Below are 55,863 nucleotides of genomic sequence, written 5' to 3' on the forward strand. Positions count from 1 at the left end.
TCACCGAACGTCAGCTGCATGGATGAATCCTCTACATGAGGCGGTAGTGTCGCGCATCTGTGGTGAGTTGATCAGACCTTTCCTAGTTCTCTCGCTGATGCGCGAATTGTTCAGAGGTATCTGCAAGCGAATATACGCAAAACATGCAACGTCGTGAAAACTCTTGACTAACTGCTATAGAGGCTACGGTTGCGTCCGATTGATCATGGTGCCGGTGCAGTCGCCGGAGCAAAGCGAGCACAGCATTTCCAGCAAAAGTTCCCGGGGATACGCCCTTGTTCTTGACACTCCGTGCGTTGCACCACCGTGCAAGAAAAACTTGAAAGAACGTCGCGTGCCCCGCAGACAAAACTGGTGTATCGCGGTATTGTCCAGTTTTGAGCAAGGGCTTTCACGCACCGGAAGCATATGGTACTTAAGAGTGAACTGCCAACTGAGCCGAGCGCTGTACAGAGGACGAGCGCCGCCTGACGGTCGCAGGTTTAGAAATTTAGCTGCGGAGCTGTAGATTTGAGGATTCGATGAGTGCTGATAATTATATCGTGGCATGAAATCCAGAAGTTGTAAGGCGGACAGGTATTATTGTAATTAATGATAAAAACTTCATTTATGAGAAAAATGAATGACTTCCGTAGCATAGGGATTTTGTGTTTGCGGACTTCAATGATTTCTACACGGAGAGAAGGATGCCATATCAGCCTCATCCACATCATCGATCAGTTGCTTATGCAAACCAAAAATCGCAATGGCTTATTTCTATATTAGATGAGAACAATTGTTACAATAAAGCCGTATATAGCGGTTGGCTTGCAAATCAGTCATATTGGGGGCTCCACATCCAAGGAATTACCCCTGCGATACTCGGGGCCTCACCCAGCAATGCCAAGCTGTTCATAGCGAAATTTGTAGGCACAGATGATAATTGGCACGGCTATCCAGTCGCCCATTGGTTGTCACCGTTCGATAAGCCTGCAATAACTGTGTTGCAAGCTTGGAATGATGATGGATATATCAATAGAGCCGCGAAAGCAAAAATCCATCGAGGTAAAAAATGGAATCCGTGAGAATAAAGATTAATGGCGCATTTTGGGATTCCCAAATCTACAGCGGAGAACTGATTCTCTTTGCAGAGGATGGTTCATTGCGCCGCTTGGATTGGCGTGCGTTCATTGATGGCCTAGCGGATGCTTATGGAAATATTAGAACTGCCTTGCGCGTATCCTTTATTGATGGTGAGCTTTTCTACAATGATAAGGTTCGTAAGATTCTTTTGGATCCTGAAATAGCAAAGCCTATACGTGACCAGTTGAAGAGATTAGCTTCAGAAGACCTGTGGGTAGACAACCACAGAGGGGAAAAAGTCTCTAGCCCATTTGACTTTGTTCCCACGGATACTGAAGTCTACTATAACAACATAATTGCTTCTGGCAACGAAGGTTTGTACAGCTGCTCAAGGACAAACATCGGTCGACGAGATTCTTATCTATTCGCAGAAAAGCATCATGACGCGAGATTTCTCCAAGTCAAAGCGTCTGACAGGCATACTGCAGTAGCAGCAGCGGCCGGGTCAGATGGGCTTATCGAATTCGGATTCGAAAAAGATGGAGGAGAGGCAAGGCTTGAAGGGGAAAAGCATCTCTCAACTCGTCCGTGTAGTGCGTGCGAGTGGGCATTTCAGAATGTCGTAGGCTGGACGGATGGATCAGCTTTTCTAGCTAACTTTAATGAAGAGAAGAAGCGGGGTAGTTTAGATAGTTACAGAATATTTGATCGCGTAATCGACTTTTCGGAAATATTTGGGGCCGAAAAGAATGCCAGTGGGCGTTCATTCTCTTGGGGCTCTAGAGAAAAGTTTTACAGAGTAGATGGTGACGAAATTATAGTGGTTGAGAGAAAGGGAAAGACCGGGAGCAAGAATAAGAAAGCTAGTGAATCATCTGGTGAGTTCGAGAAAATAGGATCTTTGCAGACAGGTTTCGATGGGGCAGAAATCCTTGCAACCGGTACCGCTCCCTTTGGTAGCGTTGTTGAGTTGAAGGATAGGCTGGTTGTAGTCAGGAGCGATGGAAAGGTAGAGGAATTCTTTGGCGAGCTGGTGCATTGGAGAATTTTCCCAAGGTCATCCCATTATAGTAATCAAATTCACTTAATATATGAAGACCATATGGAAGTGGTTTCCTTTGTGCACGATTATTTTGTGGGTCAACTAGATAAGAATTTCGGGTTCTCTAGAAATTCTGATTCTTTCTCGGAGGAAGTGCAATCCGCTTTTTTGTGAAATAAGTATAACTTCAGAAATAACGGGGTAAGGTTTACTTTGTAATCCGATAACCTTGCCATCCATTTGCAGCATCCAACACCTGCTCATACCCAATCGCTAGCAGTTGAAGGGCGTGGTGTCGCCTGCCATGGAGTTGTACGTCTGCCGCGCTCGCGGGATGTACTCGTTCGTTGCTTTGTCGATGGCTGACGCGTATGCCTTGTGCATGCGCCTGCTGTGATGTTGCTAGTACGATGCGGTGCGATGGTGGTGATTCGGTCCATGACGTTCCGCCTGTACGCACTAATCCTAGTCGGGTTTACGCGCACAGGTGGATCAGGTCGTTTGATGATCGCTGCACGCTTTGCGGCTTACATGGCGCTTTGCTTGCATAGAAGGAAGCGCACTACTCGGGATCACCTAAGTCATCCAGCACATCATCCACCTGCTCAGCCAAGTGCTGCAGGCAATGCGCCCATTGCTGCAGTGGAATCGTCGGCGCCCCTAACGTACTTTCGTCGCGCGAACGCGGTGTGGCCAGGGTAGCGAGCAGGCGCAATTGGTCGCGTACGCGTAGCAGGTGGTATTGCGTGCCTTCGGACATCCAGTAGCCGGGTTCGTCGTGCATGCCGCTCTCCTTGCCGTGAGGCAGCTCCCGCTGCACAACGCAGCGGGATGCCGGGAGGCTAGAAACCGCACAGAGACGGCAGGCTTATTCCCCTTGCGGGTGTTGTATTCGCCGCCCTCCCGGCGCACGAGCGCCGAGCAATGCCCAACCTTTCGATCGGACATAAAAAACCCACCAAGGTGTCGGAGGTGGGTACCGCTCTGTAAGGAGTTTCTAGGCTCCGAGCGGGAGTGTGCGGCGACCTGTTAGCCAGGTCAAGCAGCTTGTCGAAAGCGCGATGAGCACTTGCTGTTGTACTGGTAACGGATGGCTGCAAACACGCTATCAAGATTCGGCGTGGGCAGACCCTGCCGCTGTCCTACGTGGTTACGGACGCGCTAACGGAAGGGCACGCCTTGGCTCGGTTCGCTCACTCCGCGCGCGAGTTCTTGCTGCTGCACAAGCTCTCTTTCCTGCGCGATAGCCTGATTAGCTGCTAATAATTTCTGGTCAGACTGCTCGACAGGCGTACGAATCGCCTCATCAATATGCACATGCACCCGCTGATGTGCAGGGTCGTCCAGCCGGCCTTCGACCGCGAAGACATTGCCAGTCTTGCCCATCACAACGTGGTCCACACGGCTGAGCGCGCTCCCTGACAGCGACCAGTCATTGGAATCCGGATACGCATCGCGGTTGTCCTTGCACGCAGCCAGCAGGCAGCGGCTAACGCGTTCGCTCATGTCGTCATAGGGCTTGCCCACACTCTCGTCGATCTTGCGCACACCGCTACGGATCTGCTCAAGCATGGCGTGGTCTGGGTGCGCAGGGTCGTCGGGGCCGCGCAAGCCAGCCGCAGGCGCATCAGGAACAACCGGAACATAGCGATGGTCATATGCCGGGTTCACGCTGCCGTCCTGGGTATGGTCAAAATGGTGGAGCGTGGGCGGGGCAGTACTCCTGTCGTGGTAAGGAAACGGCGCCTTGTTCGGCCCGCGGTCCAGGCCTTCATTCTCGATCAGGTGTTCCTTTAGTCCCAGCCCTGCCATATCGATGGTGACGCGTGGCCGGACGCCCTGGTGCACTACGTTTGCACGGTCTTCTGCCTGCAGAATCTGCTCGATTGCCCAGGTGCCGTAGTAATTGGCGTAGTCCGCAGTGGGCTGAAGCTGACCTGCTTGATTGCGGTGCTCGCCAAGATTAACCGGGCGCTGGCCGGGTTGGGCGTAGAGCTGTGAGGGACGATCGAAGTAGTGGTGGCCCATTGCTGCGATGTTGCCGGGCGATTGGGATAGTGTCCCATCCTGATTGAAGGAAAGGCCAGCTTTGGGCAGCGCCTTAAGCGAGCTTGAAGTCTTGTCCTGTTCAATGAAATCAAGATTTCTATCCAGTTTGGTCGCGAGCATCACATCGAGACTATTTGCAATGGGGTTGATCTGCTTCTCACGACTGAGTAAAGCGTTCCAGCCTGAAATTTCAGCCTTTGCTTCATCTTCTCTTCCCGCTTGTATGTAGGACCTCAGTTCATCCGTGTAGTCGTGAACAGGCCCTCTTGCCTTCGATTGCTTCTCAACCTGACTCAAGAAAACGGCAGTGGCCTGCTGCTTCGAAGAATGATTGAAACCGTGCTGTATCTCATGGCCCAATACAAACGTCATGTCCTGTGGGTTGTACCTTCCGGACGGACTCGCGGGTGAAAAGGACTGCAGTCCAAGCGGCGGTAAGTTCATCAGCTTTCGGTTGCCGTCGTATGTCCCACCCGCAGCCACGCCTGGCCCGACAAATCCGAAACCTTCAAGATTTGCCCTCTTTGGCTTGTGCGTGTCCGTTAAATCAATCGTCGTAGCGGCTCTCTTGATCTCACCTGCTAAAACAGGAGAACCATTGATCGTCGCTTGTAGATTGCTGACCATGTCTTGCGTGACAGGATGCTTGTTTCCGGCTGCGTCTTGATAAGTGCTGTGAGCAAACTCGACGGACATCTGCTGAACCTGAAGCGTCTCTCTCAAGTCTTTGCTCGCTACCACACCTGATGATTGGAGGCTCGTTGCGGGAAGCGTGATGACACCGCTGTGGATATCGTAAGTTCCAGCCAGATTTTGCGGAACACTACCTGCGGCCTGTACCGCAAAACCACGTAGTTGACCAGATTGAGCTTGGCTGTCCAGCTGGTTCAACAACTTGGCATCGGCCTTGAGCGCATCACGTAGCTGTGCTACTTGATCAGAACTAACGCCTGGCTGTGCCGAAAATCGGGAAAGCGCGGCTTCAAGTTGAGAGCTGTGATTGGCCATGAAAAGCTTCTCCGTAGCGTCTTACCGACCATTCAATGTAGTGATGGATTTAACGCAGACTTGGCCTGAAGAACCGGCAGCAGCACTCTGCGGAATTAGAGACAAGACGATGCTTCCGCGCTCCGCAAACTTTGCATAGCGCCAGTTCTCAAGCTGACCAATTGGTCCGTATGTGGGAGAAGCAACAAATCCGGCACTCTTCAACGCGCTGTCGTAGCGCTGAAAATCCAGGCTGCAAATTGCTTTCATGTCAGAGAAGCGGCCAGCAGTGTTCTCGAATGAAAGACCCACCCCTGGCAATAGCGATGGAGATGCAGGAACGTAGTCGAATGCATACCGCCAACCGTCGCCCAAGTCCTCACTCCAGATTACCGCGCCAAGCGCACCGGGAGCAACGGAAATCCGGAAGCCCATGACATCTTGAATGCGCCCTGGAGTTATATCTTCGCGCGAATCTAGGCTAGTAATAAGCTTCAAGAAACGGAGGCCCATCTCCTCCGCGCTAAGCGCAATTTTCTCAGCCATGACGGCCTCCGGCAAAGTCATCTCGGCGTGCTCCTTCAATAGCGGCTTCGTGGATTGGGCTGGCGCGTGAGCACAAGCGCTCAGGACAGGCCCGCAGAGTGTGGTCATAACGAGAAGGGCGACTCGGGCGGAACGCATCAGCAGATCCTGAAAGGCTGGCAAAGAAGCATACGCCGCATCTGTGCATCTTATGGGCCGCGGACATCGATCGCAGCGACTTGGTCTGTCACGTGACGTAAAAAGCTGGCACCCCGTGGTGAGACCGCTCTTTGCAGAACGACGGGGTCGCCATCTGAGATGGTTGGACCAGAAGAATTCTGGAAGTTGCCTTGATCCCTTATTTCTTTGGGGCGTCGCCAGGCGCATCGCATGTGCGATGTAGGTTGTTAAAAATTTGCTAGATGCATTGGCGGAATTGATAGCATACCGAACGCTTGATTGCACGCATCGCGTGGTCCAGCTACGCCGCCAAGAAAGCAAGATCACAGTAAGTGCGGTGATTGCCGGTCAGCTAGCGTGCCTCGCTCACGGCTAAGGGCATGAGGCTAGTTGTGCTAACGCAGGCTGTCAACGGCTGGAACGGATCGAGGACACCTGGATCGGCTGATAGTCGATGATGATCAGCGCCGAGTTTTCAGGCGATAGAAGCTGGTCGGTGTGGGGGTTGCGCAGTGTCTCGCTGGTCATTGATAGGCTCTACTTGATGGCGACAAAGTGGCGCACGTCCATCGGACGTGCGCCAGGCAGCGTGGAGCGAGCACGCTCCGCTCAGCCGGCAGGCACGGGCGTGTGCAATAGTTGCTGCTCCCACAGAAACGCGATACCGCTGCCTGCAGCGTGGTACTTCATCACCTCGGTCATCGGGCCGGCCGTCGCCAGTCGCGCCCAGTCGCGTTGCCATTCCGCCGCGAGCGCCAGCCAGGTCATGACGTTCGCGCCCGCGGCGATCATGCGTTGGATGGCCACCTGGTGCGCCTCGACCGAGGTGCCACCGGATGCATCGGTGATGACCGTGACATCCCATCCTTCGCCCAGCGCCTGGATCGCCGGCATGGCGACGCAGACCTCGGTCCACAGGCCCGCAATCACCAGCTGCTTGCGCCCGGTGGCCTTGACCGCATCGACCACCTTCGAATCTTCCCAGGTGTTGATGAGCGTCCGGTCGATCACCTCCTGGTCGGGAAAGACGTCGGTGATCTGCGGAAAGATGAAACCGCCGCGTTCGGCAAGCACGCTGGTCAGGATCGTAGGCACGCCGAACGCCTTGGCGGCCTTCGCCAGGCCAACGGCATTGTTGACGGCCAACTGTGGATCGTGGCTGTTGAGGTTGGTGAGTTGATAGGGCTGATGATCGATCAGGACGAGGACCGAGTCCTCCGGACGAAGCAATGATGCAAGGCCGTTGCGCAGGGGCATGGCTATCCTTTCGGAAGTGGAAGAGATGTCCGACGGTGGCGCCCGCCTGCAGGGGCGAGTGCCGAACCGAGGTTGCCAGTGCGTTACCTGCTACGGTAGCGAGTCAATCGGCCACACTGTGTCGCGCTTTGGGGAACGCTGGATGGATATCGAGGATTTGCGGACCTTCGTCGAGGTTGCCGATGCCGGTGGCATCACCGCTGCAGCGCAACGGCTCGGTATCGCCAAGTCGATCGTCAGCCGGCAGCTGGCGCGGCTGGAGGCAGAGCTGGGCACACAGTTGCTGGCCCGCACGACACGTGGCGCATCACTGACCGACGCGGGCTCCACATTCCGGGACTATGCGGCCAGGGCCACTGCGGAGATCGATGCCGCAAGGGAAGCCATCTCGCCAGCAGGCGACCTGCGCGGCCGCTTGCGGATCGCCGCACCGTTGTCCTTCGGGCCGACGCATCTGGCCCCGATCTTTGCCAAGCTGGCGCAACTGCATCCCGCCCTGCATGTGCACGCGTGCTATAGCGACCGGCATGTGGACCTGGTGGGCGAAGGCTACGATTGCGCGATACGGCTCGGCCATCTTCCCGATTCGAACCTGATCGCCCGGCGTGTTGGCCCGATCGTGGGCAAGCTGGTGGCTGCACCGTCCTACGTCGCCGTGCATGGCGCGCCAGAGCATCCGGATGCGCTGCTTTCCCACGAATGTCTGATGCAAGGCACCGAAAGCTGGCAATTCATGCATGGCACAAAGGTGCTCGTGGTCAGGCCGCGCGGCCGCTTCAAGGGCGACAACGGCACAGCGCTGGTATCGGCTGCACTGGCGGGGCTGGGCATCGCCATGCTTCCCGAAGGCCTTGTCGGCGAACACCTTCGCTCCGGCGCGCTGCTGTCGCTGATGCAGGCGCATCCCGTGCGCCCAGCCGGCATGTTCGTGGTCACGCCGCCAAGCCCGCATCCGGCGCGTAAGGTCAGGGTACTGACCGAGCTGCTGATCGCCTGCTTCGCGGACGCCGCGGAGATTGGCACGTCTGCGTAATCGCTGTCGGTGCGCTGGTGCAGCAAAGGGGTGACTCGATTGTGGAGCTTGCGTGCCATCCCGTGCAAAAGCGGCGAAATTCGGTGCGCCGATTGATCGGCAAATCGCAGGGGGATGAGTGTGCCCAGCGCCAGTCCACGAGATCGCCGACTCAAAGGTCCGATGAGCAGGTCACGACGCTAGTCCGCGATTCCTCCCTCAGAATGTAGCCATTGAGGTATCACTGAACGTTCGTGGATATGGATGTCCGGCAGTGATCTACCAAGCCAGTGCTGCGCCTCACCCGATCTATTTCTGGAATCCGCCGCCATGTCCGATATGCTGGTCAACATCGACGTCGACGATATCGAAGCCGCCGAGCGCTTCTACTGCGCTGCGTTTGCTCTCCAGCCCGCGCGCCGCTTCGGCAAGGATGCGGTTGAGCTGATTGGCACCTCCTCCAAGCTGTACCTTCTGGCGAAGGCCCCAGACACGCAGGCGGCTCCAGGTGTGAATCAGCCGCGCTCCTACGCCCGACATTGGACACCCGTACATCTGGACTTCGTTGTCGGCGACCTTGAGCAGGCTCTCGCGCAATCAATCGCCGCCGGAGCAACGCAAGAGCAGGCGATCCGTGACACTGCATGGGGCCGCATCGCGGTGATGGCCGATCCGTTTGGGCATGGCTATTGCCTGATCGAGTTCACCGCTGCCGGTTACGACGCTGTTGCGACATAAGCGCTAACGGCGTCGGCATTGCCTGTCGTGGGTTAGAGTTGGCGCCCTGCGATCGCATCGCTGCCGCGCGGCTGCGAGTGAGCTACCTCGGCTTGGATGTCAGTACGAGAACATTTGCCTACCCACCCCGGCACCGCTGCCACCCACCCGCAGCAGCCGACACCTGCTCCCATCCATTGCGCAGCCGCTTCATCGCCTGCCCGCCCACGCACGCGTAGCCCAGTTGCTTGGCCTCTGCCGTGCCCAGGCCCGGCAGCGCGATGATGGAATCCGATGGAGCGGGACGCCCCTGGCTGCGTGCCTCGTTGCGCAGCATCATGTTCTCGATGCCCTGGCAATAGCGCACCATGCCCGGATGCGGGTGCGCGCGGTATTGCTCGCAATTGAACGGCGTGGTGTCGCGCGCCATGGAGTTATGGGGCTGGCGTGTCGGTGGAATGTACGTGCGGGTGGTCTTGCCGGTGGCCGAGCGCATGCTCTGAGCGACGGCGGCCTGCATGCAGACAAGCATGCCCAGTGCTGCCAATCCCAGCGCGAGGCGACGCGCGATGCTGATCCTGTCCATGGTGGTTCCCCCTGATGCCTGCGCATCCTAGCCCAGCTGACAGCGGTATGGGCGCTCGCGCCCGCCTGGCCGCTGCAAGGTTGGACTGGGTGGTACCCAACGCGATGCGTCAACCCAGGGCGTCAGGCAGGCGGGGATGATTGCGCCATGCTGGGATACCGCCGGTGGCGGCGAGTGAGCGACACTGCCAGCCGCCATCCAATGTCGGGAGACCGCAATGCGTGAGCTGAAGCTGGTGATGTCGGTGTCGGTGTCGCTGGATGGCTTTGTCAGCGGCGCGGCAGGCGAGGTCGACTGGATGTTCACTGGCGACCAGGCCGCCATCGCCTGGAAGGTTGAAAACGCCTGGAATGCCAGCCTGCACCTGATGGGCAGCCGAACCTTTCAGGGCATGGCCAGCTTCTGGCCGAAGGCAACCTCGCCGTTTGCAGCGCCGATGAATCGGATTCCCAAGGCGGTGTGCTCGGCAAAAGGGCCGGCGCTACTGGAGGCGGCCACCGCATCGCTTGCCGTCGCGCGTGCGCAGCTCGGCACTACCCCGGGTGCACAGCTGCAGGCCGGTGCCGACAGCTGGGCCAATGCCACGGTCGTCGCTGGTCCGTTGGGCGATGCGATTGCCAGACTCAAGGCGCACGACGGCAAGCCGATCATCGCGCATGGTGGCGCGACGTTCGCACGCAGCCTCATCGCTCATGATCTTGTCGACGAGTACGTGCTGGGCGTCTATCCGATTGTGCTCGGCAAGGGCGTGCCGATCTTCGACGGCGTGGGTGCGCCAATGCCGCTTCTGCCGGTCGGCAGCCGGACGTTTCCGAGCGGCTTCATGGCGCAGACGTATAGACGGGCGTGATGCAGTAGCGCCGCCGCGATGGGCCCGGGCCATTGCCGCGCGCTGGCGTGCAGTCATCGTGCAGCATCTGCGAAGGCGCGTACGCTCCCTTGTCGTGGAGCTTCGTTGAAAGATGGACAGATGCGCTTGTCGAAGCGATCGTGTGGGTCTTCATAGGTGCCGTGCTGTCGACGCGGGTTCAGGTCAGCGGGCGCTGTCGATGATGGTGCCGCCGTCAGGCGTGAGGCTCGATCCGGTAATGAACTGACCGTCCTTGCTGGCGAGAAACAGGACAACCGGGGCAATGTCGTGCTCCGGCGAGCCGTAACGGCCCAACGGATTGGTGGGCGCCGGGACGTTGGCCTCTGGTCCCCATGTTTCAGCGACCGGCAGGATGTTATTCACCGTGATCCTGTCGGCACCCCATTCGCGGGCGGCAGTGCGGGTGAGGGCGCGGATGGCTTCTTTCGCCATGTTGTATGGGCCATAGCCCACCATTCCGACTACGCCAGCCATCGAGCCGAAATTAATGATGCGGCCCTCACCGCTTGCCTTGAGGTAGGGGTAGGCCGCCTGCATCGCGCGCAGGTACGCGACGGGGCCAAGATCGAAGTTTCGCTGCAACTGTTCCACCGACAGGTCGAGGATCGACGAGAACGGTATGTTCGGATCGAAGGCATTGTTCACCAGGATGTCGATGCCACCGTAGGTGGCGGCCACCGTGTCGATGGCTGCCGTGAGCTGATCGCCCGCGCCGATGTCGCAGACGATGCCGATTGCCGTTCCGCCAGCGGCACTGATGTCGGCAACCACTGCATCCACATTTGCGCGGGTGCGCGAGAGAACGGCGACCTTCGCGCCCTCCGCGGCGAACAGTTTGGCGATCGCCCGGCCAATGCCGCGTCCGCCACCGGTGACGATGGCAACTTTACCGTTGAGTCTGGACATGAAGTTCTCCTTCGAGACGTTAAGGGGTGCTCAGGTGCGGCGCGACGATTGCGTCGTAGGGCGATGCGGGCTGGCGTGCGGCGTTTTGGGTGGTGAACGAGGCCGCCAGCAACACCAGCCCCAGCGCTGCCGGAATCGCGCCCTTGGGCTTGCGCACGCCCAGGTGGGCCATGCCGGACAGCAGCAGGTGATACAACACGCCTGCATACGCCAGATCGCTCAATGCCACGTTGAAACGCGACAGGATCATCAGCGGCGCCAGCAGCTTGATTGCGATCAGGAAGGGCAGCCGCAAGGGCGAGCAATAGCCCAGGTCGGCCAACGTCTTGCGCACCAAGTCGCGCTTGGCCAGATACAAGGCGGCAGAGCTCAGATACAGCAGACAGAGCAGTGCAGTGCTGATCCAGTAGACGTAGGTGGCCATGTGTCGCGCGGGACGCCGTTGCAAGAGGCACGCAGAATGTCGACTAAGATGACCTTTGAAAAGTAGGATGAATATCTGGTGCTTAGTATGAAAAAGCAGACCCTTGAGGCAGGCGTCGTCAACATGCACGAGGAAATGCGCCGTGCCTTCGCGCTACTGTCGGGCAAATGGAAACTGGAAATCATGTGGCTGCTCAATCAGCGGATGTACCGCTTTGGCGAGCTGCGCAAGGCGATCCCCGGCATCACCCAGCACATGTTGACCGCGCAATTGCGCGAGCTGGAAGCGGATGGTCTGGTCACCCGCACGGTCTTTGCAGAAGTACCGCCACGCGTTGAATACGAGATCACGGACAAAGCACGCGGACTAGGGCCGACGATGGAAGCGCTGACTGCCTGGTGGCAACAGCATGGCAGCAGCATTGCGCAACGGCCGGTATCGCGTGGACGCAAGCCGAACGCCTGATCGGGCGCGGCAGGGCAGGACAGTGAGATGCCTCTTGGGCGTACATGCCGCTTCGGCACGCATGCCAGCCCGGCAACATATGCAGGCCCTACTGCAGACCCATCTCACACAAAAGCCAACGCCCCGAACGGGCCGGGGCGTTGGCGATCCGCTACTTGCACTACATCAACCCGTGCGATGTACGCGACACGTTGATGGGGTAGCGTTTTACAACGCGGCAGGTATCCGCCCACCGGTCATGCAGCTGAGTTACTTGGTCGACTTGACAGCGTCGCGCACGTCGTCCGCCACTTCGCCCGCCTTGCGCTGCACCTTGCCCACGTTCTTTTCGGCGGCGCCTTCGAGCTCGGTGCTCTTGTCGCCGGTGACGCGGCCGATGGCTTCCTTGACCGAACCCTTGACCTGCTTGGCGGCACCTTCGATACGATTCTTATCCATGGGGTGTCTCTTGTCGTTTGGGGAACCCGGCCAGTCTGTGCGTGCCGGTGTGAGCATGATGTGCGCTCTCGCCGGCATGGCCCAGTTGCCGATGCACCACCACCGCTAGTGCATTTGCGTCATCCCTTTGCTCACTTCTTGCGTGCGGCCGGCTTGCCGCTGCGCCCGGCCACACCACGTTCGCGTGCCCACACAATGGCTTCGCCACGGCTATGCACATCGATCTTGGAATACAGCGCGGCGACGTGGTTGCGCACCGTGTTGGGCGAAACGCCCAGCGCCTGTGCAATCTGCTTGTCGGCCAGGCCTTCGGCGATGTGGCCGAGCACGTCGCGTTCGCGGTCGGTGAGCTCGCCGATGCCGCAACCGCTGGCTTGGCTGGGGCGATTGGCGCGGCGGACGTTGGCGAGTTTTTCCAGCAGGCTCTGGCTGAACCAGGAAGCATCCTGCATCACCGCTTCGATGGCGGTGACCAGTTCCATCTCGGTGCGTTTGCGGTCGGTGATGTCCATCAGCGACAACAGGTAGCACTGCACGCCATGGATGCTCACCGTTTCGGCCGAGACCAGGCAGTCCAGCTGCTCGCCGTCCTTGCGCGCGATGGCGTATTCCACGTTGAGCATGCTGCCGGTTTCCTGCAGCGCGCGGCAGAATTGCTGGTAGGCCTGGCGAGTAGTGAACAGGCCAATTTCGTCGATCGGCCTGCCGACGATGTCTTCAGTGGCGTACTGGGTGATCTGCGCCACTGCGTCGTTGATCTCCACGACCTGCAAGGTTTCTGCATTGCACATCAAGGTGGGCACCGGGGTGATGCGAAACGCCTTGGCGAAGCGTTCCTCGCTCTGACGCAGGGCTACCTCGGCGCGACGGCGCGGCTCTAAGTCCATGAAGGTGAACAGCATGCAGGCCTCTTCGCCGATCTCGATCGGCTGGCCGGCCACCACTACCATCTTGGTGCTGCCATCGGGCAGGCTGAGTTCGGCCTGCATCTGCGGGATGGTGGCGCCATCGTTGAGCCGTTCCAGCGCCAGTTCGCGGCGGTCGGCCATCTCCATCACGTCCACTTCGAACACGCTCTTGCCCACCACCGCTTCGCGCGTGTAGCCGGTCATTTCCAGAAAGCCCTGGTTGGCCTTGATGTAGCGCTTGTCTTCCAGCCGGCAGATGCATGCCGGTGCGGGGTTGGCATTGAAGGTGCGCTCGAAGCGTTGTTCGGCACTGGCCCAGTCGCTGGCGTCGGCCACGATCAGCACCAGACAATCGGGTTGGCCCTGTGCGTCGGTGAGCACCAGGCTGCGCACGCGGTGCACCCACTGCGCATCGCTGCCGTCGCGGAACACTTCCACCACCACGTCGTTGAACACCTCGCCGGCAATCACGCGGTCGATGGGGTAATTGCCGGCACTGAGGCGATGGTTGTTGCGATAGCGCAGCTGGTAGCGCGCGCGGTAGTCGCTCACCGTTGCGCCCAGTTCGGCCAGTTCGCTGGCGCCATGCATGGCCAGCGCGGCGTCGTTGGCCCAGGTGATGGTCTGGTCCGGCTCGATCAGGATCACGCCCTCGCTCAAGCCGGTGATGATCTGCTGCAACTGGCGGCGGTTGGTGGAACTGGGTGGGCTGACCGGTGATGCGGCTTCACTGCCTGACGACATGGATGTACCTCGGGAAAACCAGGGCGGTGGTGACACACAGTGGCGGCCAACGGTAGCCGCTGCCTGACGCGAATGCACTAGCTGACCTGGTGCATTCGGCTCAGGCGTGCCGGGCAGGCCGCTTCCAGACTGGCCGCACTTTCCACTGTAACGAGGCCACCCATGGCACAGCGTGTCCGCCATTCCTACGCTCCCACGATGTCGTGGGGCGCCGTCCTCGCCGGCTGCACCGTCGCGCTGGTGAGCTACCTGACCCTGAGCGTGCTGGGTACCGCGATTGGTGCGTCCACCATCGACCCGCTGCGCGAGGCCAACCCGGTCAGCGGGCTGGGCACCGGCGCCGGTATCTGGCTGGCGCTCAGCACGTTGGTGTCGGTGGCGCTGGGCGCGTTCGTCGCCGGCCGCCTGGCCACCGCGCGTGGCGGCACCCACGGCTTGCTGAGCTGGGCGGTCACCTCGCTGATCACCACCTGGCTGGTCGCCGGGCTGGCCGGCAGCGCGGTCGGCACCGTGTCGGGCGTGGTCGGCAAGGGCGTGTCGCTGACCGGCCAGGGCATTGCTGCAGCTGCGCCAAGCCTGGGTAACGGCGTGCAGGATGCGCTCAAGCAGCAAGGCATCGAACTGGATTGGGGCGACCTGCGCGGCCAGCTGGACACGCTGCTGCGCCAGACCGGCAAGGCCGAACTCGACCCCGAGCGCCTGAAGGCCCAGGCCGAGGACGTGCGCGATGACGGCAAGGCGACCGCCGGCGATGCGGCGCAGACCCCGCAGCAGGCCTCCGATGCCTTTGCTGCCTGGTTCGACCGCGTGCGTGCCCAGGCCAAGCCGGCCATCGATGCGGCCGACCGCGATGCGCTGGTCAACCTGATCATGGCCCGCAGCGGCAAGCCGCGCGCGCAGGCCGAGCAGATCGCCGACAACTACGCGCAGACCTACCAGCAGGCGATGGCGCAGTACGCCGCGCTCAAGCGCACCGCCGAGCAGAAGGCGCGCCAGGCCGGTGACGTGGCCGCACGCGGCATCTCCCGCGCGGCCTGGACCACGCTGGTGCTGCTGATCCTGGGCGCGGGCCTGGCGTTTGGCGCCGGCCGCGTGGGCCGCCGTACCGACCCGATCGTGCTGGTGTAGGCCGTGCAGGCTCCGGGCATGCGCTGCCATGCCGCTGCCCGCAGCAAGGCGCCGCGGCGGGAGACGGCGCCACGTTCCAGGGAGTGGACCTGAGCAAGGCACCGGGGTAACCCTTCGCGGCGACGGATGCCGCGGCTCGCTCGACACCGGGCCATCTAGGGGTGGCCCGGTGTTTTTTCATCACGGCGCGGCCGCCACACCTGTGCGCCGTCGACAGCACGGCGCAGGCACCATGCAGTGCACCACGCCAGCGGCCGGCTGCGGCGCGCCTAAACACGTTGGCCGCAGCGCGTGTCGCTCGCCGCTGCGGCCCGCGTCTTGCCCGGCCTGCGTGCCACAATGCCGCCACTTCCTACCAGGCACGGCCGCCACGTGAGTACAGCCCACCCCGTCGTTGCGCCGAGCGGTCTGGAGTTTCTGTCTGGCGGCGGGGTCATGGGCGCGACCATCCGCGCACACGACTGGGCCGCCACGCCGCTGGGCGACCCGCACACCTGGCCGCAGTCGCTGCGCTCGGCAGTGTCGATCATGCTCAATGCGCGTTTGCTGGGCGCAGTGCTGTGGGGACCACAGCTGCGCATGCTCTACAACGACGTCTACCTGCAGTCGGTGGGCGACCGCCACCCGCATGCGCTGGGCCAGCCGGTGGCCGAGGTGTGGGGCGAAACCTATGCACCGATCGCCGAAGATTTCGCACGGGTGATGCGCACCGGCGAGGGTTACGGCCAGGGCGTGGTCGCCCTGCCAATGCTGCGCAATGGCGTGCACGAAACCACCTACTGGAATGCGACCGCGTCCCCCATCCGCGGCGAGGACGGCAGCATCGTGGGGCTGCTCAACATCGCCATCGAAACCACCGCACAAGTCGCGGCCGAGCGGCATCGCGACATCCAGAACGCGATGCTGAGCAACGAGAACACGCATCTGGTACACGAGGTGGTCAACCGCACCACCGAACGCGATCGGGCGCTGGAAGCGGAAACCGCCGCGCGCCGCAATGCCGAGCGCGTGCAGCTGGCGCTGGCGGCCGGGGCCATCATCGGCACCTGGATCTGGGACCTGCCCAACGATGCGTTTTCGGTGGACGAGGCGTTTGCCGAGAACTTCGGCTTCGACCCATCCAGCAGCCGTACCGGCTTGCCGCTGGAACAGGTCATCGCCAACGTGCATCCGGACGATCGCGACGGCCTGCGCGCAGCGATCAACGAAGCACTGGCGCGCGGTGGTGCGTATGCGCACCAGTACCGGGTCAGGCGCCGCGACGGCAAGTACTACTGGCTGGAAGCCAACGGCCGGGTGGAACATGCGCCGGACGGTACGCCGCTGCGGTTTCCCGGCGTGTTGCTGGATATCGACGCGCGCCACGCCTTGTCCGAAGAACGCGACCGCGCCCTGGCCGCGTTGCGCGAACTGAGCGAGACGCTGGAACAGCGTGTCACCGCACGGACCAGCGAGCTGATGGTGGTGGAAGAGGCGCTGCGACAATCGCAGAAGATGGAAGCGGTAGGCCAGCTCACCGGCGGTCTGGCGCACGACTTCAACAACCTGTTGGCCGGCATCTCCGGCGCGTTGGAGTTGATGTCCCTGCGCGTGGAGCAGCAGCGCTTTGCCGAACTGCCGCGCTACCTCGGCATCGCGCAAAGCGCCGCCACGCGCGCAGCGGCGCTCACCCACCGGTTGCTGGCGTTCGCGCGGCGGCAGACGTTGCTGCCCACGCCGACCGATGTCAGCCAGTTGATCGTCGATATCCTGGAACTGGTGCAGCGCACCGTGGGGCCGGGCATCCGGGTGGAGAACGTCCCCAATCCGCTGCTCTGGCCGGCGCTGGTGGATGCCTCGCAACTGGAGAATGCGCTACTCAACCTGTGCATCAACGCGCGCGATGCCATGCCCGATGGCGGCCAGCTGCGCATCGACACCAGCAACCACTGGATCGACCACGACCTGGCGCGGCAACTGGGCATGCGCCAGGGCCCGTATCTGTCGCTGTGCGTCAGCGACACCGGCACCGGCATGCCGCCGGAGGTGGTGGCGCGCGCGTTCGATCCGTTCTTCACCACCAAGCCGCTGGGCGAAGGCACGGGACTGGGCTTGTCGATGATCTATGGGTTCGCCAAGCAGTCCGGCGGGCAGGTGCGCATCCAGTCGGAAGTCGGCAAGGGCTCGCGGGTGTGCATCTATCTGCCGCGCCATCTGGGCGAGGTGACCCAGTCCGATGCACACGGGCAGCCGCTGCAACTCACCCCCACCGATGCCGGCGAGACGGTGCTGATCGTCGACGACGAACCGTCCATCCGGTCGCTGCTGGGCGAAGTGCTGCAGGAGCTGGGCTATACCGTGATCGAAGCCGGCGACAGCGTGGCCGGCCTGGGCATCCTGCAATCGGACGTGCGCATCGACCTGCTGATCAGCGACGTGGGCTTGCCCGGCGGCATGAACGGCCGCCAGATGGCCGACGCCAGCCGTGCGCATCGCCCGCATCTCAAGGTGCTGTTCATCACCGGCTTCGCCGAGAACGCGCTACTGGACGACCACCACCTGGAACCGCGCATGGCGGTGCTGACCAAGCCCTTCAGCGTGAGCGTGCTGACTGCGCGGGTGAAGGAGTTGATTGCGACAGAGGGCTGAGTGCAGGTGACGACGCTACGTGCAGCGGAATGCACAGCTGTCGTTGCTGTTGCCGCCAAGCTCCAGGGCGCGGCCTTGCAGGCAAGATGTGCGCTGCAAGCCGGGTAACTGCAGTGCACCCGGCGGTTCGAGATCGGCAGACGGTGGCATTGGCGGCTGCAACGTTGCAGACGGGCCGTGTCCGTGTCTGGCAACTGCAGAGAGTCCCTATCCGGGATTTCAGCAGGCATGCATCCCTGCAGTGCGGCGCCGACGCGGGTGGCGACAGATGCGACGACCGCAGGCGATTACGCTGTGGTCGCGTTGCATGCTCGAAGGCATCGGCGGGCCCGTGCATGACCGGCGCAGCCGCGGATTGGCGGTTGCAGACCACTTGCGGGCAAGGTGACGGCATCGGTGCGCCATGAGGTGGCAACGGCGTCCCACTTGCCGCATCACGCGGTCATCGTCAGCTGCAGGCTTACTCCACGCTTGCGGCCACCAGCCGCTGCCACAGCGCGGTATTGGCGGCGTCGTCCGGTTCCAGCGTGGCGAGCACGGTCAAGGCATGGGCTTGCTGCTCGGCGCCATGGCGGGCGAGCATTGCCAGGGCGGCGGCGAGGCGGCCGTAGCGCAACGCGCGGCCCAGCGCGCTGGCCAGCAGGGTGGTGTCGTGCTCGGGACGCTGTTCGTCCAGCGCGGTGCCCAGCACGGGCGGCAGGTCCCAGGTAGTGGCGATCGTCTTGGCCACCGCGGCGGTATGGCCTTCCACCAGCGCCGCGGCCACCTCCAGGCTGTAGGGCAGGCCGGGGCGTTCGGCATAGGCATCGCGCAGCACCCGCAGGATCACCACCGCACCCAGTCCCTGCAGCAGGCCGGCCAGCTGCGCCGACAAGCTGTCGCCGCCGCGTTCGCGCATGTAGGCAGCCGCCGCCGTGGCGGTGCGCAGGGCGTAGTCCCACACCGCGGCCGGCAGGCGCGAGTGCAGGCCGCCGTCCAGGCTGAGCACCGGCTGCATGACTGCTGCGGCGACGATCTGGCGCACTCCCTCGGTGCCGATATGCACCACCGCCCGTTCCAGGCTTTCCAGCGGGGCGCCTTGCGGGCGGTACAGCGCGCTGTTGGCGATGCGCAGCAGGTTGGCGGCCAGCGCCGGGTCCTGCGCAATGATCGCGGCAATGCCGCGCCCGGAGGCGTCCGGATCGTTGACCGCACGCATCAGTTGCGGCAACAGGTGCGGGCGGCGCGGCAGCAACTGCGGGCGCAGGTCGACATGGGCCAGTGCATTGGCGACGGCATCCAGCACCGCCAGCTGTGCCGGGTCGGTGGGCAGGCTGGCCTCGGCCAGCGAGGGGGTGTCCATCACCACGGCATACATGCGCCGCAGCAACGGGCGCATCGGGGGTGGCGCGTCCTGCAATGGCGCGGCCGCTGCCTGCGGCGACGGTGGCTGCGATTGGACCCGTGCCGGGACGGCGAGAGGCTCCGCCGCGGGCGCCGGCGCGATAGAGGCCGCGCCAGCGGTTGCCGCCGGCACCGCAGCTTCGGGCGCGCGCTGGCGCCTGCGCATCCAGACGATGGCGCCGACGATCGTCGCGACAGCGAGAAGGCCGGCAGCAAGCAGCAACACAGTGGCGAGGATCATGGGCAGTTGTCTGAATCAGTGCCGCGACTATCGGCGATGGCGGGCGCGGCGGCAACGTGGAGTGCGCGCAGGCGCGCTTCGCAAGGCCGCGAGCGCTTGGCCATTGGCGAGCTTGCGCAGGCCCGGCGCGCCGGCATGTGCAGTCCACGCGACCAGGCGCAAGCGACGGCTCTCGCGTCCGCTTGCCTGCTGGCCAGGCAACACTGCACATGCGCGCGGCCGCCATTGACCGGTAGCATCGCCACCTCCACTGCCAGCCGAGCGAGTGCCGATGTCCACCGTTACGCTACACCGTGTGTTACGCGCCAGCCCCGAGCTGGTCTACCGCGCCTTCCTGGATGCCGATGCGATGGTGAAGTGGCTGCCGCCGGCCGGCTTCACCGGCAGCATCGAGCACGTGCACGCGCAGGTGGGCGGCACCTTCCGCATGGCCTTCACCCATTTCGCCAGCGGGCAGCGGCATGCCTTCGGTGGCACCTACCTGGAGCTGCAGCCCGGTGCCCTGCTGCGCTACAACGATGAGTTCGACGACCCGTCACTGCCGGGGACCATGTTGACCACCGTGCGCCTGCAGGCGCTGCCATGCGGCACCGATCTGCACGTGGTGCAGGAAGGCATTCCCGAACAGATCCCGCTGCATGCCTGTTATCTCGGTTGGCAGGATTCGCTGGGCTTGCTGGCGCATCTGCTGGAAGCGCAGCCGCAGGGTTGATCGGGGCCTGTGCGGTGGTGCGTGTATCGCGCCGCTTGTTGCTGTGTCGATGCCAGTGCGCGCGCCGCCGCCGTGCGATCGGCGGTGGTGCGCCTGGACCGGCGACTGCCGTGCATTGCCGCGTCGTTTGGATGTGCGGTGTTCGCGGCGGCCCACCCGCGTGCTGCTGGGGAGGAGGCCGATAGCAATCCCGCACCCGCGGCAAGCTGCAACGCAGCAATGAGCGGAGTGTCTTCAAGCTGACCGCTGCGCTGCACGTCACGCTAACGCGCCTGCCATCACCATGGGTCACCAGCTGTGCAGTTCTAGAGCATCTAGGCAGCTTAAAGGGTGCAGGCATCCGCAGTTGGACCACCTTCCACGGACATCACCTCAGGCGTGATGTCCGTTTTGCTATCTGCGCCGCGAGAGGTTGCACAGCAGGCAGGCAGCTTGTGCGGAACGGGCCGGACGAGGGCAAGGCCTGCGCAGGCCACGCGCAGGCATCTGCCGCTACAGCGTGCCCTGCTTCCACAGCCGCACGATCGCGGCCGGCGCGTGTTCTTCGGGGATGCGCAGCGGTTCGCTGGCGCCCTCCCAGGCGATGCTGAAATAGCGGCGGTCGCCGCCCCCGGCCTGCGGTGTCGGCAAGGCATGCGCCAGGCACTGGTCCAGCAGGCCGCGCAGTTGCAGGCGCTGCGCTTCGTCCAGGTCATCCATCACCAGCTGGCGTTCGCGGCGCATGGCCGGGAATGCGGCCACGCCTCCCTCGCGGGCCAGGCGCAGGGTGACGCCTGCTTCCACCGGCGGCCGTTGCACGCTCATACGCGCACGCCCACCTCGCGCCATGCCTGATGGACGGCGCGTGCTTCGGCGCTGTCGGCACCGTAATCGGCGCCGGCCACGCTGACGGTGAGCGCGGCAAAGGTGGCGAAGTCTGCCTTGGCGGTCAGCTCGCCGCCGGTGAGGGTGCGATACCAGATCCGGCCAGTCGTCTCCCAGGCCGCGCCACCGATCGCCACCGCCGCGCGATAGAACGCGTGGTTGGGAATGCCGGAGTTGTAGTGCACGCCGCCATCGTCTTCCTGCGTGTCGACATAGCCGGCCATGGTGGCCGGTTGCGGGTCCTTGCCCAAGGCAGGATCGTCGTAGGCAGTGCCGGGGGCGCGCATCGAGCGCAGGCCCACGCCCTGGATGCCCGGCATCAACAACCCCGCGCCGATGATCCAGTCGGCGTCCTGCGCGCTCTGGCGCAAGCTGTATTGCTTGATCAGGATGCCGAACACGTCCGACACCGACTCGTTCAACGCGCCGGACTGGCCCTGGTAGATCAGGTTGGCGGTGCGTTCGGTAACGCCATGGGTGAGTTCGTGGCCGATCACATCCAACGCGATGGTGAAGCGGTTGAAGACCTCGCCATCGCCATCGCCGAACACCATCTGCTCGCCATTCCAGAACGCGTTGTCATAGCCGCGCTCGTAGTGCACGGTACCGATCAGCGGCATGGCCGCATCGTCGATCGAATTGCGCCCGTACACCGTCTGGTAGAAGTCGTGGGTGGCGCCCAGGTAGTCATAGGCTTCGTTCACCGCGACATCGTCGGTGGCGGCGGCGCCCTCGTCGCGTACCAGCGTGCCGGGCAGGATGCTGCCCTGCCTGGCGTCGTAGATCCTGCGCTGCACCGCATGCGCGGCCTGTGGCACTGGCGCCGCCGCGTCATCGGCTCGCGCCAGCAGGCCCAGCGCACGCTGCTGGCGTAGCTGCGCGGTGACCTCACGCGACAACCGCGCGCAGCGGCGGGCATGGTCGGGGGCTGCCTGGGCCACATGGTCCAGCAGATAGGGCGGCAGGATCCCGGCCCGGCGCGGCGAAACGAATGCGGACATCAGCGACCTCCACAGGAACGGCACCGGCGACTATGTCGGCGCCGGCTTTAGGAAATCGTTAGACCGCACCGCCCGTGCCGGGCGCGCCGCGCCGCAGACCGCCTGCCGTTCAGTCCAGCTGCATCAGCGCCTGCTGGATCGGGGTCTGGCCATCGATAAAGCCGATGGTCTTGCCGATGCTGGCCGGCGTCGCCAGCGTGGCGGCGATCACCTGGGCCACGTTGGCGCGCGAGACGCCGCCCTCGGTATCGCTGCCGGGATCGCGGGCGATGCGGCCGGTGGGCGGATCCAGGGTCAGGCGGCCGGGGCCGAGCACGGTCCAGTCCAGCGCGGTGCCGCGCAGATGCGCATCGGCCGCGCCCTTGGCCTGGGCATAGGCAAAGAAGGGGTCGTCCGGCCCGATGCCGTGTTCCAGCCCTGCGCCGAGGTAGGACACCATCACGTAGCGGCGCACGCGCGCGTGTTCGGCGGCCTGCATCGAGCGGATCGCCGCATCGCGGTCCACGGCGTAGGTGCGCGCGGCATCGCCGCCGCCGGCACCGGCCGACCACACCGCCGCATCGTGGCCGGCCAGCTGCGCGGCAATGGCATCGGTATCGGCGTGTTCGATGTCGAACGCCAACGGCGTGGCGCCATCGGCGATCACATCGGCTTCGTGCCCGGGATTGCGGAACAGTGCCGTCACCTGGTGCCCAGCGCGCACCAGCAATGGCGTGAGCAGACGTGCGACCTTGCCGTGGCCACCGATCACCAAGATACGAGACATACCACCTCCAGCATTGCGCGCCGTGGCGCGGAAGACGCGCATCCTCGCCGGTGCCGCGCTAAAGCAGCGTCAGCGCCAGGTCACGGCGTATGCGTTGCCCGAGCGCACTCGCAGCCCGCATCGGCGAATGCCGGCGATGTGGCACCGATGCGGTGCGCGAAGGCATCGCCTGGCCGCGATGCATGACCCGCATGCCTCGCATCTGGGACACTTGCGTGCCTGGTTCTGCGAGAGTGCCCGATGTCCCTGTCTTCCGAGTTGCGCCCACGCGTTGGCTGCGGTGCCTTCATCCAGCGCCGCGATGGCCGCTTGCTGCTGGTGTTGCGCGGACGCGCCCCCGAGCAGGGGCATTGGGGCCTGCCTGGCGGCAAGGTGGACTGGATGGAGACGGTAGAGGCCACCGTGGTGCGCGAGGTGCTGGAAGAAACCGGCCTGCAGGTGCACCCGCAGCGCGTGCTGTGCGTGGTCAGCCATTTCGAACCGGACATGGACCCGCCGCATCATTGGGTGGCGCCGGTGTATGTGGCCCGCATCGAAGGCAGCGAACAGGCGCAGCTGCGCGAACCGCACGTCCTGCACGACATCGGCTGGTTCGCACTGGACGCGCTGCCCACGCCGCTGACCCGCTCGGCGTCGCAGGCGGTGCACCAGCTGCAGGCCGAGCGCGGCGCGGCCGGCTGACAGGCCAGCGGTGGCGTCAGGCGTGGTCACCGCATCGCGTCGGTGCCCGGCGTACCTTGCGCGCCCGACCTCGATCCGCCAGCACGCGTATCGACGCGCTGCCGGTCGCCGGTGATCGGCGCCTTGTAGAGCACATGGATTTTGCCGCGCCGCTCGGCTAACGTCGCACTGCCGCGGCCAGGGGAGCTGGCCTGCGGATGGTGAACCACACGTGTCGAATCACCCGGCCGGGACGCCGATGACGGCTGAGCGCCCGGTCACGCATCAAGGAACGAAGAATGGAATCGCTCTATCCGCAAGGGCCGGCCGTGGTGCCGGAACGGCTGACCGCGCCCAGCAGCAAATACCGTCGGCATGCGTGGCTGGCCATGCTGGGGCTGGGCGGTTTCATCGCCGTGTATCTGGGCCTGCTGGGCTGGTTCGGCTGGACCGCGTACCGCTTGGCATCCGGGCTGGTGCAGGGCTCGGGCGGCGAGCAGGCGGTGTGGCTCTGGCTGGTGGCGATCGGTGCGGCGTTCCTGGCGGTGTTCATGACCAAGGCGCTGATCTTCAACAAGCGCGCCGAACGCGATACCCGCGCGCTGGAGCTCAGCCCGGCCGAGCAACCGGAGTTGTTCGCCTTCCTGCATCGGCTGGCCGACGAGGCCGGCGCACCGCGTCCGCACAAGGTCTACCTGTCGGCGCAGGTCAACGCCGGGGTGTTCTACGACCTGTCGCTGCTCAATCTGTTGCTGCCCTCGCGCAAGAACCTGGATATCGGCCTGGGCCTGGTCAATGTGCTCAACCTGGGCGAACTGAAGGCAGTGCTGGCGCACGAGTTCGGCCACTTCGCCCAACGCACCATGGCGGTCGGCCGCTGGGTCTACATTGCCCAGCAGATCGCCGCGCATATCGTCGGCAAGCGCGATGCGCTGGACAAGCTGCTGGTCACGCTGTCGCGGATCGACCTGCGCGTGGCGTGGATCGGCTGGGGCCTGTCGTTGATCGTGTGGTCGATCCGCTCGCTGGTGGAAATCGCCTTCCGCGGCGTGGTGCTGGCGCAGCGTGCGCTCTCGCGCGAGATGGAATACCAGGCCGACCTGGTGGCCGCCTCGCTCACCGGCAGCGATGCGCTGGTGCATGCGCTGCACAAGCTGGAAGCGGCCGACGATGCCTGGCAGCGCGCAGTGCGTTTTGCCGGGCGCGAGTTTGCGCAGGAGCGCCCGGTCAAGGACCTGTTCGCGATCCAGTCGCGCATCATCGAACACATGCGCGTGGTGTTGAACGACCCCACCCATGGCGCCACGCCCAGCGTGCCGGCGCAGGCCGCACAGGCGCACCGCCTGTTCCAGCACGACATCGCACAAGCCTCGCAGATGTGGGCCACCCATCCGCCCAGCGCCGCACGCGAAGAGAACCTCAAGCGCCACTACATCGCCTGCCCGATCGATGTGCGCCCGGCGATGGCGCTGTTGCGCAACGCGCAGGCGCTGCGCGAGCAGGTCTGCCGCCGGCTGCTCACCGGCGAGGTGAGCTGCTTCGTCGACACCACCGTCTCGCTGGCGGCACTGGAGCGCGAATTTGCGGCGCTTGCCCTGTCGCGCCGCTACCAGGGCCTGTACCTGGGCCGTTCCTGCACGCGCAATGCCCGCACCCTGGCCGAGCTGTACGCCGACCCGTTACCCGATGGCGATCTGCTGCAGGCGCTCGATGGCCTGTACCTACCCGCCGATGGCCAGGCCATCGAGCAGCTGCGCGAGCGCGAACGCCAGCGCGCCAGCTTGCAGGGCCTGATGGACGGCGGACTGCGCGCCACCGGTGGGGTGTTGACCTGGAAGGGCAGCACCCTGTCGCGTGCGCAGCTGCCGGCGGTGATCGCCGAGCTCGATGGCGAATTGCAGGTGCTGCGCGCCCGCGTCAGCGACCATGACCGCCGCTGCCGCAGCGTGCATCTGGCCGCCGCCAACCGCCTGGCCGGCGGCTGGCCGGCGCTGCTGCGCGGCTATCTGGCGGTGCTGCATTACACCGACCACAGCATCGCCGACCTGGACGATGCGTATCTGCTGCACCTGCAGACCTTCCACGCGGTGATTGCCGATGGCCGCGTCTCCGCCAAGGAACTGCGCCAGCTGGTGGCGGCCTGCAACCAGGTGCAACGCGCCCTGCGCCACGTGTATGCACAGGCGCCCACGCTGCGCTTGAATGCGCCGCTGTCCGCAGCCCTGGGGCAGGAGCGCTGGGAGCAGTGCCTGCCGGAGTTCCGTCTGGCCGAGGCTGACGAGCACAACATCGATTCCTGGATGAAGGTCGCCAAGGGCTGGGTGCAGGTCACCATGGAGGCCCTGGAGGCCCTGCGCGATGCCAGCCTGGAGCAGCTGCTGCAGGCTGAAGATGCGGTGGCGCAACGCTTGCGCAGTGGCGAGCACACGCCCACCAACGACACCCCGGCCGCCGCACCCGGCGACTACCCGGTGCGCCTGCCGGGCGATGCGCGGCAGCGCAATCTCAAGCAGAACCTGTGGCAGCGGTTTCTGGCCGCAGACGGGCTGTTTCCGTCTGTGGCGCGCGTGGCGGTCGCAGCCTCGATCGTGGCCGGCGTGCTGTGGGCCGGTGGCAGCGTGGGCCTGGCCGAGGTGGTGGCCTACAACGGCCTGCAGCAGACGGTGACGGTCAGCATCGACGACCAGAGCGCCTCGCTGCCGGCCAACGGGCGGCATGTGTTCCAGCTGGCCGAGCAGGCCAGCCACCACATCAGCACGCGCACCCTCGAGGGTACCGAGATCGAACGCTTCGATGCGCCCAGCGGCGGGCACGGTGGCCAGTTCGCCTACAACGTGGCCGGTGCGGCACTGTTGGTGAACTGGCGCGCCAGCTACGGCTCGGCCGCCGAGGACCGCACGCGCCGGCTGGGCAACGCGCGCTGGGAGCGCACCACCGCCGATGCGGTCTTCGATGCGCCGCCGGCACAGGTCAGCGACAAGGGCAGCCAGTACCGCGAGGTACTCACCGCCGTGGCCGACCGGCCGCCGTACCAGCTGCTGGGCGAACTCACCCCGGCGCAGGACCTGGCGATGATGCAGGCGCATGCACGCTGGGACGATGCGCAGTCGCCCTATCTGGAGCAATGGATACAGCAGTTGTACGCCGCCGCGCCGCAGACACTGCCGGCGATCGTGGCCGAGCGGTTGCAGCGCAATCGGCAGGACGTGGTGGCCTTGCGTGCGCAGCAGGACATCGCCACGCCAGAGCAGCGCGTGCAGGTGTGCGCGCAGCAGACCGCGCTGGCCGCCGCGCATCCGGCTGTCTCCGGCCTGCAGTACGCGGCCATCCGCTGCGCCCCCAATACGGCCGCGCGCGACCAGGCGTTTCTCAGCGCCCAGCAGCGCTGGCCGAAGGATCCCTGGTTGCAGCGCGCTGCGGCGAGCGTGCACGCCGAACGGCAGAACTTGCCCGAGGCACAGGCGCTGTACGAACAGGCTGCACAGTCTCCGGCCATGGCCGACCAAGTGGTGTCGATGCTGGCGCGTCTGCAACGCTACCGTGGCCAGGCGCCCGATCTTGCGGCGTTGGCGCAACGCTCGCCGTCGCTGGCGTCCGCGTTGGCGCTGGAAACCGGCAAGGACACCGAAGGCACGCCGTACCAGAGCTACCACGCGCTGGCCGGCGGGCAACTGGATGCCGCGGTGACCGACGCGGCGCCCAACCCGGACGTGCAGGCGCGGATCGTGCGCCTGGCAGCCGCCTCGCAGGGCGCCAGCGCAGCGCTGCTGCAACAGGCGCGCGCGCTCGATGCCACCGCCGGGCTGGACATGTTCACCGCGCCCACTGCCTGGGCGCTGGCGGCTCGCCAGGGCTGGCCGGTGGAGCCGTTGCGCGAGGCCACCGTGCGCGCCACCGGCGAAGATGCGGCCGGCATCACGCGCTTCTTCGCCGCCGTGCAGGCCGGTGCCGACCAGCAGCACGCCGATGCGGCCCTGACCGGTGTCAGCCTGGTCGGGCGCGGACTGGCGTATGCGATGGCGGCGGTGTTGCTGGGCGAGCGCTGCCCGCAGGCATGGCGCGAGGGTGCCAAGCAGTTGCTGTTCGGTAGCGAACGGCCGTATCTGGGCTGAGAACAGCCAACACCGCCACTGTGCAGCCGCCGCGCGGGCGCGGCGGTGCTCGGAATTGGCGCATGGTCCTCGTACATGCCGGTTTCGGGCGCTCCGTCCACACCCACCTGGCCGATGCGCGAGGTCCTGTTCGCCGCCCTGAGGCGCGCGCGTGGCGGCCTGCTGCCGAGGTGCGGTGGGCCAGTGACTTCGACCAGACCGATGCTGGCATCGTGCTGCCGCCATTGCCGAACGACATGCACCAACAGCTGCCCGACAAGAAGGCCTTGGCGCACGGCTACCGGTACGGGCGCGCTGTTGGCGATGCGCCGGCCATCGCGATGCATGCGTTGCGCCAGCTGGTCGCCGCCGGCAGCGCTGGTGTGCGCCGCATGCAACGGGGTACTGCGTCGCTACACCGCAATGCAGGGCCAGCGACGCCGGCCCCGCGCTGCCGCGGGCACATGGCCTTCTCGTCGTCCTCGCTAGGCTGTCGGCCGTTCCTGCTGTGAGCCGCACATGCCCTCTTCCGAGCTTCGTGCCTTTGTCGTCCGTGTGATCGTGGTGCTGGCCTTGGTGGGCTGCGCATGGTTGCTGTGGACCCTCTCGGACCTGCTGCTGATGGTGTTCGGCGCAATCGTGGTGGCGGTGCTGCTGCGCGCGCTGACCAGCTGGGTGACACGCCATACGCGCCTGTCCGACGGTTGGGCGCTGGCGGTGGTGGTGGTCGTACTCGCGCTGGGGTTCACCGCCTTGTTGTGGCTGTTCGGCTCACAGCTGGCCTCGGAGGTGGGCGCGTTGCAGCGCACCTTGCCGCAGGCATGGACGCGGCTGCACGACTGGATCGCGGCCGGGCCGCTGGGACCTGCGCTGGATGAGTTGACCCGGCAGGCGCCGGCACGCGTGTCCAACCTGGCGCCACGCGCCGGTGCATTTGCGCTGGGTCTCACCGGCAGTGTGGCCAACCTGTTCCTGGTGCTGGCCGGCGCGGTGTACCTGGCCGCGCAGCCGCAGCTGTACCGGCGCGGCGTCCTGCTGTTGCTGCCGGCGCATGTGCGGGCCACCACCGACGATGCCTTGCAGGCCAGCGGCACCGCCCTACGGCTGTGGTTGCGCGGCCAGCTGCTGGCCATGGCGGTGGTGGGCGTGCTCACCGGCCTGGGGCTATGGGCGCTAGGGATCCCCGGAGCCTTGGCGCTGGGCATCGTCGCCGGCCTGCTGGACTTCGTGCCGATCGTTGGGCCGATCGTGGCGGCGATTCCCGCGATCCTGCTGGGCTTCACCGTGAGTCCGCAGATGGCGCTGGCCACGGCGGCCCTGTTCGTGGTGGTGCAGCAGATCGAAGGCAATGTGTTGATCCCGCTGATCCAGCAACGCACCGTGGACCTGCCGCCGGTGCTGATGCTGTTCTCCTTGTTCGGCATCGGCAGCCTGCTCGGCCCGGCCGGCGTGTTGCTGGCTGCGCCGCTGACGGTGGTGGGATTTGTGCTGGTCAAACGCCTGTACGTGCAGGAGGCGCTGGACACGCCCACCTCGATTCCGGGGCAAAAACAGCCGTAACGGCTGTGCCCGCGGATACGACGCACATGCCGCGGATCGGCCCGCACTCCTTGCATCGACCGAAAGCCGGCAAGCGTTGCGCATGATCATGCGCGTGCTTGGCTTGGCCATCGCGCGCTAACGCCACGCTGACACCGGCTAGGCGCAACGCTTACATCTTCTCGCCTAGGTTTGATGTCGACGCGGTGCAACACGTGCCGTGCCGACATCGATCAGGAGAACATCGGATGAGTCTGCAAATCCCTCAGGGTGCCTTGGTAGTGGTCGCCGACGGCGGCGAAGCGCGCTGGTTCACCAACACCGGCAACGAAGCCAAGCTGGTCCTGCGCCAGCATGCGCGTACCGACGTGCAAAACGTCGACGACGAAGGCCCGGCCGGCAAGGCACCGCGCGATCTCACCGAGACAGACCTGGAAGAGATGACCTTTGCCAAGCAATTGTCGCAGGCTCTGAACGATGGTGCCCTGAAGAACGAATACACACACCTGGTGCTGGTCGCCGACCCCACCACCCTGGGCCGCGTGCGCCCCTTGCTGCACAAGCAAACCCAGCAGCGCCTGGTGGGCGATCTGGCCAAGGACCTGACCAATCTGCCCTTGGAAGACATCCAGCGCGCGTTGTCCTGAGGCGGCTTCGTCGATCGTTGCAGAAAGGGCGGGCGCGGTTGCCTGGACGAGGCAACAGTTGACGCACTTTCTGTTTTTTCCGCGACGTGCCGTGCCTGCCTGATGACCGCGGGTGCGGGCTGCGCCACGCAGAGATGCGTGGCGTAGTGAATCGCAGGAAGACGCGTCACATGTCCTGCCAATGCAGCTGCGGTTGGACTGCGCATCGAAGGTGTCGATATCCGTGCCTGAGCCCATGCCAGGCACGCAAACATGGCAGGCAGTCTGCATCAATCATGCACAGCCACGGAGACAGTGCCGATGGGGTTCGTTCGTCAATACGCCACGCAGGCACCAGAACGCAGCGCCGTCGACGCGCAGCCTGGCCTGCAGATACTGGAATTCGGCACCGACTGGTGCGGGCACTGCATTGCCGCCCAGCCGCTGCTGCAGAAACTGCTGGGCGCTTACGATGCGGTGGACTACCGCAAGGTCGAAGACGGAAAAGGCCGGCCGTTGGGACGGTCTTTCCGGGTCAAGTTGTGGCCAACGGTGATCCTGTTGCGCGATGGGGAAGAAGTCGCACGTGCCGTGCGCCCGCAGACGCGCGGGGATCTGCAGGACCTGTTGACGGCACTGGATACGCAGTGACATCGCGTTGCACGTAAGCCTTCTCAATACGGGCAATGATCTTGCCTTGGGCAAGAGAGGGTGACGTGTCGATGCCGTGCAATGCGCGGTGCATGTGGTCGAACGCGACGCATCGCAGCCAACAGTCGACCGCGCAGCTGCGAGATGGATGCTGCCGGTGTTTGGCAGCGACAACGCCACGCACGCAGTTCGGCGCTGAGCGCCTCGTCCACGTGTATCCGACCACCGTCCGTTACGTTCTGTAAGCCGCTTCACGCGGCCATGAGATCGATCCCGACTGCCGAAATCCCTGGAAATCGTGCATTTCGTGCGGCGCCGGGCATCGACAGTATCCCGTGTACATCGCGGATCCAGGCGCATCGCCCATACTTATCTGCCGACCGTTCGGCATGTTCTTTCAGCCGCTCCATGCGAAGGGGTGAGACCCCATTGCGCTGCGGAAATCCCTGCAAATCGAGCCTTTTTCACGGTCGCGCCTGCAGCGATCGGCGCGCTGGTGTACCATGTCGCGCTGATCAAGCCCTTGGGTGTACGCCCATCCCATTGGTCATCTGTCCCGCAGCGCCGCTGAGTTGACGCGGCCGTCCGGGAATGCCTCCGGCTGTTGCAATGCATGTGCCGATGCCGTGCATGCGATTGGCCGTGTCCTGTGCGTTGCCAGGACGAGCAGGTAGCGGTGGCCGTTTCCGGAGATTGCACATGCACGACACGCGCGCGATTCGATCGCATTTTGGCTGGTTCAAACGCCGCCGCCAGCTGCAACTGGACGAGGTCACCGTGGTGGATCGCGGCATGCTGCGCCGCGCCGTTGGCGCGGCAGCGCTGGGCAATGCGATGGAGTGGTTCGATTTTGGCGTCTACGGCTATCTGGCGGTGACGCTGGGCCAGGTGTTCTTTCCGGCCAGCAATCCCACCGCGCAGCTGATCGCCACCTTTGCCACCTTTACCGTGGCGTTCCTGGTGCGGCCCATCGGCGGCATGGTGTTCGGCCCGCTGGGCGACCGCTACGGACGTCAGAAAGTGCTGGCGGCCACGATGATCCTGATGGCGTTGGGTACCTTCAGCATCGGGCTGATTCCGTCCTATGACAGCATCGGCCTGTGGGCCCCGGCTTTGCTGCTGATCGCGCGGCTGGTGCAAGGCTTTTCCACCGGTGGCGAATACGGGGGTGCGGCGACCTTCATCGCCGAATACGCCACCGACCGCAATCGCGGCCTGATGGGCAGCTGGCTGGAGTTCGGCACGCTGGGCGGCTACATCGCCGGCGCCGCCACCGTGACGGCATTGCACATGAGCGTGACCCCCGAGCAGATGCTGGAGTGGGGCTGGCGCGTGCCGTTCCTGATCGCCGGCCCGCTCGGCCTGCTGGGCTTGTACATGCGCATGAAACTGGAAGAAACCCCGGCATTTCGCGCCTATACCGAGCAATCGGAGCAGCGCGAACGCGAGACCGCCGGCCAGGGCCTGATGACGCTGCTGCGCCTGCACTGGCCGCAGCTGCTCAAGTGCGTGGGCCTGGTGCTGGTGTTCAACGTCACCGACTACATGTTGCTGACCTACATGCCCAGCTACCTCAGCGTCACCATGGGCTATGCCGAGAGCAAGGGCTTGCTGCTGATCATCCTGGTGATGCTGGTGATGATGCCGCTCAATATCGTCGGCGGCCTGTTCAGCGACAGGCTGGGCCGCCGTCCGATGATCATCGGCGCCTGCGTTGCGCTGATTGCGCTGGCGATTCCGTGCCTGCTGCTGATCGGCAGCGGCCACGATGGGTTGATCTTTGCAGGGCTGATGCTGCTGGGCCTGGCGCTGGTGTGCTTCACCAGCTCGATGCCCTCCACGCTGCCGGCGCTGTTCTACACCCCGGTGCGCTACAGCGCCCTGTCGATCGCCTTCAACGTCTCGGTGTCGTTGTTCGGCGGCACCACGCCGCTGGTCACCGCCTGGCTGGTGGAACGCACCGGCGACCCGCTGGTGCCGGCGTATTACCTGATGGGGGCGGCGGCGATCGGCCTGGTGACGATGCTGTTCGTGCGCGAAACCGCCGGCCTGCCGCTGCGCGGCTCGCCGCCGGCCGTGGCCAGCGATGCCGAAGCGCGTGCGTTGTTGCAGACCGACAGCCCGGTGACGGTGGATGCGCAGCTGCCGCTGACCCACCAGCCGTCGGTGGGCCAGCCGCGCACCGCCTAAGAGCGGCTGAGCAGACGACTGCGCTCACCACCAGGCGGGCGCGGCCAGTGCTCAGTGAGTCATGTACCACGCGTACGCTGTGGTCCCTGCGCGCCGTCCGCACCTGCCTGACGATCGCTCGCTGCGTTCTGGTAGCCGCTCCTGGCCTGGCGCCGGCGCTCAGCGCAGCGCCGGATCGCGGGTATCGGGCATGTCCGGATACGGCGTGCCGTGCCCGGTTTCGACATGACGCTTGAGGCTGCTGCCCAAGAAGAACTGCCAGCCCTGGCGGCAGACCTCCAGGCACGGAGAGTCGCGGTAGCCGGACTGTACGAATTCCACGCGCGTACCTTCGCCAGTGGAGATCAGGTCGAAACGCATCACCGTGCCCTCCCAGGCGCTGGTGTCGAGCATGTTGGAACGCTCGCAGCGCCAGCACACCAGCCGATGGTCGGCGCCGGCATCGATGCGCAGTTCCACGTGCCAGCCGTGCCCGCTCCAGTCCAGGCAGACGCGGCCATCGACTTGGCGCACCTCGCGCGTCCACCAACGTGCCAGTTGCGCGGGCTCGGACAGCGCGGCAGAGACCACCTCCGGTGCGGCGGCGATCACGACGCTATGGCGGATCTCGTGCTTCATGTCGAGGGCATTGGCTGCGTAGATGCCGATGATGGCGCATTTTGCCTGCCAATTGCAGCCTTGCGCGATGGTCGGGCGCGGCGCTTGTGTAGCGCTCACATGGCGCTGGGTACCATTGGCACGGTCCTTCGATGAGCAGAGCAGGCATGACGACGCTTCCGATACCGGTGATGGACGCTGCCGCGCAGCGCGACCTGGCCACCGCCCATGCCTTGCTGGAAAACCCCGGCGTGGCGGCCCAGTTGGCCAATGCGCTGGGCGCGCCGATCGAGAGCCTGATCAGCAAGCGGCTGCCCAGGCTGGTGACCCGCAGCATCGATGCCGCCACCCGCCGCGCCCTGCAAGTGGCGATGAAGTCCGCGCTGCTGAGCCTGCGTGGCAAGACCGATGCGCTGCAGCCGGCCTCAACCACCGGCCATACGCTGGCGGTTGCCGTGGCCGGTGGCGCCGGCGGCTTCTTCGGCCTGCCCGGCTTGATGGTGGAGCTGCCGCTGACCACCACGGTGATGCTGCGCTCGATCGCCGATATCGCCCGCGCCGAAGGCGAATCGCTGCAGGACCCGGAAACCGCGCTGGCCTGCCTGGAAGTGCTGGCGCACGGCGGTCGCAGCGCGGTCGACGATGGCGCCGAATCGGGCTACTTCGCGGTGCGCGCGGCAATGGCGCAACAGCTCAGTGCGGCCGCCCGTCATGTCGCCGCGCACGGCTTCGCCAGCAAGGGCGCACCGGCGCTGGTCTCGCTGGTGTCGCGCATCGCCGCCAAGTTCTCGGTCAATGTGGGGGAGAAACTCGCCGTGCAGGCCGTGCCGCTGGTGGGCGCGGTGAGCGGCGCCACGCTCAATACGGTGTTCATGCGCCATTTCCAGGCGATGGCGCGCGGTCACTTCATCGTGCGCCGGCTGGAGCGCCAGTTCGGCACCGATGCAGTGCGCCGGGCGTATGAGGCGCTGCCCTCTGCGCGATAGAGCCTCGCGGTGCATTCCGTGATGGCCCTGGCAAGCGATTGCGTGAAATGAAAACCGTACAGCGTTTGCTGCTGATGCTGTGCTGTGTCGTCGCCGCGCCGACCGGTGCGCAGTCATATCACTATGGCGCGCCGGAGGTCACGCTTGAGGGCACGCTCATCAGTGCCACCGGCCTGACACCCGACGGTGCAAAGGTGACGTATCCGGCGCTGCAACTCGCCGCGCCGCTTACCGTCGAGGCGACCGAGGGAAGTGAAGAGTTCGAACCCTCTGCAACAGGCATCACGCTGGTGCAGCTATCCCTCGATGCAACAAGCATGCGCGCATTCAAGCAGTTGAAGGGCCACCAGGCGCGCGTGGCCGGGACCCTCTTTCATTCCGATAACGGCCATCACTACACCGAGGTGTTGCTGTCGGTGACCCGCGTTTCAGCCAGGAACTAGCGGCTTGGGCCCGCTTCGTGTCCAGCTGCCGTTGCGTCCTACGGCCCAGCGAAGCTGGCCGTCAGTGAGCGAGAGGCCGCTGGCACGCATGTGTCTGCGTGCTGCTCGGTACGGACAGTTCACCGCAGTCAACCACAGCCCCGACCAGTGATGCGCGCGTTCGTGTGTCCTGATCAGGCAGCCTGCTACACAGCGCGCCACAATGGCGATCATTGCAATGCCTTCCTTCTGTCCGGACCTGGGCCATGACCAAACCATTCTCACCGGCCTCGGCACGCAACCGCGATCCGATCCTTGCGGTGCTGCAGCGGCATTTCGCCGATCGCCGCCATGTGCTGGAGATCGGCGCGGGTACCGGCCAGCACGCCGTGCATTTCGCTGCCGCGATGCCGTGGCTGCAGTGGCAGGCCAGCGACCACGCCGATCAGTTGCCGGGCATGCGGCAATGGCTGGACGAGGCGGCCTTGCCGAATACGCCACCGCCGGTGTCGCTGCAGGCGGTGCTGACGCCTGCGCCCGGCCTGGCACCGCCACCGCCAGTGCCGGTGCTGACCGACGGGCAACGGGGTTACGACGCGGTCTACAGCGCCAACACCCTGCACATCATGGGCTGGCCGCAGGTGCAGGCGCTGTTTGCCGGGTTGCCGGCGGTGATGGCGCCAGCGGCGGTGTTGGCGATCTATGGGCCGTTCAATCGCGATGGCCGTTTCACCAGCGACAGCAACCGGGCCTTCGATGCGATGTTGCGCGAGCGCGACCCCGCATCGGGCATCCGCGACGCCGAAGCGGTGGATGCGCTGGCGGCATCGGTCGGATTACGCCTGATCGAGGATGTGGCGTTGCCGGCCAACAATCAGTGCCGGGTGTGGCGGCGCGGGTAGGCCCACCGCGACGCAAGAAACCGCGTGGCCGCGCTACAACAGACTGACGCAGATGCCTTCTTTCACCGGGATAGGCCGCTGTGCAGCGGCGGATGAGGGGGCGGCGAAGCCTGGTGTCGGTGGGTGTCACAAGGGCGACGTTCAATGCACGGGTGTCTGCTGCGTGCCCGGTCCAGGTTCGCGGCGCGGCTGCTCCAGGCGACGCGCCGGTCTCGCACGTGCTGCACCCGGGCGCCCGCAGTGAGACGCGCTGGCCGTGCAGGTCCGGCGCCTAGCCGGCCTGCTGCGTCCTGCCACTGCGCCACCGCTCCAGCCACCACAGCAACGCGGCAACGAGCACGAACGCCAGCCACCATGGCCAGCGCGGGCCAGGCTGCGCTGTGGCGTGCGCTGCATGTGGCGATGCGCTGGTGTTGACCAGGGCCAGGGTGGCGCTGCGTTGTGTGTTGGCGAACAGGGCAGGCGCATCGGTGGGGGCACGGATGTAGAGCGCACCGCGGCGTTGGCCGTCCTGCCAGCGGTACCAGCCGGCCTGCCCGGGCCAGAGGCCGGCACAGGCGGCGGTGCCGGTGTCGGGAGCGGGCCGGAACGGTTCGCGGCTGTCGTCGGGTGCCTGCAGCTGCGCGGCAGTGCCCAGGCCGCACAGGTCGATGCGCTGGTCGCGCCAGCCGGTGCGGATAGGCGCGCGGGCGCTGGGTTCGGCCCGGCTCACTGCGGCAAGCGTCTGGCTCCACACTGCGGCGTGCAGGTCGGAGCGGCCGCTCAGTACCAGGCGGTAGCTGTCGGTGATGGCGATCAGGCCGATGCGCCCGCGGCCCAGGGCGCGCCACCAGGCGTAGGGCGTGCCGTCGGGCGCGCGGCCGACGGCGATGGCGTCGGCATCGGTGGGCGCCAGTGCGCGTCGCTCCAGCGCGGGCAGCGCTGCGGTCGTGGGATCGGCCGATTCGTCTGCCTGCCGGCCCGCGTCCGTACCGCCCGCAGTCGCTGCGGCAGGCGGCTGCGCAGCGGCCGAGGCCGATGCGATCTGCAGCGGCGCGGCGGCGCCATCGCCGCCCAGCGCCAGGCCGAGGTCGGCCATTGCGCTGCGCTGTGCGGCATCGGGCGGCCCGCTCAAGCGCAGCAGCACGCCGAGCCCGCGTTCGACCGCCGCGCGCAGGGCGCTGCGTTGCGCACGCGACAACCCGGCCAACGCGCGCTCGTCGACGATCAGCGCGTCGCTGCGGTCCAGCGTGGCGGCATCGAGCGGGCGCGGCGCATCGCCCAGCTGCATGCCGCCGCCGGTGGCGATCTGGGTGTGCAACTGCAGCCCGGCGTCATTGGCCCAGCGGCGCAGGTACTTGAGGTCGGGTTGCGGGGCGCCGGCCAGGATCCAGAGGCTGGGCTCCGGGCTTTCCACCACCGACACCGGCAGGCTGGCCTGGTCGCGGACACGGCCATCGGGGCCGAGCACCCGCACCAGGAACACGCTCTCGCCCACACCGCGCACGTTGCCACTGAGCCGGAAGCGGCCATCGGCGTCGGGCCTGGCCAGGTCGACGCGCCGGCCGGCCGGATCCAGCAGCTCCAGCCTGGCGGCGCGCAGCCCGCCGATGCGGCCCTGGATCGCCACCTCGTTGCCGGGCGCGGCGAGTGCGGGCGTGTCCAACGCGCTCAGGCCGGGGGCGGGCGGCGGTGCGGCATAGCGCAGCGGCCAGCCCCGTGCGATGTCGCGGTCGCGCGCGGGCAGGCCGGCGCCGACGATGCGCAGCCCGGTGGTGCCGGGATGACGGCGCAGCGCGGTGGCCAGATCGGGCATGCGTTCGGCCATGCGCAGCGCGGCGGGGGCCTCCGGCAGGGCGATGACGGTGTCGCCCGCTGCGGCCTGCAGTGCCGCAGCGCTGGCGCCGGCGGTGGCCACCACCAGGGTGCCGGCGGTGCCGGGTTGCGAGGGCGGAAACAGCGCGCAGTACAGCAGCGCCGCGCACACGGGTTGCAGCGCCAGCAACGTGGTCTTGCGCCAGGCCGGCAGGCGCGCGCGGCGCAGCCGCCACCAGGCCAGCACGGTGATCGCGGCCAGGGCCGCCAGGACACCCCAGGCCGGCATCATGGGCGCTCCTGTGCGTGCAGCGCATCGAGATAGCGCTGGCCGCCGGCATCGGCGGCTGGGCGCGGCTGCACGGCCGCCGGCGGGCGGACCAACAGCGGCCAGAGCAGCGCGCGCAGGCGTTGCCGGCAAGCGGTACAGGCGGGGCTGGCACGCAGGGTCTCGATGGCGGCCGCCAGATCGAGCGGATTGTCGAGGGTGGCTTCGTGCGCGGGTAGCCAGCGCGCAAAGGCATCCAGCGCGGCGTCATCGCCGGCCGCTGCGGGCTCGCCCAACGCCTGCCACAACGCCATCGGCTGCGGGTCGGCCACGCTGCGCTCGACCAGCGCATCGGCGCCGTGCACCAGCCCGTCGCGCTTGCCGCTCATGCGCCGGCTGGGGTCGATCGGCGGCAGCTGCGTGCCCACCCGCGGCAGGTAGATGCGCTCGGCCTGCTGCACCTGCTTGATGAAGCCCAGCGCCTTGTTGGCATAGGGCAGGGCGCGCTCGGGGTGGCCCTGACGCAGCTCGCCTTCGGACTGCCACATCTGGTCCAGCGCGGCGCGCAGCAGGGCGCGGGTCTTGGGGTCGAGCAGGGTGGCGGCTTCGGCGTGGTCGTGGGTGTGGCCGAACTCGGACAGCACGTCCTGCGCCTGGCCGAAGCCGCTGCGCGTGGCGGGCGCGGCGCCGTGGTCGTGGTCATGGTCGTCGAGCGCGGCGGCGCCGGCCGGATGCGCGTCGTGATCGTGATCGTCGTGATCGTCGTGGCCGGCCGTGGCCGGCGGGTGCTCCGGCGGCGCAGGGGCATCGGCAGTGGGCATGTCGGCGGTCGGCAGATCGTCGGCCGGGGCAGCGCTGGTAGGTGCGTCGGCGGTGGGTGGGGCCTGGGGGGCGCCTTCGCTCTCTTCGCCCAGGAACTGGCCGTAGCGCAGCCGCAGCAGGCGCTGGTCCACGCCGATGGCGTCGGAGCGCTTGAGATAGCTGGCCGCGTCCAGGCGCGGTCGTTCCTTCAGCAGCGCCTGCGCGTCGATGATGATCTGGCGCTGGCTGCGGAAGTAGGCCGGCAGGGTGCGTTTGACGCTGGCCTCCAGGCCGGCGGCCATGGTCACCTCGGGCGGTGGCCAGCGTAGGATCACGCTGGCGCTGCGGCCTTCCTGCGGGCCGGGCTGGCGGGTGTCGTGGACGATGAGCTGGGCGATCAGGTCGTCGCCGGCGGCCATGCCCAGCGCCTGTGGCTGCAGGGTGGTGGAGAAGCGGCGGCGGTTGGCCGGGCCGCTGCCGCTGAGGGTGCGGCGCTGGGTGCTAAAGGTGATGTTCTCGCCGTTGCCCTGGGCCAGGGTCAGCCGCAGTTCGGCGCTGGCGGCCACGGCGTAGTCGTCGTTGGCGTCGAACTGCAGCGTCCAGCCCGCCTTGCCCGGCGTCCACAGCACCAGGCTCTGCTCGGGCGCCAGTACGCGGACCTGCGGCGGGCGGTCCGGCAGCACGTCCAGCCGGTGCAAGCTGCCGTCGGCGGGCGCATCATCGATCAGGATGCGATACAGCGCCGGCCGTTCGGCCAGCCACTGGCCCTGCCACTGGTCGCTGCGGCCTTGCCGGGTGAGCGCTACCAGGCGGCCATCGCCGAGCCGCAGCGCTACCGTGCGCGGGGTGGGGCTGACCTGCAGCTGCCAGTCCAGCCGGGTGCCGGCCGGCACCCGCGCGTCCAGGCCCGGCAGCCGTGCGGCGGGCAGGCCGGTGTAGGCCGGTGGCGTGCTGTGCAGCCGCGCCTGCCGCAGCACAGGGGCGCCGCGGGTGGCACGCGCGGTGGCGACACGGTCGTCGTTGGCCGATGGCGATGGTGCCTGCGGCGGCCACAGCAGCAGCGCCGCGCAGGCGAGCACGCCCAGCAGACTCCACGGCCCGGCGCGCCGCCACGGCCAGGCCGGACGCAGATCGGGCGGGCTGCTGCGCAGGCGCTGTTCCAGTCGCTGCCGTTGCAACGCCTGCAGCGGGCCGAGGCGGTCGCGCGGGACGAACAGCAGGTCGCTGCTGTCTTCCAGCGCCGGTGCCTGGTCCAGCCGGCGGATCAGCCAGGCCTGGTCCAGCCGGCGTGCTGCCCGCAGCGCCACCGCTGCCAGCGCCAGCGCGCCGGCAAGCACGGCGCCTGCAAGCCACCACGGCGCAAGCGCTGGCTGCAGGCGCCAGGCCAGCACCGCCGGCAGCACTGCCAGCGGCAGCCCGAACAGCAGCAGGCCGGCCGCCGCCCGTCTGCGTGCGGCCTGCCACGCGCGCTGCAGCTCGGGGGTGCTCATGCCGCTGCGTTCCGGCGTGGTGCGGTGGCCAGCCAGCGTTCGAGCGCGAACAGCAGCAGCACCAGGCCGATCAGCCACGGTGCCAGCGACTGCGGCGGCAGGTCGAGCCGGATCGTGGCGCCACGCTGCGGGTGTTGGGTCTGCGCCGGCGCGGTCTGGACGGTGGGCGGTGGCTGCAGCGCGGCACGCAGGCGGGCCGGAAAATCGGCATCCAGCAGCGCGGGCAACTGCGGCGGCTGCAGCGGTGCGGCCCAGCGCAGTACCCGGCCACGGCCCAGCGCTGCGGCGTCCAGCAGGGCTGCGCCATCGGTTTCGGTGAGCGCTTGCAGCGGTGTGGCAAGTGCAGCCGGAACCTGTGCCTGCGCCTGCAGTACCAGTTGTCCGCCTGCCGCGACCCAGGCGAGCATCGGCGCCGGCGGGGCGCCGGGCGACAGCCAGACCACGACCGTGCCGGGCGCCCAGCGCGACGGTTGCGCTGCCGCCGGCGCGACGACCGGCAGGCTGCCCGGCAGCGCCCATGCCGCATGGACCGCGCGCAGATAGCGCAGCGCCGGCGCCGCGCTGTCGTCGGCCACCACCTGCAGGCGCAGCGTGGCCGGTGGCGTGGGCGCTGGCAGCGGTGAGCAGCCGGGCAGCACCTGCCACTGCACCGCACGCGCGAGCTGCACGCGCTGCGCATCCAGTACGCCCCACTGCGCGGGCACGATCACGCTGAGCGCCGCATCGGCCGGCAGGCTGGCGTCGAGTTCACGCAGCAGGCTGCCGACCGGCTGCGCGCTGCCCAAGGTCGCGGGGCTGCGGTCGGCGGTATCGGCATCGATCGGCGCAAACCCCGGCGCCAGCCAGAGCCATTGCGCGTCATCGGCGTGGGGCAGCGCACGTGCCGCGACCAGGTCCACGCCCGGGCTGACCGCGATGCGCGGGCGGCTGTCCTGCCGGTCGCGCAGTGCCGGCTCGGCCAGCAGCACGGCCAGCGCGGCCAGCAACAGCAAACGCAGCAACAGCAGTGGCCACTCGTCGAAGCGTACCCGGTGGCGCGGGCGCGGCATCGCCCGCAGCCAGCGCAACGCGGCGAAGTCGGTGGGCCGGTGCTCGCTGCGTCGTGCCAGGTGGATCAGCAACGGCAGGATCAGAGCGGCCAGTGCAGCCAGGCCGGCGGGCAAGAGCAGCAGCAGATTCACTGCGGCACCCGCCTGGCGGCGTGGGCGCGGACGACCTGCCGGCTCATCGCGGTGCGCCGTGCGCGAACAACTGGCGCAACGCGGCATCGGCCGGCGCATCCAGGTAATGCACGGCGTGGCGGATGCCGGCGGCCTGCCAGCGTGCCTGCCGCGCGCGCTGTGCTTCGGCGAAGCGCTGCAGGTAGTCCGCGCGCATGGCCGCACCGTCGCCGAGCAGCTCCTGCCCGGTTTCCGGATCGCGGAAGCGATGGCCGCCATCGAACGGGAAGTCGCGTTCGTCGCAGGTCAGCACCTGCAGCTGCACTACCTCGCGGCGCGCGGCGGCGAATTTTTCCAGCGCGCCGGCCAGTTCCTCGTCGAATCCATCGCCGATGGACAACAGCAGGTCGTGCGCGGCGATGCGCTCCCACAACGGCCACAGCGCGTCCAGTCCGGGCCAGCGGCCGCCGGCACGCAGGCCGTGCAGGGCCAGCCACAGGCGGTCGCGTTGGCGGCTGCCGACACCCGCCGGCACCGCGACCAGGCCGCCGCCATGCAAGGCATACAGGCCGACACGGTCGCCCTGCTGCAGCGCCACCTCCGCCGCGCAGGCGGCCAGCGTTGCCATCGTGTGCAGGCGGGTGTGCTCCGGCCGCGCGCTGTCGGCCTGCCCGGCCGATGCGGTGGCGTCCAGCAACAGCCACAGCGTCAGCGGGCTTTCGCGCTCGGCTTCGCGCACGAAGAAGCGGTCCGAGCGTGCGTAGAGTTTCCAGTCGATCTGGCGCAACGCATCGCCCGGCTCATAGGTGCGATATTGCGCAAACTCCAGCCCGGCACCGCGGCTGCGGCTGGCGTGCTGGCCGATGCCCTGCGCGCCCTGCGCCTGACGCGCGCGCAACTGCAGGCCGCGCAGGCGGCTGCGCACATCGGCGGGAATCAGCGACGGCAACGGCATCTGCGCCACGGCCTGCTCAGGACGGGAAAGGCACGGCGTGCAGCAGCGCGGCAATCACATCGTCGGCTGTGCGCTGTTCGGCTTCGGCGGCAAAGGACAGCAGCAGGCGATGCCGCATCACCGGCGCGGCCAGCGCCAGCACATCCTCGCGCGTGGCGGCGAGCCGGCCATGCAACAGCGCACGTGCCTTGGACGCGAGCACCAGCGCCTGGCCGGCGCGCGGGCCGGCGCCCCATTTGATCCACTGGCGCACCGCGTCGCTGGCCTGCGGGCCGGGCCGGCTGGCGCGTACCAGGCGGTTGATCCAGGTCAGCAGCTCCGCGCCCACATGCACCTGGCGCACATGTTGTTGCAGCGCCTGCACGCTGGCCGCGTCCATCACCTGGGGCACCTGCGCGCTGGCGGTACCGGTGGTCTGGCTGAGGATGTCGCGCTCTTCCTGTTCGCTGGGGTAGTCCACGCGCACATGCAACAGGAACCGATCCAGCTGCGCTTCCGGCAGCGGATACGTGCCGGCCTGCTCGATCGGGTTCTGCGTGGCCAGCACGAAGAACGGTGCCGGCAGCGCGTAGGTGGTGCCGGCGTAGCTGACCGTGCGTTCGCTCATCGCTTCCAGCAGCGCGGCCTGGGTCTTGGGCGGGGTGCGATTGAGCTCATCGGCCAGCAGCAGGTTGGTGAAGATCGGGCCTTGCTGGAAGCGCAAATGCCGGTGCCCGGTGCCATGGTCTTCTTCCAGCAACTCGGTGCCCAGGATGTCGCTGGGCATCAGGTCCGGGGTGAACTGCACGCGGCGGAACTGCAGCTCCAGGGCCTGGCCGAGTGAGCGCACCAGCAGCGTCTTGCCCAACCCCGGTGCGCCTTCCAGCAGGCAGTGGCCGCCGGCCAGCAGACCGATCAGCAGCTGCTCCACCACCGCCTGCTGCCCGACCACGGCCTGCGCCAGTGCTGCGCGCAGCGCGCCAAGTTGGGAGAGCTGGGCGTTGAGCATGTGTTCGTCGGGGGAGGACATGGGGCGATCTCGTCAAGTGGCTGCGTGTGTGCGTGGCTGTGTGCGATGGAGTGGTGCGGGTGGGGTTTCGCCCGTGCGCGTGTGCATCAAGCCCGTGGCGGCTCGTGCGGAGCTTGGGCGCATCACGCTGCCCCACGTGTGGGCGTGTACTGACAGACGCAGCGGCACTGGCAACCTTCCATCAACGTGTACCGGTGTGGCTGGGCGCAGCATGTCAGTTGGTCAGTGCGTACATCACGATGTTCACGCCAAACTTGGTGTTGTCTTCGGCCAGGAAGCGTTTGTTGCGCCAGTCGTAATCCCATTCGCAGCCGTAGTCCTTATTGCTATAGAGCACGCCCAGCCGGCCGTCGATGTGGATGCCCTTGAGATAATCGTGCACCAGGTCGTCGCCCCAGCCATTGAGCTCGAAGCTGGTGGCCGGCGGGCCGTCGGGGAACTTGAAGAATGCGCTGTAGAGGCGATGCGTGTTCGGCAGCTTCTGCAGGGCGCGATTGCCGAAGAGGGCGCTCATCTGCGCTTCGAACGAGGTGGCGAACAAACCATCGATATCGTGGTTGCAGTCGTCCACGAACACGAAACCGCCGTTGCGCACGTAGCGCTCGAAGTTGCGCCGCTCGGCCGGGTTGAACTCCACCAGCTTGTGTCCGGACAGATAGCAGAACGGCGCCTGCAGCATGCGCGGATCGGCCAGGTCGATGACGTGTTCCTGCGGGTCCACGCGCAACTGCGTATAGTCGATCAACGAGGTGATCAGGTTGGACGGCATGCGCGCATCCACATCCCAATCCCCGGAGTCATAGCGCAAGCGCGTAAACCAGAAATCGTAGTTGCCGGCCGCGCACGCGCGCCGCGGCAGCGCCAATGCAGCAACGCTACCGAACAACAGGCCAAGGAAATGGCGACGAGTCGCGGACGCCGCAGAGGCCGGCAGGCCGGTAATGGGACGTGTGGGAAAAGCATCGGGCTGCGGAGAGCTTGCTTGGCTCTCCGAATCCCCAATCCCGAATCCCCAATCCCGGCCCTCAGTCACACCGCATCCGACAACGAGGTAAACGTGAAATCGCGCAGCCGCATCGGCGGAATCATCATCACGTAGCTGGATTCGTCGCCGGCCACGCGCACCGGCTTGCCCAGTTCGTCGATGTTGTTGAGCATGATGATCGGCGATTCGTTGAAGCGGAAATTCTTCACCGGGTACTTGATCTGGCCGTTCTCGATGTAGAAGGTGCCGTCGCGGGTCAGCCCGGTCAGCAGCACGGTCTGCGGGTCGACCATGCGGATGTACCAGGTGCGCGTGACCAGGATGCCTTTCTCGGTACCTCGCACCAGCTCGGCGATGTTCTTCTCGCCACCGGCCATCAGCAGGTTGCCGGGCTCGCCGACCGCGCGCTTGCCGTTCTTCTGCGCCCAGTAGCGCGAGTACTGCAGGTTGGCGACCTTGCCGTTCTCGACGATGGACATCTTCTCGCGCGGCAGGCCTTCCTCGTCCCACGGCAGTACCGCAGCGCGCGGGTCCCACGGATCGGCGCTGATGTTCACGCGTGGGTCGTAGACCTGTTCGCCGAGCTTGTTGCCGCCGCCCTTCTTGGACAGGAAGCTGCGGCCTTCGTCGGCCATGCGCGCATCGAAGTAGCCCATCATGAAAGAGATCAGCCCGGCCGCTGCCGCCGGCTCCAGGATCACGGTGTACTTGCCCGGTTCCAGCGCCTTGGCCTCGGCCGAATCGCTGGCCTTGCGCATGGCGATGCGGATGTCCTGCTCGGCCTTGAAGTCGGCTGCGTCTTTCAGGTTACGGCCCACCCAGCCCGAGCCGCGGCCATCTTCGGTGCGCACGGTGCAGGTGTAGTCGAAGCGTGCGCCGCGCTGATAGCCGAAATTGCCCTTGCTGTTGGCGAACGCGGTGAAGCTCTGTCCATCTTCCAGGAAGCCGGCCGCGATCAGGCCCTTGCCCTTGCACGGGGCGATCGAATCGGCGGCCACCTGCGCGCGGAACGCCGGGTCCACTGCGGCGGTGGAGTCGCTGAAGGTGGGGCTGGGTTTGTAGTTCTGCTTGTCGACCGCCGGCATGAACTCCGGATTTTCCGGTGCCAGCCGGGCCAGGTCTTCGGCGCGGCGCACCACGCGCTCCAGCGAGGCGTCGTCGAATTCATTGATGGTGGCCACGCCCACGCGCTTGCCGAACGCCACCTGCACCTGCAGGTCGGTGTTGTCGACGATGCCGCTGGTGGAGACGTTGTTGAGTGCGAATCGGATGTTGCCGTCGATCGAGCCGCTGAGGGTGGCGGTGCACTCGTCGGCCTTGGACAGCTTGATGACCTTGTCCAGGATGGCCTTGGCCTGCGCTTCGGTAAGGATGCTCATGTGGGTTTCTCCTGTCAGCCGAGCGAGCGGGCGGTGCTGATGACGTTGATGCCATCGAAGCGGGCGGTGGACGAGCCGTGCGAGACCGCCGAGACCTGGCTCGGCTGGCCCTTGCCGTCGAAGAACGAACCGCCCAGGCGGTAGTCGCGCTGGTCGGCCACGGCGCTGCAGGCGTTCCAGAATTCCGGCGTGCGGATCTGGTAGGCCACGTCTTCGAGCATGCGGGTAATGGCGCCGTTCTTGATCTCGTAGAACAGCTGGCCACCGAACTGCGCGTTGTAGCGTTGCTGGTCGATGGAGAACGAACCGTCGCCGATGATGTAGATGCCGTTCTCCACGTCCTTGATCAACTCGCTCACGCTCAGCGGCGTCTTGCCGGCGGCCAGCGATACGTTGGCCATGCGCTGGAACTGCACGCTCGACCACGAATCGGCATAGCAGCAGCCGTCGGAGGCGGTCTTGCCCAGGATGTGCGCCTGATCGCGGATGGCCTGGTAGTCGACCAGCTTGCCGTCGCGGATCAGATCCCACTGCTTGGTCTTGACGCCTTCATCGTCGTAGCCCACCGCGCCCAGGCTGCCGAGCTGGGTCTTGTCGGCCAGGATATGCACCTTGTCGCTGCCGTACTGGAAGCCGGCCTTGAGCTTGTCCAGCGTGGCGAAGCTGGTCCCGGCGAAGTTGGCCTCGTAGCCGAGCACGCGGTCCAGCTCCAGCGGGTGGCCGACCGATTCGTGGATGGTGAGCCAGGTATGCGAAGGGTCCAGCACCAGGTCGTACTTGCCGGGCTTGACCGACGGCGCCTTGAGCTTTTCCTGCGCCTGCTTGGCCGCGGCGATGGCGTCTTCCTTCATGTCGTAGGACAGACCGTAATTGACCACGCCGTTGGGCGAGACGAACTTGCCCGATGCCGCGCCGTCCAGATATTCGTAGCCCATGCCCATCGGCGCGGACAGCCCGTCGCGGGTGCGGAACTTGCCGCTGGCCTTGTCGATGGCGGTCACGCTCATTGGCGCCCAGATGCGGTGCACGTCCTGGTCGATGTAGGAGCCGTCGGTGCTGGCGAAATACTTCTGCTCGTTGACCACGAACAGCATCGAGTTGACGAAGTTGGCACCGGCCGCGGTGGCGGCGGCGTTGACGCCGAGCAGCAGGTCCACCTTGTCCTTGATCGGCACTTCCATCGCGTTCTTCTTGATCGGCGTCTTCCAGCTGACCTCGCCCACGCCGGGCGTGGCTGCCAGCTGCACCGGCGTGCCCTGCACCTTGGCGTTGGCCTTGGCGATCGCCGCGGCCTGCGCGGCGGCCTTGGCCACGCCTTGCTCGGTCAGCTCGTTGGTGGCGGCAAAGCCCCAGGCCCCGCCCACGATCACGCGGATGCCGGCACCGATGGATTCGGTATTGACGACGTTCTGCACCTTGTCTTCGCGGGTGATCACGAACTGGCGCAGGTAGCGGCCGATGCGCACATCGCAATAGCTGGCCCCGGCCTGACGCGCGGCAGTGAGCCCGGCATCGGCCAGCCACTTCTTGCGGCCCACATCGAAGGGCGTCAACAACTGTTCGGCGGAAATCGCATTGCCGAAATAGGCAGGCACGATCAATCCGCCCATGGTCAGCCCGGTGAGGGCCAGGAAATCACGTCGCTGCACGGGCAACTCCCCAATAGTTCCGCGCGGCGCGCGGTGAGTGGTGACGCGCGGAGGCCTCTCCACGCGATATCGCCGATTCTTGCCGGGCGATGATTGCTGCGTCAAATGACTTTCGGCAGGGGTCCGTGTGCAAACGTTCGCCCGTATGAAGCCAATGGCACTGCGGGCTTGTGTTGATGCGTGGCGAGCGCGGCTGGCGGTGTTCGATGACGATGCTTGTACCTGGCAATGGTCCCGCGAAGGTGGGCAGGCAAGGGCCAGTCGCATGGATCCAAGCGCATGCCTTCAATGAAACAGTCAGCCAACCTTCTGGTGCGGGCACCGCGCACTCGACGCTGGGAGTTTGCTGCAGGGCCCTTGCCCGCCCACCATCGCAGGACACGCTGCAAGTACGTCCTTGTAAGCTCCGTGGCGGCATCCATGCCGCCAAGGGTCCCGCGACGGTGGGCGGGCAAGGACCGGTCACGCTGGTCGGTGTGCATGGTTGCAAGCAAGGCATAAAGTGCGTTGCTTGATAACGGTGGGTCGGACGAGTGTGCCGATGCAAGCCGAGCAACGGACAAGCTTTTGGGAAGGCAACCGACCAACATCCTGGTGCGGTGTCCTTGCCGATTGCGGGACCGTGTGGCGGCATGGATGCCGCCACCGAGCCTACAGGGACGTACTTGCGGCGTGTCCCGCGAGCGGTGAGGGCACCGCACCCTCGACTCACGAGGCTTTTGATCGCATCTAAACAACCAGGACGTCGAAAGTAGCGCTGTGACTATCTCCAAGTAAGACCGCTCTGCCAAAGACACTGCCACCGTTTGCTCGCAGCCCTCACCCCAACGAACGCGCGGTATTGATCACGTTGATCCCATCGAAGCGCGCGGTGGACGATCCGTGCGACACCGCCGACACCTGGCTGGGCTGGCCCTTGCCATCGAAGAACGAGCCACCCAGGCGGAAGTCGCGCTCATCGCAGACCGCGCTGCAGGCATTCCAGAATTCCGGCGTGCGGATCTGATAAGCGCCGTCTTCCACCAGGCGTGTGACCTGGCCGTTCTCGATCTCGTAGAACAACTGCCCGCCGAACTGCGCGTTGTAGCGCTGCTGATCGATCGAATACGAACCGCGCCCGTGGATGTACAGCCCGCGCTCCACGTTCTTGATCATGTCCGCAACCGCCAGCGGTGTCTTGCCCGGCGCCAGCGACACATTGGGCATGCGCTGGAACTGCACGTTGGACCAGGAATCGGCGTAGCTGCAGCCATCCGAAGCCGTCTTGCCGAGCAGGTGGGCCTGGTCGCGCGTGCATTGGTAGTCGACCAGGATGCCGTCCTTCACCAGCTCCCACTGCTTGGTCTTGACGCCTTCATCGTCGTAGCCCACCGCGCCGAGGCTGCCCGGCTGCGTCTTGTCGGCGACGAAGGTCACCGCGTCGCTGCCCCACCGGAACTTCGCATCGCGCTTGTCCAGCGTGGCGAAACTGGTGCCGGCGTAGTTGGCCTCGTAGCCGAGCACGCGATCGAGCTCGAGCGGGTGGCCCACCGATTCGTGGATGGTGAGAAACAGGTTGCTTGGGTCGATCACCAGGTCGTACTTGCCCGCCTTCACTGATGGCGCAGTGAGCTTGGCGCGTGCCTGCCTGGCGGCGGCGATGGCGTCTTCGCGGGCGTCATAGCTTTTCCCATACCCGACAAGCCCGCCGGGCAGGGTGTGCTTCTCGCGCGCATCGCCATCCAGGTATTCGTAGCCCATGCCCATCGGCGAAGACAGCCCGTCGCGGGTGCGGAACTTGCCGCTGGCTTTGTCCACCGCGGTCACGGTGAACGGTAGCCACAGCCGATGCACGTCCTGGTCGATATAGGACCCCCCGCTGCTGGCGAAATACTTCTGCTCGTTGATGGCGAACATACGGGAGGCCACAAAGGTGGCGCCGGAATTCAACGCGGCCGCATTGACATCCATCAGCAGGGCCACCTTGTCCTGCAGCGGCACTTCCATCGCGTTCTTCCTGATCGGCGTGCGCCAGCGCACCTCGCCTGCCGGCGTCACTGGTGCCAACTGTACCGGCATGCCACCTAGCCGCGCATTGGCCTTGGCAATCGCCACCGCCTGTCGCGTGGCGGTCGCAACGCCATCGCTGGTGAGCGTATTGGTCGCGGCAAAGCCCCACGCACCATCGGCCAGCACGCGCACGCCCACGCCGCTGGATTCGGCATTGACCACGTTCTCCACCTGCGCTTCGCGGGTGATGACGAACTGGCGCAGGTAGCGGCCTACCCGCACATCGCAATAGCTGGCGCCCGCCGCCTTGGCGGTGGTGAGCGCAGCATCTGAAAGGCGGCGGTTGCGCGCTGCATCCACCGGCGCAAGCAGCTGCTCGGCCGCGATCAGCCGCGTATTGGGCAGCAGCAGCCCGGCGGCCCCGATGCCGGACAGGGTGAGAAAGGTACGACGGTCCACGTGCGGTCTCTCCAATCGATGCGCGCAGCGCAACAGGTGCACGCCAGCATCCGAGCCTTACCGCACGTGCCGGTTTGGTCAAGTGCCGCCGGTTGTCAGATCCGCAGCACAGGCCGCACTGCAGAACGTAACGGCCGTCGCAGTAAGCGAACGCGAGTGCTTGTGGCCGGACGCATGCGCCGTTAGCCTCGCCGCCTCTGCGGCTTTGCTGCGGTCGCTCCGCGTGCGGCCGTGGCAAGGCGCGCGAGGTCTACATCACTCAGGGGACACTTGATGAAAAAAACCACGGCTCGCTGCGGTGTGGCAGCGCTTGTTATCGTGTCGGGCATGCTTCCGATGGTGAGCGCCGCCGCCGACTGGTATGTGTCGCCGACCGGCTCGGACAGCAACATCGGCACGCGCGCGCGGCCGTTCGCCACCGTAATGGCCGCACAGGCCGCGGCGTCCAGTGGGGATACCGTCTACCTGCGCGGCGGCACCTATCGCCTCACCACGGCCAACATCAGCGCGGTTCGGCAGCCCTACGCGATCGTCAACGACATCACCAAGAGCGGCATCGCCTATGTCGGCGCCACCAACGAGCGGCCGGTGTTCGATTTCTCCGCGGTCGCCCCGGCAGGCCAGCGCGTGGCTGCATTCCGGATCAAGGCCAGCAACTGCACGTTCCGCGGCTTCGAGGTGATTGGCGTGCCCATCACCATCGCCGACCGCCTGACCCAGTCGGAGGCCTTCCGGGTGGAGGGCGGCAGTGGCAATCTGTTCGAGCGCCTGGCGATCCACGACGGCCAGGCGATCGGCTGGTATCTGGTGTCAGGCAGCAACAACCGCGTGCGCAATGTCGATGCGTACAACAACAAGGGTTTGAACAGCTTCTCCCACGGCAACATTGACGGCTTCGGCGTGCACCCGGCCGCCGCCGGCAGCCGCGGCAACCTCATCGAAGGCAGCCGTGCCTGGAACAACAGCGACGACGGCTTCGACCTGATCAATGCCTGGGAAGCGGTCACGCTGCAGCACAACTGGGCGTTCCGCAACGGGCTCGACGTGGATGGCACGCCGCTGGGCGATGGCAACGGCTTCAAGGCCGGCGGTTACGGCCGCAATGGCAGCGCCTATCCGCAGCCGGTGCCACAGCACCGCATTGCGTTCAATCTGGCGGTCGGCAATCGCAGCAACGGCTTCTATGCCAACCATCAGATCGGCGGGCAGACCTGGATCAGCAACACCGCCATCGACAACGGCCGCGCCAACTTCGACATGCTCTCCACCCTGGCCGACAACCGCACCGACGTGCCCGGCTACGGCCATACCCTGGCCAACAACCTGGGCTATGGCGCACGCACCGAAATCGCCAATCTGGGCGCGGCGAGCGCCAATACCATCGGACGCAACTCCTTCACCCTTGGGCTGACGGCTGTGGCACGTGATTTCGTCAGCCTGGACGAGCGCCAGCTCACCCGCGCGCGCCAGCCCAACGGCGATCTGCCAGTGATCACCTTCGCCACGCTGGCCCCGGGCAGTGCGCTGATCGATGCCGGTGCCGATGCCGGCGAAGCCTTCAACGGGCGCGCACCGGACCTGGGTGCGTTCGAGGCGCAGTAGTCTGCGCGCCGGTGCAGGCCAATGACAGCATGCAGGCCTGCACCGAAGCCAGAATCGGTTAGCACACGATGGCCCGGCGTCACTGCACCTGGTTGGAGATCTCGATCAGGTCCTGCGCCTTGAAGTGCTCGCGACCCGGCGAAAAAAGTACCAGCTGCGGCCAGGTAAATCCGGTCTTTGCAGTGACGAAAACCGGCGGTTCGCCCTTGGGTCGGTACTCGATCACGAAGCCAGCCAGTTCCAGGCCAAGCGACGGCATGATCACACTGTTGCGATGCCAGAAGACTGCACCCGCGGCTCGCCCTAGCGTGGAATACACCCGCTTTGGATCGTCCTGAAACACGGAGACGCCCTGAAACCTGACATCGATCGTGTCCGATTGCCCAATCGAGAGATAGGCCAGTCTTCCGTCCTGAAACGAACATAACGGCGCGTCGCGGTCTCGAAACTCGTTTATCGCCAGGCCGCCATCAGGCAGCGTTTCGGTGGTGGTGTCATCGAGCGGCCCCATGACAGCTTCGAAGGCGGCCACCTGAGCCTGCGTCATGCCGAATTCCAACGGCCCCAGGCCCTTGTTCGGATTGATACTCCAGATCTCCGGCACGCCTGTCTCCTGAAACATCGTCGATGCCATGTTACCCAGTTCGGTGCAGTACCGAGCTCATGGCCAAGGGGTCGACCCCTGCGTCCGCCGCAGGCTCACGGCGTGGCGCTGCGCCGAAGCCGGCGGTCCAGCAGGTAGCCGAGCACGCCACCGATGGCGATCGGCAGCAGCGCATAGATCGGAATGAAGATCAGCGCCAGCGCCGATTGCGCATCGGCGCGCAGATCCAGGCTGGCGTGCGCCCAGGCGAGCGCTCCAAAGCCGATCAGGCACGGCACCAACAGTGCGATCGGCCGTCGGTACAGGAAACTGATGCCGAGCAACGCGCCCCAGGCGATCGCATTGAATCCGCCCAGCAACAGCCATCCGCCCACGCCGGTGTCGGTGTATTGCCCAAGCCAGTCCATTCCACCCGGCAGGCGGGCTGCATAAGGCAGGACCAGGCCGATGAGCACAAGCAAGACGCGAGCATTACCCAATGTCATACATGGCCTCTTTCCTGTCGGCAAAACGGTGCGGCGCGGCTGCGGATGCACGTGTGAACGCGGCAACGTGCCGGATCCTGGCACAGTAGGTTGCCGGTTTCGGCAGTGCGCGGCAACGCGTGGTGCAGGCAGGCCATGGCAACGGCGACTTCCTTGCCGTGGCGTCCACCGTGTGCCACGGCTCGATCGCGCCGGGCGCAGTCCTTGTCTGAATGCCGCGCCACGCAGGCCACCGCTACGAACGCAGCGATCTCGAGCGTTTGGTGCGGCGGCCGCTGGGCAATGCCGGGGTCACCCGCTCACGGCAGCTCGCCAACCACGGAACCGGCGTCGCAATATCCACCCAGTGCGCTATCGCACCTGCTCCAGGCGTTCGGCGATCTCTTGCGCATGGGTTTCGATCACGCCTTCCGACGTGCTCCAGGCGGTGCTAATGGTCGACTCCACATCGAAGGCGGCCACGGTCTTGCCGGCACCCTTGACCTCTACCGAGGTCTTGACCTTGTCGCGCCCTGCCATAACGTCGTATCGGTGCCTGTGTCACTCCTGGCGCCGCAGGGCGTCCTGTGGTTTGACGCGTCTTTCCTCGCTCTTGCGCTTCCAATCGCCCTGCGCGTGCTGCCGTCACGCAGCAGCTTTCAGTTCCCTGGTGCGCTGATAGATGCAGCTTGCAATCGCTGCCCAAAGCGCTGGGCAAGCGATAAATGCGGCCAAGGAGGCCAACGAGCCGAATGACGCTGAAGCGTCGTGCGTCAAGCGCAGGAGTAGACAGAGGCTTCCCGCCATCGCTGCTGCAGCAATTCCCGCCACGTAAGGATGTGCGTGTTTCAGGCCAGGAACAAAGTGCAGCGTTGGGACGCCCAGAAGAACAAAGAACGGCGAGCCAATGCCGAATGCGAAGAAACAGTAATACAGAAAAAATGTAGTCGCCGTTTCACCACTGCCCGACGTTGCCACAATCACAGCAATGATTAAGCCGCTCAGCATCGTTGCCGCGACGCATGACAACAGTACCGAACCCAAGAAAACCAAGCTCTCTTTTATTGCGTGTGCAAGCGCAAGCAAGACGTCTCTCACGCAGGCTGTCTCGAAGAAAAAATGATGTGGGCGTCCGGCAAGCGGGTTCTCCGATGAGGCGGGGTTCGGCAGGAAGCGGCTGGAAGGTCAGGTGTTGCCTGATGCATAGCTGTTCGCTGGCACGCGCATAACCTCGGACACGTATAGATCCACAAGGTGCGCGCGGGCACCAGGCGCCTGGGATTATCGACTGCTCCAACCGGCATCTGCACCGATGCGTTGTCGGGGGGGGGGGCGGTTAAAGAGACACCCGCAGGACGCGGGTGTCTTCGGATAACACACGACCGCTGGCTTCTGGACCAGGCGTTCAGCCTTACGCCCTGTCCGCACCCAGGTGGTACCGCGTCGCCTCGGCCACTTCGTTCTTGGAGCCCAGGAACACCGGCACGCGCTGGTGCAGTTGCGTGGGCTGGATGTCGAGGATGCGTTCGCGCCCAGTGGTGGCGGCGCCGCCGGCCTGTTCCACCAGCATGCTCATCGGGTTGGCTTCGTACATCAGGCGCAGCTTGCCGGGCTTGGCGGCATCCTTCTTGTCCCAGGGGTAGATGAAGATGCCGCCGCGGGTGAGGATGCGGTGCACGTCGGCCACCATGCTGGCGATCCAGCGCATGTTGAAGTTCTTGCCGCGCGCACCTTCCGCGCCGGCCAGCAGGTCGCCCACATAGGCTTGCATCGCCGGCTCCCAGTGGCGCTGGTTGGACATGTTGATGGCGAATTCGGCGGTGTCTTCGGGCACGCGCATGTCGCGCTGGGTCAGCAGGAAGCTGCCTTCCTCGCGCTCCAGGGTGAAGGCATGGGTGCCGTGGCCGAGCGTGAGCACCAGCATGGTGCTGGGGCCGTAGATGCAATAGCCGGCGGCCACCTGCTGGGTACCCGGTTGCAGGAAGTGTTCGTCGCCGGGCTTTTCGGTGCCCTTGGGCGCGCGCAGCACCGAGAAGATGGTGCCCACCGAGACATTGACGTCGATGTTGGAGCTGCCGTCTAGCGGGTCGAACAGCAGCAGGAAGTCGCCGCTGGGGTACTGGTCGGGCACCGGCTGGCTGTGGTCCATCTCTTCGGAGGCGCACGCGGCCAAGTGACCGCCCCAGGCGTTGGCTTCCAGCAGGATGTCGTTGCTCAGCACATCCAGCTTCTTCTGCGCCTCGCCCTGCACGTTGCCGGTGCCGGCATCGCCCAGCACGCCGCCCAGCGCGCCCTTGCTGACGGCGATGGAAATGCGCTTGCAGGCGCGCGAGACGATGGTGATGAGCTGGCGCAATTCCGCATCGATACGGCCGGCGTGTTGTTCTTCGATCAGGAAGCGGGTCAGCGAGGGACGCGACATGGAGCGGGCAGCCTGTTGTAGGAAGTGGGCCGCCATTGTCGCCATTGCGCCGTTAGATTTCGATCACTTGCTGCGCGTTTTGTATCGTGGTTGATCGGATCTGTGCGAATGGGGGTGTGGTGTGTGCGCCTTGCATGCTGAGCGCCCCCATCCGCCCTTCGGGCACCTTCCCCCGCGGGCGGGGGAAGGGAGCGGCGTGTGCGGGCACAAAAAAGCCGGGAGGCTTGCGCGCTCCCGGTCTGCCGTACGTCGATGCCGCCGCGCGCAGCGGCGGGGCCGCTTACATGCGGCTGACGGTGGCCACGGCCTGGGCCACGTAGTCCAGGTTGCGCTGGCTCAGTGCGGCCACGCAGATGCGGCCGGTGCCCACGGCGTAGATCGCGAACTCCTCGCGCAGGCGGTCCACCTGGGTCCGGGTCAGGCCCGAGTACGAGAACATGCCGGCCTGGCGCTGGATGAACGCGAATTCCGGGGCGCCGAGGGTGGCCAGCTTATCGACCAGGCCGGCGCGCAGGGCGTGGATGCGCTCGCGCATTTCGGTCAGTTCCTGCTCCCACACATCACGAAGTTCCGGGCTGGTCAGCACGCCGGCCACCAGCGCGGCGCCGTGCGTGGACGGGCTGGAATAGATGGTGCGGATGATGCGCTTGACCTGCGACTGCACCGCCTTGGCTTCGGCGGCGGTGGCCGAGACCACCGACAGCGCGCCCACGCGCTCGCCATACAGCGAGAACGACTTGGAATAGGAGCTGGCGACCACGTAGCTGTCGATGCCTTCGGCCGCCAGCAGGCGCACTGCGTAGGCGTCTGCCTCGATGCCCTGGTCGAAGCCCTGGTAGGCGATGTCGACGAACGGGAACAGGTTGCGCTCCTTCAACAGCCCGGCCACCTGCTTCCACTGCTCGCGGCTCAGGTCCGCGCCGGTAGGGTTGTGGCAGCAGGCGTGCAGCAGCACCACGGTGCCCGGCTCCAGCTTGGCCAGGTCGGCCAGCATGCCGTCGAAGTTCAGGCCGTGGCTGGCGGCGTCGAAATAGGTGTAGTCCACCACCTCGAAGCCGGCCGCACCGAACACCGCGCGGTGGTTCTCCCAGCTGGGGTTGCTGATGGCGATGGTGGAGGTGGGCAGCAGCTTCTTGAGCAGGTCCGCTCCCACGCGCAGCGCACCGCTGCCGCCGACGGTCTGCGAGGTCGCCACGCGACCGGAGGCCACCAGTGCCGACTCGGCGCCGAACAGCAGCTCCTGGGTGGCCTTGTCGTAGGCAGCCAGGCCGTC

General features: G+C 65.7%; 49 protein-coding genes and 1 other RNA gene (1 of these 50 only partly in view). 21 read left to right on the top strand and 29 right to left on the bottom strand.

The genetic code is table 11. The annotated features are described in order from the left end of the window. Positions 1 to 686: 686 nt before the first annotated feature. Both XcodCFBP4690_RS22440 and XcodCFBP4690_RS22445 read left to right on the top strand, forming a co-directional pair. A complete protein-coding gene (locus tag XcodCFBP4690_RS22440) occupies positions 687 to 1,064 on the top strand; it encodes a hypothetical protein (RefSeq protein ID WP_146091896.1) in 378 nt (125 codons plus the stop codon). Further along, the gene (locus XcodCFBP4690_RS22445; protein ID WP_146091897.1) at positions 1,052 to 2,278 is read left to right on the top strand and encodes a hypothetical protein; all 1,227 of its coding nucleotides are present in this window, start codon (positions 1,052 to 1,054) and stop codon (positions 2,276 to 2,278) included. The genes XcodCFBP4690_RS22440 and XcodCFBP4690_RS22445 overlap by 13 nt, the downstream gene beginning before the upstream one ends. A 388-nt stretch (positions 2,279 to 2,666) precedes the next feature. On the opposite strand, the gene XcodCFBP4690_RS12930 is transcribed toward XcodCFBP4690_RS22445, so the two are convergent. The 4 genes from XcodCFBP4690_RS12930 to XcodCFBP4690_RS12950 all read right to left on the bottom strand — a co-directional run bounded on the left by XcodCFBP4690_RS12930 (position 2,667) and on the right by XcodCFBP4690_RS12950 (position 7,102). Next, the gene (locus tag XcodCFBP4690_RS12930; RefSeq protein WP_167394604.1) at positions 2,667 to 2,888 is read right to left on the bottom strand and encodes an XAC0095 family protein; all 222 of its coding nucleotides are present in this window, start codon (positions 2,886 to 2,888) and stop codon (positions 2,667 to 2,669) included. Positions 2,889 to 3,265: 377 nt separating this feature from the next. Continuing rightward, on the bottom strand, positions 3,266 to 5,161 hold the full coding sequence (locus tag XcodCFBP4690_RS12935; protein ID WP_104541327.1) for an XVIPCD domain-containing protein: 1,896 nt from the start codon (positions 5,159 to 5,161) through the stop codon (positions 3,266 to 3,268). Positions 5,162 to 5,182: 21 nt separating this feature from the next. Further along, entirely contained in the window at positions 5,183 to 5,686 is a 504-nt protein-coding gene (locus XcodCFBP4690_RS12940) for a hypothetical protein (RefSeq protein WP_244183646.1), read from the bottom strand. Positions 5,687 to 6,454: 768 nt separating this feature from the next. Further along, a complete protein-coding gene (locus XcodCFBP4690_RS12950) occupies positions 6,455 to 7,102 on the bottom strand; it encodes a hydrolase (RefSeq protein WP_104541328.1) in 648 nt (215 codons plus the stop codon). A 142-nt stretch (positions 7,103 to 7,244) separates the two neighbouring features. Between XcodCFBP4690_RS12950 and XcodCFBP4690_RS12955 the strand changes: the two genes are divergently transcribed. Then, positions 7,245 to 8,135 (top strand): LysR family transcriptional regulator, encoded by an 891-nt coding sequence (locus tag XcodCFBP4690_RS12955; protein WP_104541329.1) that lies wholly within the window; start codon positions 7,245 to 7,247, stop codon positions 8,133 to 8,135. Between the two features lie 309 nt (positions 8,136 to 8,444). Continuing rightward, positions 8,445 to 8,852, top strand: coding sequence for a VOC family protein (locus XcodCFBP4690_RS12960; protein WP_104541330.1), 408 nt, complete (start codon positions 8,445 to 8,447; stop codon positions 8,850 to 8,852). 118 nt (positions 8,853 to 8,970) lie between these two features. On the opposite strand, the gene XcodCFBP4690_RS12970 is transcribed toward XcodCFBP4690_RS12960, so the two are convergent. Continuing rightward, positions 8,971 to 9,417, bottom strand: coding sequence for a hypothetical protein (locus tag XcodCFBP4690_RS12970; protein ID WP_167394605.1), 447 nt, complete (start codon positions 9,415 to 9,417; stop codon positions 8,971 to 8,973). 217 nt (positions 9,418 to 9,634) lie between these two features. On the opposite strand from XcodCFBP4690_RS12970, the gene XcodCFBP4690_RS12975 reads away from it, so the two are divergent. Continuing rightward, positions 9,635 to 10,267: a dihydrofolate reductase family protein gene (locus XcodCFBP4690_RS12975; RefSeq protein ID WP_104541331.1), complete on the top strand. Its 633-nt coding sequence runs from the start codon at positions 9,635 to 9,637 to the stop codon at positions 10,265 to 10,267. A gap of 183 nt (positions 10,268 to 10,450) precedes the next feature. Here XcodCFBP4690_RS12975 and XcodCFBP4690_RS12980 read toward each other — a convergent pair whose 3' ends face one another. Continuing rightward, complete coding sequence (locus tag XcodCFBP4690_RS12980) at positions 10,451 to 11,194, bottom strand: SDR family NAD(P)-dependent oxidoreductase (RefSeq protein WP_104541332.1); 744 nt, start codon at positions 11,192 to 11,194, stop codon at positions 10,451 to 10,453. A gap of 19 nt (positions 11,195 to 11,213) precedes the next feature. Further along, a complete protein-coding gene (locus tag XcodCFBP4690_RS12985) occupies positions 11,214 to 11,618 on the bottom strand; it encodes a hypothetical protein (RefSeq protein ID WP_104541333.1) in 405 nt (134 codons plus the stop codon). 87 nt (positions 11,619 to 11,705) lie between these two features. Between XcodCFBP4690_RS12985 and XcodCFBP4690_RS12990 the strand changes: the two genes are divergently transcribed. Then, positions 11,706 to 12,083 (top strand): winged helix-turn-helix transcriptional regulator, encoded by a 378-nt coding sequence (locus tag XcodCFBP4690_RS12990; RefSeq protein ID WP_104541335.1) that lies wholly within the window; start codon positions 11,706 to 11,708, stop codon positions 12,081 to 12,083. A gap of 249 nt (positions 12,084 to 12,332) precedes the next feature. Here XcodCFBP4690_RS12990 and XcodCFBP4690_RS12995 read toward each other — a convergent pair whose 3' ends face one another. Continuing rightward, positions 12,333 to 12,521, bottom strand: a complete 189-nt coding sequence (locus XcodCFBP4690_RS12995) for a CsbD family protein (RefSeq protein WP_104541337.1) — start codon at positions 12,519 to 12,521, stop codon at positions 12,333 to 12,335. A 131-nt stretch (positions 12,522 to 12,652) separates the two neighbouring features. Next, a complete protein-coding gene (locus XcodCFBP4690_RS13000) occupies positions 12,653 to 14,173 on the bottom strand; it encodes a helix-turn-helix transcriptional regulator (protein WP_104541339.1) in 1,521 nt (506 codons plus the stop codon). 162 nt (positions 14,174 to 14,335) lie between these two features. Between XcodCFBP4690_RS13000 and XcodCFBP4690_RS13005 the strand changes: the two genes are divergently transcribed. Then, on the top strand, positions 14,336 to 15,301 hold the full coding sequence (locus XcodCFBP4690_RS13005) for a hypothetical protein (RefSeq protein ID WP_104541341.1): 966 nt from the start codon (positions 14,336 to 14,338) through the stop codon (positions 15,299 to 15,301). 435 nt (positions 15,302 to 15,736) lie between these two features. Next, the gene (locus tag XcodCFBP4690_RS13010; protein WP_244183648.1) at positions 15,737 to 17,929 is read left to right on the top strand and encodes an ATP-binding protein; all 2,193 of its coding nucleotides are present in this window, start codon (positions 15,737 to 15,739) and stop codon (positions 17,927 to 17,929) included. A 460-nt stretch (positions 17,930 to 18,389) separates the two neighbouring features. Here the strand turns inward: XcodCFBP4690_RS13010 and XcodCFBP4690_RS13015 are convergent, their stop codons facing one another. Continuing rightward, positions 18,390 to 19,553 carry an HDOD domain-containing protein gene (locus XcodCFBP4690_RS13015; RefSeq protein ID WP_146091898.1) on the bottom strand — a complete coding sequence of 388 codons (1,164 nt, stop codon included), beginning with the start codon at positions 19,551 to 19,553 and terminating at the stop codon, positions 18,390 to 18,392. A gap of 271 nt (positions 19,554 to 19,824) precedes the next feature. On the opposite strand from XcodCFBP4690_RS13015, the gene XcodCFBP4690_RS13020 reads away from it, so the two are divergent. After that, positions 19,825 to 20,265, top strand: coding sequence for an SRPBCC family protein (locus XcodCFBP4690_RS13020; protein WP_104541345.1), 441 nt, complete (start codon positions 19,825 to 19,827; stop codon positions 20,263 to 20,265). 492 nt (positions 20,266 to 20,757) lie between these two features. Here the strand turns inward: XcodCFBP4690_RS13020 and XcodCFBP4690_RS13025 are convergent, their stop codons facing one another. From XcodCFBP4690_RS13025 to XcodCFBP4690_RS13035, 3 genes are all read right to left on the bottom strand, one after another. Then, the gene (locus tag XcodCFBP4690_RS13025) at positions 20,758 to 21,069 is read right to left on the bottom strand and encodes a protealysin inhibitor emfourin (RefSeq protein WP_104541347.1); all 312 of its coding nucleotides are present in this window, start codon (positions 21,067 to 21,069) and stop codon (positions 20,758 to 20,760) included. Further along, positions 21,066 to 22,130: a M4 family metallopeptidase gene (locus tag XcodCFBP4690_RS13030; RefSeq protein ID WP_104541349.1), complete on the bottom strand. Its 1,065-nt coding sequence runs from the start codon at positions 22,128 to 22,130 to the stop codon at positions 21,066 to 21,068. The genes XcodCFBP4690_RS13025 and XcodCFBP4690_RS13030 overlap by 4 nt, the downstream gene beginning before the upstream one ends. 109 nt (positions 22,131 to 22,239) lie before the next feature. Beyond that, positions 22,240 to 22,896, bottom strand: a complete 657-nt coding sequence (locus tag XcodCFBP4690_RS13035) for an SDR family oxidoreductase (protein ID WP_104541351.1) — start codon at positions 22,894 to 22,896, stop codon at positions 22,240 to 22,242. 240 nt (positions 22,897 to 23,136) lie between these two features. Here XcodCFBP4690_RS13035 and XcodCFBP4690_RS13040 point away from each other — a divergent pair, with 240 nt between their 5' ends. The 8 genes from XcodCFBP4690_RS13040 (at position 23,137) to XcodCFBP4690_RS13075 (ending at position 32,790) form a co-directional block, all read left to right on the top strand. Then, the gene (locus tag XcodCFBP4690_RS13040; RefSeq protein ID WP_104541353.1) at positions 23,137 to 23,577 is read left to right on the top strand and encodes an NUDIX hydrolase; all 441 of its coding nucleotides are present in this window, start codon (positions 23,137 to 23,139) and stop codon (positions 23,575 to 23,577) included. A gap of 368 nt (positions 23,578 to 23,945) precedes the next feature. Next, entirely contained in the window at positions 23,946 to 27,668 is a 3,723-nt protein-coding gene (locus XcodCFBP4690_RS13045; protein ID WP_104541441.1) for a M48 family metallopeptidase, read from the top strand. 62 nt (positions 27,669 to 27,730) lie between these two features. After that, a complete protein-coding gene (locus XcodCFBP4690_RS22910; protein WP_104541355.1) occupies positions 27,731 to 28,159 on the top strand; it encodes a hypothetical protein in 429 nt (142 codons plus the stop codon). 7 nt (positions 28,160 to 28,166) lie between these two features. After that, positions 28,167 to 29,207 carry an AI-2E family transporter gene (locus tag XcodCFBP4690_RS13055; RefSeq protein WP_104541357.1) on the top strand — a complete coding sequence of 347 codons (1,041 nt, stop codon included), beginning with the start codon at positions 28,167 to 28,169 and terminating at the stop codon, positions 29,205 to 29,207. A gap of 227 nt (positions 29,208 to 29,434) precedes the next feature. Further along, positions 29,435 to 29,833, top strand: a complete 399-nt coding sequence (locus XcodCFBP4690_RS13060; RefSeq protein ID WP_104541359.1) for a host attachment family protein — start codon at positions 29,435 to 29,437, stop codon at positions 29,831 to 29,833. Between the two features lie 300 nt (positions 29,834 to 30,133). After that, entirely contained in the window at positions 30,134 to 30,463 is a 330-nt protein-coding gene (locus tag XcodCFBP4690_RS13065) for a thioredoxin family protein (RefSeq protein ID WP_104541361.1), read from the top strand. 699 nt (positions 30,464 to 31,162) lie between these two features. After that, positions 31,163 to 32,653, top strand: a complete 1,491-nt coding sequence (gene proP, locus XcodCFBP4690_RS13070; protein ID WP_104541363.1) for a glycine betaine/L-proline transporter ProP — start codon at positions 31,163 to 31,165, stop codon at positions 32,651 to 32,653. Between the two features lie 61 nt (positions 32,654 to 32,714). Further along, positions 32,715 to 32,790, top strand: a non-coding RNA gene (locus XcodCFBP4690_RS13075) — sX9 sRNA. Between the two features lie 22 nt (positions 32,791 to 32,812). Here the strand turns inward: XcodCFBP4690_RS13075 and XcodCFBP4690_RS13080 are convergent. Beyond that, positions 32,813 to 33,271 carry an SRPBCC family protein gene (locus XcodCFBP4690_RS13080; RefSeq protein ID WP_167394615.1) on the bottom strand — a complete coding sequence of 153 codons (459 nt, stop codon included), beginning with the start codon at positions 33,269 to 33,271 and terminating at the stop codon, positions 32,813 to 32,815. A gap of 146 nt (positions 33,272 to 33,417) precedes the next feature. On the opposite strand from XcodCFBP4690_RS13080, the gene XcodCFBP4690_RS13085 reads away from it, so the two are divergent. The 3 genes from XcodCFBP4690_RS13085 (at position 33,418) to XcodCFBP4690_RS13095 (ending at position 35,560) form a co-directional block, all read left to right on the top strand. Then, positions 33,418 to 34,236 carry an EcsC family protein gene (locus XcodCFBP4690_RS13085; protein ID WP_146091899.1) on the top strand — a complete coding sequence of 273 codons (819 nt, stop codon included), beginning with the start codon at positions 33,418 to 33,420 and terminating at the stop codon, positions 34,234 to 34,236. A 47-nt stretch (positions 34,237 to 34,283) separates the two neighbouring features. Beyond that, the gene (locus tag XcodCFBP4690_RS13090; RefSeq protein ID WP_104541367.1) at positions 34,284 to 34,679 is read left to right on the top strand and encodes a DUF4431 domain-containing protein; all 396 of its coding nucleotides are present in this window, start codon (positions 34,284 to 34,286) and stop codon (positions 34,677 to 34,679) included. A 245-nt stretch (positions 34,680 to 34,924) separates the two neighbouring features. Then, positions 34,925 to 35,560 carry a DUF938 domain-containing protein gene (locus XcodCFBP4690_RS13095; protein ID WP_104541369.1) on the top strand — a complete coding sequence of 212 codons (636 nt, stop codon included), beginning with the start codon at positions 34,925 to 34,927 and terminating at the stop codon, positions 35,558 to 35,560. Between the two features lie 271 nt (positions 35,561 to 35,831). Here XcodCFBP4690_RS13095 and XcodCFBP4690_RS13100 read toward each other — a convergent pair whose 3' ends face one another. The 9 genes from XcodCFBP4690_RS13100 to XcodCFBP4690_RS13145 all read right to left on the bottom strand — a co-directional run bounded on the left by XcodCFBP4690_RS13100 (position 35,832) and on the right by XcodCFBP4690_RS13145 (position 49,498). After that, entirely contained in the window at positions 35,832 to 37,646 is a 1,815-nt protein-coding gene (locus tag XcodCFBP4690_RS13100) for a hypothetical protein (RefSeq protein WP_104541371.1), read from the bottom strand. Then, positions 37,643 to 39,913: a DUF4175 domain-containing protein gene (locus XcodCFBP4690_RS13105; protein ID WP_167394606.1), complete on the bottom strand. Its 2,271-nt coding sequence runs from the start codon at positions 39,911 to 39,913 to the stop codon at positions 37,643 to 37,645. The genes XcodCFBP4690_RS13100 and XcodCFBP4690_RS13105 overlap by 4 nt, the downstream gene beginning before the upstream one ends. Beyond that, positions 39,910 to 41,094, bottom strand: a complete 1,185-nt coding sequence (locus XcodCFBP4690_RS13110; RefSeq protein WP_104541445.1) for a BatA domain-containing protein — start codon at positions 41,092 to 41,094, stop codon at positions 39,910 to 39,912. The genes XcodCFBP4690_RS13105 and XcodCFBP4690_RS13110 overlap by 4 nt, the downstream gene beginning before the upstream one ends. Positions 41,095 to 41,137: 43 nt before the next feature. Next, positions 41,138 to 42,028 (bottom strand): DUF58 domain-containing protein, encoded by an 891-nt coding sequence (locus XcodCFBP4690_RS13115; protein WP_104541447.1) that lies wholly within the window; start codon positions 42,026 to 42,028, stop codon positions 41,138 to 41,140. Between the two features lie 16 nt (positions 42,029 to 42,044). Then, positions 42,045 to 43,037 carry an AAA family ATPase gene (locus tag XcodCFBP4690_RS13120; RefSeq protein WP_104541375.1) on the bottom strand — a complete coding sequence of 331 codons (993 nt, stop codon included), beginning with the start codon at positions 43,035 to 43,037 and terminating at the stop codon, positions 42,045 to 42,047. 214 nt (positions 43,038 to 43,251) lie between these two features. After that, complete coding sequence (locus XcodCFBP4690_RS13125; protein WP_104541377.1) at positions 43,252 to 44,070, bottom strand: DUF4159 domain-containing protein; 819 nt, start codon at positions 44,068 to 44,070, stop codon at positions 43,252 to 43,254. Continuing rightward, positions 44,067 to 45,401 carry a TldD/PmbA family protein gene (locus XcodCFBP4690_RS13130; protein WP_104541379.1) on the bottom strand — a complete coding sequence of 445 codons (1,335 nt, stop codon included), beginning with the start codon at positions 45,399 to 45,401 and terminating at the stop codon, positions 44,067 to 44,069. Before XcodCFBP4690_RS13130 ends, XcodCFBP4690_RS13125 begins: the two co-directional genes overlap by 4 nt. A 14-nt stretch (positions 45,402 to 45,415) precedes the next feature. Beyond that, positions 45,416 to 47,050: a TldD/PmbA family protein gene (locus XcodCFBP4690_RS13135; protein ID WP_167394607.1), complete on the bottom strand. Its 1,635-nt coding sequence runs from the start codon at positions 47,048 to 47,050 to the stop codon at positions 45,416 to 45,418. Between the two features lie 819 nt (positions 47,051 to 47,869). Further along, entirely contained in the window at positions 47,870 to 49,498 is a 1,629-nt protein-coding gene (locus XcodCFBP4690_RS13145; protein WP_167394608.1) for a TldD/PmbA family protein, read from the bottom strand. Between the two features lie 327 nt (positions 49,499 to 49,825). Here XcodCFBP4690_RS13145 and XcodCFBP4690_RS13150 point away from each other — a divergent pair, with 327 nt between their 5' ends. Further along, positions 49,826 to 51,100 (top strand): right-handed parallel beta-helix repeat-containing protein, encoded by a 1,275-nt coding sequence (locus tag XcodCFBP4690_RS13150; protein ID WP_244183649.1) that lies wholly within the window; start codon positions 49,826 to 49,828, stop codon positions 51,098 to 51,100. Between the two features lie 79 nt (positions 51,101 to 51,179). Here XcodCFBP4690_RS13150 and XcodCFBP4690_RS23100 read toward each other — a convergent pair whose 3' ends face one another. From XcodCFBP4690_RS23100 to XcodCFBP4690_RS13170, 6 genes are all read right to left on the bottom strand, one after another. Further along, positions 51,180 to 51,734, bottom strand: a complete 555-nt coding sequence (locus XcodCFBP4690_RS23100) for a hypothetical protein (protein ID WP_244183650.1) — start codon at positions 51,732 to 51,734, stop codon at positions 51,180 to 51,182. 65 nt (positions 51,735 to 51,799) lie between these two features. Then, a complete protein-coding gene (locus tag XcodCFBP4690_RS13160; RefSeq protein ID WP_104541383.1) occupies positions 51,800 to 52,189 on the bottom strand; it encodes a hypothetical protein in 390 nt (129 codons plus the stop codon). A 351-nt stretch (positions 52,190 to 52,540) separates the two neighbouring features. After that, positions 52,541 to 52,708 carry a hypothetical protein gene (locus XcodCFBP4690_RS22735; RefSeq protein ID WP_167394609.1) on the bottom strand — a complete coding sequence of 56 codons (168 nt, stop codon included), beginning with the start codon at positions 52,706 to 52,708 and terminating at the stop codon, positions 52,541 to 52,543. 105 nt (positions 52,709 to 52,813) lie between these two features. Next, the gene (locus XcodCFBP4690_RS22450; RefSeq protein ID WP_167394610.1) at positions 52,814 to 53,254 is read right to left on the bottom strand and encodes a hypothetical protein; all 441 of its coding nucleotides are present in this window, start codon (positions 53,252 to 53,254) and stop codon (positions 52,814 to 52,816) included. 325 nt (positions 53,255 to 53,579) lie between these two features. Next, positions 53,580 to 54,590: a class 1 fructose-bisphosphatase gene (locus XcodCFBP4690_RS13165; RefSeq protein ID WP_104541385.1), complete on the bottom strand. Its 1,011-nt coding sequence runs from the start codon at positions 54,588 to 54,590 to the stop codon at positions 53,580 to 53,582. 280 nt (positions 54,591 to 54,870) lie between these two features. Beyond that, positions 54,871 to 55,863, bottom strand: partial view of an amino acid aminotransferase gene (locus XcodCFBP4690_RS13170; RefSeq protein ID WP_104541387.1) — the 3' portion only. The gene runs 210 nt beyond the window's last position; only the last 993 of its 1,203 coding nucleotides appear in the window; its start codon lies off the right edge, out of view; its stop codon occupies positions 54,871 to 54,873.

It is taken from the genome of Xanthomonas codiaei (assembly GCF_002939785.1).
Lineage (GTDB): Bacteria > Pseudomonadota > Gammaproteobacteria > Xanthomonadales > Xanthomonadaceae > Xanthomonas > Xanthomonas codiaei.

Bases quoted from the DNA above. Each gene is read 5' to 3' on its own strand.
- XcodCFBP4690_RS22440 (WP_146091896.1), top strand. From the start codon at position 687: ATGCCATATCAGCCTCATCCACATCATCGATCAGTTGCTTATGCAAAC.
- XcodCFBP4690_RS22445 (WP_146091897.1), top strand. From the start codon at position 1,052: ATGGAATCCGTGAGAATAAAGATTAATGGCGCATTTTGGGATTCCCAA.
- XcodCFBP4690_RS12930 (WP_167394604.1), bottom strand. From the start codon at position 2,888: ATGCACGACGAACCCGGCTACTGGATGTCCGAAGGCACGCAATACCAC.
- XcodCFBP4690_RS12935 (WP_104541327.1), bottom strand. From the start codon at position 5,161: ATGGCCAATCACAGCTCTCAACTTGAAGCCGCGCTTTCCCGATTTTCG.
- XcodCFBP4690_RS12940 (WP_244183646.1), bottom strand. From the start codon at position 5,686: ATGGCTGAGAAAATTGCGCTTAGCGCGGAGGAGATGGGCCTCCGTTTC.
- XcodCFBP4690_RS12950 (WP_104541328.1), bottom strand. From the start codon at position 7,102: ATGCCCCTGCGCAACGGCCTTGCATCATTGCTTCGTCCGGAGGACTCG.
- XcodCFBP4690_RS12955 (WP_104541329.1), top strand. From the start codon at position 7,245: ATGGATATCGAGGATTTGCGGACCTTCGTCGAGGTTGCCGATGCCGGT.
- XcodCFBP4690_RS12960 (WP_104541330.1), top strand. From the start codon at position 8,445: ATGTCCGATATGCTGGTCAACATCGACGTCGACGATATCGAAGCCGCC.
- XcodCFBP4690_RS12970 (WP_167394605.1), bottom strand. From the start codon at position 9,417: ATGGACAGGATCAGCATCGCGCGTCGCCTCGCGCTGGGATTGGCAGCA.
- XcodCFBP4690_RS12975 (WP_104541331.1), top strand. From the start codon at position 9,635: ATGCGTGAGCTGAAGCTGGTGATGTCGGTGTCGGTGTCGCTGGATGGC.
- XcodCFBP4690_RS12980 (WP_104541332.1), bottom strand. From the start codon at position 11,194: ATGTCCAGACTCAACGGTAAAGTTGCCATCGTCACCGGTGGCGGACGC.
- XcodCFBP4690_RS12985 (WP_104541333.1), bottom strand. From the start codon at position 11,618: ATGGCCACCTACGTCTACTGGATCAGCACTGCACTGCTCTGTCTGCTG.
- XcodCFBP4690_RS12990 (WP_104541335.1), top strand. From the start codon at position 11,706: ATGAAAAAGCAGACCCTTGAGGCAGGCGTCGTCAACATGCACGAGGAA.
- XcodCFBP4690_RS12995 (WP_104541337.1), bottom strand. From the start codon at position 12,521: ATGGATAAGAATCGTATCGAAGGTGCCGCCAAGCAGGTCAAGGGTTCG.
- XcodCFBP4690_RS13000 (WP_104541339.1), bottom strand. From the start codon at position 14,173: ATGTCGTCAGGCAGTGAAGCCGCATCACCGGTCAGCCCACCCAGTTCC.
- XcodCFBP4690_RS13005 (WP_104541341.1), top strand. From the start codon at position 14,336: ATGGCACAGCGTGTCCGCCATTCCTACGCTCCCACGATGTCGTGGGGC.
- XcodCFBP4690_RS13010 (WP_244183648.1), top strand. From the start codon at position 15,737: ATGGGCGCGACCATCCGCGCACACGACTGGGCCGCCACGCCGCTGGGC.
- XcodCFBP4690_RS13015 (WP_146091898.1), bottom strand. From the start codon at position 19,553: ATGATCCTCGCCACTGTGTTGCTGCTTGCTGCCGGCCTTCTCGCTGTC.
- XcodCFBP4690_RS13020 (WP_104541345.1), top strand. From the start codon at position 19,825: ATGTCCACCGTTACGCTACACCGTGTGTTACGCGCCAGCCCCGAGCTG.
- XcodCFBP4690_RS13025 (WP_104541347.1), bottom strand. From the start codon at position 21,069: ATGAGCGTGCAACGGCCGCCGGTGGAAGCAGGCGTCACCCTGCGCCTG.
- XcodCFBP4690_RS13030 (WP_104541349.1), bottom strand. From the start codon at position 22,130: ATGTCCGCATTCGTTTCGCCGCGCCGGGCCGGGATCCTGCCGCCCTAT.
- XcodCFBP4690_RS13035 (WP_104541351.1), bottom strand. From the start codon at position 22,896: ATGTCTCGTATCTTGGTGATCGGTGGCCACGGCAAGGTCGCACGTCTG.
- XcodCFBP4690_RS13040 (WP_104541353.1), top strand. From the start codon at position 23,137: ATGTCCCTGTCTTCCGAGTTGCGCCCACGCGTTGGCTGCGGTGCCTTC.
- XcodCFBP4690_RS13045 (WP_104541441.1), top strand. From the start codon at position 23,946: ATGCTGGGGCTGGGCGGTTTCATCGCCGTGTATCTGGGCCTGCTGGGC.
- XcodCFBP4690_RS22910 (WP_104541355.1), top strand. From the start codon at position 27,731: ATGGTCCTCGTACATGCCGGTTTCGGGCGCTCCGTCCACACCCACCTG.
- XcodCFBP4690_RS13055 (WP_104541357.1), top strand. From the start codon at position 28,167: ATGCCCTCTTCCGAGCTTCGTGCCTTTGTCGTCCGTGTGATCGTGGTG.
- XcodCFBP4690_RS13060 (WP_104541359.1), top strand. From the start codon at position 29,435: ATGAGTCTGCAAATCCCTCAGGGTGCCTTGGTAGTGGTCGCCGACGGC.
- XcodCFBP4690_RS13065 (WP_104541361.1), top strand. From the start codon at position 30,134: ATGGGGTTCGTTCGTCAATACGCCACGCAGGCACCAGAACGCAGCGCC.
- proP (WP_104541363.1), top strand. From the start codon at position 31,163: ATGCACGACACGCGCGCGATTCGATCGCATTTTGGCTGGTTCAAACGC.
- XcodCFBP4690_RS13080 (WP_167394615.1), bottom strand. From the start codon at position 33,271: ATGAAGCACGAGATCCGCCATAGCGTCGTGATCGCCGCCGCACCGGAG.
- XcodCFBP4690_RS13085 (WP_146091899.1), top strand. From the start codon at position 33,418: ATGACGACGCTTCCGATACCGGTGATGGACGCTGCCGCGCAGCGCGAC.
- XcodCFBP4690_RS13090 (WP_104541367.1), top strand. From the start codon at position 34,284: ATGAAAACCGTACAGCGTTTGCTGCTGATGCTGTGCTGTGTCGTCGCC.
- XcodCFBP4690_RS13095 (WP_104541369.1), top strand. From the start codon at position 34,925: ATGACCAAACCATTCTCACCGGCCTCGGCACGCAACCGCGATCCGATC.
- XcodCFBP4690_RS13100 (WP_104541371.1), bottom strand. From the start codon at position 37,646: ATGATGCCGGCCTGGGGTGTCCTGGCGGCCCTGGCCGCGATCACCGTG.
- XcodCFBP4690_RS13105 (WP_167394606.1), bottom strand. From the start codon at position 39,913: ATGAGCACCCCCGAGCTGCAGCGCGCGTGGCAGGCCGCACGCAGACGG.
- XcodCFBP4690_RS13115 (WP_104541447.1), bottom strand. From the start codon at position 42,028: ATGCCGTTGCCGTCGCTGATTCCCGCCGATGTGCGCAGCCGCCTGCGC.
- XcodCFBP4690_RS13120 (WP_104541375.1), bottom strand. From the start codon at position 43,037: ATGTCCTCCCCCGACGAACACATGCTCAACGCCCAGCTCTCCCAACTT.
- XcodCFBP4690_RS13130 (WP_104541379.1), bottom strand. From the start codon at position 45,401: ATGAGCATCCTTACCGAAGCGCAGGCCAAGGCCATCCTGGACAAGGTC.
- XcodCFBP4690_RS13150 (WP_244183649.1), top strand. From the start codon at position 49,826: ATGCTTCCGATGGTGAGCGCCGCCGCCGACTGGTATGTGTCGCCGACC.
- XcodCFBP4690_RS23100 (WP_244183650.1), bottom strand. From the start codon at position 51,734: ATGGCATCGACGATGTTTCAGGAGACAGGCGTGCCGGAGATCTGGAGT.
- XcodCFBP4690_RS13160 (WP_104541383.1), bottom strand. From the start codon at position 52,189: ATGACATTGGGTAATGCTCGCGTCTTGCTTGTGCTCATCGGCCTGGTC.
- XcodCFBP4690_RS22735 (WP_167394609.1), bottom strand. From the start codon at position 52,708: ATGGCAGGGCGCGACAAGGTCAAGACCTCGGTAGAGGTCAAGGGTGCC.
- XcodCFBP4690_RS13165 (WP_104541385.1), bottom strand. From the start codon at position 54,590: ATGTCGCGTCCCTCGCTGACCCGCTTCCTGATCGAAGAACAACACGCC.